Genomic DNA, 57,671 nt, shown 5'->3' on the forward strand with positions numbered 1-57,671 from the left:
GCTTATTATGAAATGAGCTTCAAGTAGCTAAAGGCCGCCTTAAACTATTGAGTACCAACGCCCAAATATTTGCAGACATTATTCCTAAAGCAGTAAAAGCATCGCCACAGGCAATCATTATGATTGTCACGGATCCTCCTGACCCATTGGCAGATGTTGCGCGTAAATTGGCTGGACATGATCGAGTCATTAGCACAGGAACTTATCTTGATACACTTCGTTTTCGTTTTCATATTGCCAAACACTTTAATGTCAGCCCAATTGATGTCAATGCACACGTCATTGGGGAACATGGTACTTCATCTGTATTTTTATGGTCCTCAGTGCAAATAGGCGGTAAGCCTTTATCCTCTTTATTGACACAGAATATAGAACAATTTAAGCAACGCATGGAACGCGAGGTAAAATTCGCCAACATTACAATTATTGAAGGAAACAATGCCAGTCAGTATGGAATAGGCATGGTTTGTGCGCGGATTGCAGAAATCATTGTCCGTGATGAACGCGCTGTTATTCCTATTAGCTCATACCACGAGCAATACAAAGTAACATTTTCGTTGCCCAGTGTTCTAGGCCAACAGGGTATAAAAGAAGTTTTTATCCCTGAGATGTCTCCTGCAGAAGAAGATGCTTTACAAAAAGGTGCAGAGGTTTAAAAAAAAGCCTTAATGTTCTAACCCCAGGCACTACAAGTCATCGTCCCTCCGGATTCACATACATTTATACGGGGTAATTTATTTCTATTGCTATTTCATGATCAATTTTTATATAATGCGGGCAATTAATATCAGGATGAGTTTTTGTAGTATGCCGTTTTCAAGTAAATTAAAAGCAGATTATGTTGAAATGATTAATGGGGAATTGGATACCATTCCCATAGAGCGACGAGAGGAATTTAATTTAATTGCTCAAGAATTAGAAAATATTATTAGCTCTGCTTTTTTATTAGTTCTTAAAAGTATTTTTTGTCCCAAAATTACCCTTCCAAAAGCAACGCAGGAACAACTAAGCTACATACGTTATTGTTTTAATACCCCTAAAGATTTTGTGGCGTCTGCTGCGGATTATTCTGAGTATCAACAAATTCTTACGGAAAGAATTACCGCGAAAATAACTGAATTTCGCACGTTCACTGCAAAAGAACAAAAAGAATACCTCGAGTTTCAGAAAGGAAAACATAACTCTTCAGTACCCTCCATAGTTTAAACACATGTGCCTGGGTAAAGCGCAGCGAAACCCAGGTTATTGTTTTTCCATGACGAATACAAATTCTGGGCTACGCTCTAGCAAAATCAAAAGAAATAATTTTAGCAATTTCAGCTTGTTTTAAGGCTAAAGCCAATAGTCGATCAACACCCAAAGCGACACCGCTGCATGCAGGCAATCCATACTCTAACGCCTGCAAAAGATAGTGATCTGCATCCACCGAGGGAAAGCCTTTGTCGCTTCTTAGTTTTTGGTCTTGAGCAAAACGTTTTGCTTGGGCGTCCGCATCGGTCAACTCATGAAAACCGTTTGCTAATTCCACGCCCTGATAATACACTTCAAACCGTTCGGCCACCCCGTCATTAATTTTTGCTAAAGCAGCTTGTGAGGCAGGAAAATTATACACTGCAACTGGCGCATGTTCTTTTCCTAGAAAAGGTTCAACGACATGGCTCATCAGTAAAAATAGATATTGATCTCTATCTTCTTCCTCAGGAGGCAATACATTATCCAAATCAAAACGTACCAAGACTTGACGAAGTTGCGCTATGGTCGCCGCTAATGGATCAATATCACACGCCTCAAGAAAAGCCTGTTGATAGGTTTTTCTAATCATCGATTCAGATTGCATTACCATTTGCAGAAAAAGGTCCATTTCATCCATCAACGCATGATGATCAATGCCCAGTTGATACCACTCTAACAATGTAAATTCTGGATTATGCCAACGTCCTAACTCATCGTCACGGAATACTCGTGCTATTTGAAAAATAGAGCCACTTCCCGCCGCAAGCAAACGCTTCATATGATATTCAGGGGAAGTTTGTAAACAATAGGTTTCGTCACGAAAAGTTGCTTTGATATTACTCAAATAAACATCGGTTGTGCCATAGCGGGCCATAATTGGCGTTTCAACTTCCAGATAACCGCGTTCAGAAAAGAAATGGCGTATTTTGGTTACTAATGCTGCACGTTGGCGCAACAGCTCAATAGGCGCTGAAGGTTGCCACATTTTAATAAAAAATTCCCAATTCAAGACGCGCGGCTTCAGTCATTCGCTCCTGAGACCAAGGCGGCTCCCAAACTAATTCCACAGTACAATCACGCACCCCTTCAACTTTATTAACTGCTTGTTCTACGGTTCCTGGAAAAGTTTGGGCAACAGGACAACCAGGAGTAGTTAACGTCATTTGAATGGCAACGTGGGCTTCATCATCAATGGACACATCATAAATTAAACCCAAATCATAAATATTAACGGGAATTTCAGGGTCATAAACTTCCCTAAGCGCATTAACAATGGCCTCTTTCAATAATTCTGAATCCTGTTTTTTCTTAAAACCAAACATAAAGTACCTACTTTTTTGGTATGTAGTAACGTAGTACATAGCCTGGTTGCTTGCAGCCAGGCTACAATTCTTTCTATTCTGTTTTCACCACGTTACTGTCTTTATTCAACGCCGCTTCCAAGGTATGCCAGGCCAAAGTAGCACATTTTACTCGGGCTGGATAAGCCTTCACTCCGGCAAGAACCATCAGCTTGTCCATATAGAGCAACTGGCTTTCTTCGTTTTGCGTCAACATATGATGAAAGCGATGGAACATTTCATGTGCTTCCTCTATCGTTTTGCCTTTTATAGAGTCCGTCATCAGAGAAGCCGAAGCTTGAGATATGGCACAACCACATCCTAAAAAGCTTAACTCAGTGATCAAATCTTTTTCGATTTTGGCATAAACAGTTAATTTATCACCGCATAAAGGATTAAAACCATTCGCTTGAACCGTTGCATCTTTCATTTCATAATGATGACGTGGATTGCGATTATGATCGATAATGATTTCCTGATAAAGCTCACGCAGTTCTGCACTCATGCAAATACCTCTTTAACCCGATGCAACGCTTTGATGCACCGATCAATTTCCTCTTTGGTGTTATAAAACGACAAGGAAATTCGTGACGTAGCAGCAACGTTATAAAAATCCATCAATGGCATAGCACAATGATGGCCACTACGCACTGCAATTCCTTCACTATCTAAAATAGTTCCTACGTCATGAGCATGGATTGTTCCATGCACAAAAGAAACAACCGGTACTTTGTGTTGTGCAGTCCCAATAATATTAAAACCTGCAGCGCGTACCCCGACAGTTGCATACTCTAATAACTCAGTCTCATAAGCAGCAATCGCGTCCAAATCTAAAGACTCTAAATAATCTATAGCAGCACCTAAACCAATCACACCCGCAATATCCGGCGTACCTGCCTCAAATTTATGCGGAAGGGGTGCATATTCTGTTGCATCAAAGGTCACGTAGTTAATCATCTCGCCCCCTCCCTGATAAGGAGACATGGCATTCAAAAGCGCCTCTTTACCCCATAAAACCCCGATACCTGTAGGGCCATATAATTTATGCCCTGAAAATGCATAAAAATCACACCCTAAATCTTGTACATCTATAGGCAGGTGAGGAGCAGCTTGTGCGCCATCAAGTAATACTTCGGCACCATACTCATGAGCCATCTTAATCATTTCTTTTACAGGATTAATCGTCCCTAAGGCATTAGAAACATGCGAAATTGCAACAAATTTTGTATTTTTATTTAATTTTTTGGCAAACTCTTCTAATAAAACTTCACCATCAAGAGAAATAGGTGCAACCTGCAGTTTAGCTCCTGTTTTTTTGCACACCATCTGCCAAGGAACAATATTGGAATGATGTTCCATATGGGTAATTAAAATTTCTTCATCAGGTAAAATACGTGGTGCGACCAAACTTTGCGCGACCAAATTAATTGCCTCTGTGGTGCCGCGAACAAAAATACACTCCTGTGGTGCATTGGCATTAATAAAGCGTTTTACTTTAGAACGAGCCGCTTCAAAATGCTCTGTTGCTCTGACACTTAAGGTATGCACACCACGATGGACATTCGAATTATCATGCTCATAATAACGAGACATCGCCTCAATCACTGCTTTAGGCTTTTGCGCCGTTGCAGCATTATCAAAATAAATTAAATCAAAATCGTTTATTTTCTGATTGAGTACAGGGAACTCTTTACGAATTGCTTGAATATCCAAAGCGTCCATTAGCTTATCCCAACTGTTGTGTTAATAAATGCCCCATGTAATCTGCCAATTGCCTATGGGGAATAAGTCGCAAATTATCACTAGCAAAAGCATGGATTAAATAGTGTGATGCCTCAAGTCTATCTATTCCACGGGTTGCTAAATAAAATAATGCGTCCTCATCCAATTGTCCAACTGTCGCCCCATGCGAACACAATACATCATCAGCAAAAATCTCTAGCTGCGGCTTGGTATCTATTTCTGCATTTGCTGAAAGCAACAGGTTTTTATTTTGTTGTTTGGCATCCGTATGTTGTGCATCTTTCGCAACAATCACCTTACCATTAAATACTGCACGCGAACGACCGGTGAGGATACCTTTATAATCCTGCTCGCTGCTGCAATAAGGTACTAGATGCTGTACCGTTGTATGATGGTCAACATGTTGTCCATCAGCAGGAGCATAAATCCCATTCATCATGGAGTGTGCTTTTTCTTCTTGCAAATACAAACTAATATCGGAACGCACCCATTGCCCACCAAGGCTTAGAGAATGATTAGCAAACTCACTGCCAGCTAGTTGTTGTACAGATAAATGACCAAAGTGAAAAGCGGACTTACTCTCTCTTTGAATCGTACAATGTGTTAATTTTGCTCCGGTACCAACCACCACCTCAGTGATTTTATTAGTCAAATAGCAACAATCAGCCAAACCTTGATAATCTTCAATGATTGTCGCTTGGCTGTTTGCTTCGGCAATAATCAAATGGCGCAAATAAACCGCTTGATTCATGCGGTCTTGTATATGGGTTAGCGCGATAGGCTCTTCAATAACGACTCCTGCGGGAATATAAACCAACACGCCGCTGTGAATCATCGCTGTATTTAAATAATGAAAACCATGCTCTTGTTTTAAAATAGTACCTAAATAGGGTTTCAACAACTCAGGATACTGAGCTAACGCTATGGATAAAGGAAGGACTAATACGCCCTTAGGTAGTGCTTTAGTCAGCTGCTCCTCACCGGATATACATCCGTTTTGGATCAATAAATTCTGCTTTATTGGCAAATCAAAGTATGCTTTCTCATCAAATGCCGCAGTCACAGAATCTTGAGAGCGCTCTACAACATCAGCACGCATAAAGGGTTGATTTAATAAAGCATCAACACTGGTATATTTCCAATTTTCATCATGCCGTGTTGGAAAACCATGCCGACTCAGATCCATTAATGCTTTAGTTTGCAACTGGGCAAGCCAAGGCAAGCTAGAAACACTGGCTTTTGCCCGTTGTTGGTAAAAATCCACAATCTCGCTCATCACTACACCGTTTCCTCAAGCCAGCTATACCCTTTTTTCTCTAATTCAAGTGCTAATGATTTATCGCCGGACATAATAATACGGCCATTGACCAACACATGAATAAAATCTGGCTCAATGTAATCAAGCAACCGCTGATAATGCGTTACTAAAATAATAGAACGTTCTGGGGAACGCATCGCATTAACACCCTGAGAAATAATACGTAATGCATCAATATCCAAGCCTGAATCAGTTTCATCAAGGATAGCAAGCTTTGGTTCCAGTGCAGCCATCTGTAAAATTTCATTACGCTTTTTCTCACCGCCAGAAAACCCTTCGTTAATACTGCGGTATAAAAAGCTTTCATCCATTTCCAGTAACTGACATTTCTCGCGAATGAAACTCAGAAACTCAATCGCATCTAATGTATTTTTCCCCTGGCCTTTACGTACTGCATTAACAGACGCTTTGAGAAAGTTAACGTTGGTAACACCTGGTATTTCTACAGGATATTGAAACGATAAAAAGACACCCGCACGCGCTCGCTCTTCAGGCGCTAGGGGTGATAAGTCTTTGCCTAGATAGCTGATTTCTCCACCAGTCATGCGATAAGAAGGATGACCAGCTAATACTTTAGACAGAGTACTTTTTCCCGAACCATTAGGCCCCATAATGGCATGAACTTCACCCGCATTTACTTGAAGATTAATGCCTTTTAAAATGGCTTGCTCATTTACTTCAACATTTAAGTCTTTAATTTCTAACATATTAGCCTACTGCCCCTTCTAAACTCAGACCTAGCAATTTAGTTGCTTCCACCGCAAACTCCATAGGTAATTCTTTTAATACCTGTTTACAAAAACCATTTACAATCATCGACACAGCATCCTCTGTATCAATTCCTCGTTGCTGGCAATAAAACAATTGCTCTTCGCTGATCTTTGAAGTCGTTGCCTCATGTTCTACTTGTGCTGTAGGGTTTTTGACCTCTATATACGGAAAAGTATGTGCAGAACATTCAGAACCCATAAGCATAGAATCACATTGAGTGTAATTACGCGCATTTGTCGCTGTTGGTGCAATACGCACCAAACCACGATAAGCATTATGTGCACGTCCCGCACTGATTCCTTTGGAAATAATGGTTGAACGCGTGTTTTTACCAATATGAACCATTTTCGTGCCTGTATCAGCTTGTTGATAGTTATTGGTTAAAGCAACAGAGTAAAATTCGCCCACGGAATCATCCCCTTGTAAAATCACACTAGGATATTTCCAAGTAATCGCCGAACCTGTTTCAATTTGCGTCCAGGAGATTTTAGACCGTTTACCACGGCACGCCCCACGCTTAGTCACAAAATTATAAATACCCCCTTTTCCTTCCTTATCACCAGGATACCAATTTTGGACTGTGGAATATTTAATTTGCGCCCCATCCAAAGCAACCAGCTCGACCACTGCGGCATGCAATTGATTTTCATCGCGCATAGGTGCGGTACACCCTTCAAGATAAGAAACGTAACTGTCCACATCCGCAACAATCAAGGTACGTTCGAATTGCCCTGTAGACGCCGCATTAATACGGAAATAAGTAGATAGCTCCATAGGACAACGTACCCCTTTGGGTATGTAAACAAAAGAGCCATCACTAAAAACAGCAGAATTCAAAGCTGCATAAAAATTATCACGATAAGGTACTACTGAACCCAAATATTGCATGACCAATTCAGGGTATTTATGTACTGCCTCAGAAATAGGACAAAAAATGACGCCTTTTTCAGCGAGTTTGGCTTTAAATGTCGTAGCGACAGAAACGCTATCAAACACAGCATCTACGGCAACACCTGCCAGCATTTCTTGTTCCCTTAAAGGAATGCCCAATTTCTCATATGTTCTTAGTAATTCGGGGTCCACTTCATCCAGACTTTTGGGTGCATCTTTTTTCATTTTAGGCGCTGAATAATAAGAAAGTGCCTGATAATCCACTGGTGGATAATGCACACTGGACCATTGGGGAGGAGACATGGTTAACCAATGCCTATAAGCTTTTAAACGCCACTCAAGTAAAAACTCTGGTTCACCCTTCACTGCGGATAAACGGCGAATTACCTCTTCATCCAGCCCGGGCTCAAAAGTATCTACTTCAATGTCCGTTGTAAACCCATGTTGATATTCTCTATCGAGCAGAGAATTAATTTGCTCACTGCTTTTAGCCACGATTAACTCCACTTGCCAATTGTCGAACTCGCTCCACATCATGTGCTTGTAACGTTGGTTTAGCCAGAGTCGCTAAACTGACACTATCCAAAGCCGTTTCAATTGCTTGGCTAATCAATCGCCAATTACCCTGAATCGTACAAACATCTTGTAACGAACACTCATTAGGTTGTAAACGACACTCTGTGAAACCACGATGTTCTTCCAATGCAAAAATTATTTGCGACACTGAAATCTCAGTTGCAGGTCGTCGCAATCGATATCCTCCAGTCACTCCACGCACCGAAGTTAACAAACCTGCGCTCGTCAAACGTTTTAAAATTTTACTTACCGTAGGTACAGTCAGATGAGTATGTAATGCAATATCACGAGCATTACATAATTCTTGCGCGTGTCTGGCGAGATAAACCATCACAACTGTTCCATAATCGGCCAACTTGCTGATGCGCAGCATAACACCTCAAAATCGAATAATCTAGTACTAAATAAGTCTTAATTAGAGACAAAAAACCGGCTTAATTACTTTTTTATCTATATTATAAATATAGTACCAAATTAGTTCTATATCTGGCAAACACGAATAGTACCTTATTGTTAAGGAATGATGCAAATAAATTATTCAGATTCAGTCTTAAAGTGTGGCCTAGGTTCGGCATGAACAGGGCTGAATTTGCTGTAGGTTGGGCCTTGGCCCAACATTTCCTTAAATGCAAATATACTATAGTCTTTTGTTGGGCCAAGGCCCAACCTACATTTTATTTATTCAGCTCATTATCCATGTAAGAGATTCCCATATCATCGAGCGTGATCACTTGAACTCTGCGCGTTATATAACGTATCATCTTCTTTTTACATTAGAGTGTTTGCACTACGATTTCATGCTTGAATCAAGACCCATTAGGAGCACGACCATGACAGTTGCGCATTATCCAGCCTCACTGGTCAGCAGTCACCTTGTAAATTCGGGATCCATGCTTGCCCCGCAAGGTTACTATCGCTCAAAATTATTCATTGCTCCATTTTCTAATAATGCCTTGGTTGCTGCAGCAGGCCCTCTATTATCGCTATTAGAGCGGCTTTGTCTTAGTCCGTCACTCCCTGCTATTGAGAATATCAGAGACAACATTGAGCATGAATTACTTGCTTTTCAAAGCAAAATGGATGCATCGAAATATCCCGCGGACTTTGCTGCGATTGCCTATTATTTAATGTCAGCAACCATAGACGAAATAATTGGTAAAAACTACATGCGCGTCTATCAAATTAGCGCTGAATTTAAAGCATTTACCCCACTAACGAATGATGATGCGCAACCGCAACATCGTTTTTTTGAAATCCTTAATTACATTAAGGAGCGGCCAAATCAATACCTAGACCTTATTGAGTTGGTTTATTTTTTCCTGATTGTAGGTTTTGAAGGCCATTATCATCTCAAGGCTGATGGACGACAGGCTTTAGATAATTACATTGAGGACCTTTATCAAATAATCCAACAAAATCGGTTTAATCAACCACGCCGCTTATTTAATGAAAACCCGATACCCCAAATAGTTAAAAAAAATTATAAAGCCGTCATAATAACGCTGATTTCTGCGGTTGCTGTAGTAGCACTTGCTTTTTTTACTAGCCAATATTTATTGGAGAATAAAGCAAAAACCGTTTTATTTGGACATACCCAACTTGCTCTTCTGGATAGCTAATGGACAACTCGTTACGCGCATTATGTGATGCTATAAAAAAAATACTTTCACAATTAAAACCACAAAGCAATCCACTGTCTTTTGTAGTAATTACCGGTAGAAACGCCCAAGGTAAATCGGCCATATTAAAACAAAGCAATATGGAAGAAATACCCGTTTTCAGCGAGCAACATGCAAAAATTTATTTCAACCAGAAAGGCATCATCATTGAGCTTGGCGAAAGCTGGCTGACCAACAGCAAAACCTTATTACAAGCTACGCTGAAGCAATTAAACCGCTGCAACGCCCATCTAAAAATTACTGGCCTTGTTTTATGCATTGATGTAAACGAATTACTTATTGCCGATTCAGGACAATTTGCAGAACATAAAAAAGCACATCTGCAATTGTTAGAACGATTTGGAGCCAATCTAGGTTACTCCGTCAATCTTGCATTAATATTTACCAAAATGGATACCCTCGCAGGCTTCACCGAATTTTATCAAGCAGACCATGCAACGGATTTATCGAAACCTCTAGGGTTTTCACTCGATTGTAGAAATGAGCTAAAGAAAAAAATAGAAGCCTATTCATTACAATTCAACCAACTTATAGAACAAATTGGTCAGCAAGTAATTAATAAAATGCACCCTGCTCGCTCAACCATGAGACGCAGTTTAATTCGGGAGTTTCCATTGCAGGTGGCGAGTTTACGAGCCCCTATTCAAGCATTAATCCAAGGGATCTCTCCTAAGCTCTTTAATTTACATTCCGTTTATTTTAGCAGTGCAGAGCAAGGCGGCGTGAGCATTGATCGCCTAAATAAAAAAATTCAACATGAATACGCCTTAATCGTGCAAGATACCTTCCCTCAAGCTACAAATTTCAGGGCTTATTTTGTTGAAGGCGCATTAAGAACTATTCAGGAACACTGCAGCCAGGTCCCGCAGACTAGACGATTTTCGCAAAAACCCATTATTGCCGCGACTGCAAGTATTGCCGGTATCAGTTTACTCCTCTTAAGCTACAACCATTACAAAACAGCGCATCTCCTGGATGCAGCAAGTAAAGAGTTACTGGCTTACGATATCCTCAAGAGTCAAAAAAATAAAGAAAAGCAGGCGCTTTATCATTTATCTAATGCCGCCAAAACAATGAATAACATTCCGAGTAACTCCTTATCACTGCCCACAGTACACCAATTAAAATCTAACTTGCACCACAATGCCCAAAATCGCCTGCATGGTGAGTTTTTACCTTCATTAACTTATGAATTAGAAGAGGTAATCAATAATCCAGGGAATACACCTATTGTGCGCTATAACGCGTTGAAAATTTACTTGATGCTTAGCCAGCCAGAACACTTTTCAGCAATGCAAGTACAAGATTGGTTTGCCGCACAATGGAAAAATCAACCGGAACCTGCTTTAAAGAAACAATTAGCACTGCTTAAACTTCTGTTAAGTAAACCTCCTAAAAATATCATTGTGAAGCAACAGATAATTAGTGATGCCAGAAACTATTTAAATGCATTACCCAGCAGTTATCTCTATTACTCCATCGCCAAAGAGTTTTTCCCGACGGCAAAACAAAAAATTGAGGTTAATGGTTTTGTATTGGCAACCAGCGAGCTGCCCGTTTACTTTACCCGCGCAGGCTTTAATGACGTGATGCAAAGGATTCCTGATATTAGCCATAGCCTACAACAGGAAAACTGGATACTTGCACGCAATGATTCAGTTCAGTTACAGGAAATGATAACTCAAGCGTATTGCTTTGATTATGTTACCTGGTGGCAAACATTCATGCGTAAATCGCAACCGTTACATTACCAGGATTATCAAGCAGGACGACAAATAGTTAAAAACGTTGAGCAATCTCATGCACTGAGTAAAATAATCAGCTTAATTCAACAAGAAACTAAAGCAGATCTATCCAATAACGCATCCCCCTTTAATCATTCTATAGCCAATCAGTTTACTGATTTAAACTTAATGAGTCATTCCAGCACTAAAGAACTTGATCTAAAAATCGTTGATTTAGAACGCTTTATTTCAACTTTATCTATGATAAATGATGGTGGTAAAACTGCGTTTAATATTATTAGAACACGCTTTGCCAGTGATAGTGCGTCCGATCCAGTCAGTTTGCTTTACAACCAAGCGCGACAATTACCTGAGCCATTAAGTACGTGGACAAAACAATTAGCAAGCGACACCTGGGGCATTTTAATCAAAGACAGCCGTCAATATATCAACCAACAATGGCAACAAACTGTTTATAGAGAATTCCAAACCACTATTGCCAAACGCTATCCTTTTGACACATCACAACCAGAAGAAATAGCAATTAATGATTTTAATCATTTCTTTTCTACTCATGGTGCATTGAACACATTTACTGAAAATTTTGTGAAACCCTTTTTAGATGTATCCAGTGCAGAATGGAAACCTAAAGCAGTCAATGATTCGGTATTACCCATCGCGACAGAAACATTAGATGCACTCATACGAGCCAATATTATTACCAATATGTTCTTCCCTGATCATGGTGAAGAAAGCAAAATTGATTTTAGTTTACAAAAAATCAGCCTTGACCCCGTAGTCGCTAATCTAGAACTTCAAATTGGCAGTATCAAATTAACAGACAATCAAGGAAGTGATTCTCTAACCCGGTTTACCTGGCCACTACCTAATGCAAAACTTGCACTGGATTCCATTGAAGGCAATCATTATGAGCTTGCAGAACAAGGAGCCTGGGCCTTATTTAAACTGCTAGAAAAAGTAAATGTTCTGGTTGATGAGCAAGACAGCTCCAACTTGCAAATTCTCTTTGAAATTAACAGTAATTCAGGACGTTACTTATTAAAAACAAATAATCAAGTAAATCCCTTCACTCCAGGAATATTGAATGGCTTTACATTGCGTGACTCTATAGTCTAGCTTTACAGGAAGTATGCTTGAATCTTGACCAAAGGTTCAAGCATGAGCAAATACCTTCAAAACGCACTCGTTAACCATTTATTTCTAATCGCATCGAAGCGGATTATTGCGGAACGCTTTTAAAAGCAATTGCTTCATGAATCAGTGTTTTTGCATTGGATTTTTCAAGACTTTTATCCCACTTAGGGTATACTCTCATATATTCTTCTAAAAGATCAAACCCGATATTGCCACAAAGATAACTCTTGGTAGCATGTAAAACCGATACTTTATCCGCATATAGTTGCATCCTTGGATATTTTTCCTTTTGCTGCTTGCAATGTATTATTTCCTCGTCAATACGACTCACTAAGGCCTGGAGTTGAATTGAAACTTCTGACTCCGCAATTTTTTTTTGCAGCGCGTGCGCAGAAGCAACGAAACGTTCACCCCCATCTTTTTGATGCTCAAACATAATCAACTCCCTATGATTTAGATAAAGTAGGAATTAGCTACCTTGGATTTTAGGCCATCCTATTTTCATGAGCCTGCATTTTAAAAGCGTCCAATTTTTTAATTATAGCTAAAATTTTAGCAACAAAGAGGCAGATTTATTTGAATTCATATATACTCTTAATCTCTATTGAATAAGAAAGGTCAATGCTATGCGTACGTTTATTTCCTATTTGCTTATTACATTATTAAGTTTTGGACTGTTTATTAACGAAGCCTCTGCCAAACGTTTTGGTGCAGGTAGAAGTTTTGGTATACAGCGCTCACAAAGTGCTCTGTCCCCCAATAAAGTACAGAAATCCAGTGTTATGGGGCAAAGCACAAAAAATCCAAGCAGATGGGGTGGAATACTCAGTGGTTTATTAATTGGCGGCTTGCTTACCAGTTTATTTATGGGACATGGTCTTGGTACCGGGATCCTAACATGGTTAATTTTAGGAGCGGCCATTTTCTTTATTGTCGGTTTTTTCCGCAAAAGAATGCAACCTGGTTTTCAATCAGGACAAGGGCAAAACCGCTCATTTAACCAAAGTCCTTTTAGTAACTTTAACCAGTCATTCAATAGCAGCTCCATGGGTGCTTCTGGTAATGCCGATAATGACGTTGCCGAATATCCTGCAGGCTTTGTACCAGAAACCTTTTTGCGTGAAGCCAAGGTGACATTTAATCGCTTGCAAGCGGCGTACGATCAAAAAAATCTTCAGGATTTGGGCGAATTCACCGCACCTGAAGTATTTGCAGAAATCAAAATGCAACTGGATGAGCGGGGTGATGCACCCAATAAAACAGACGTCATCACTTTAGAGGCCGAATTACTAGATGTTTCAAGACAATCTAATTCTCTAATTGCGAGCGTTCGATTTACTGGCTCTATTAAAGAAAATGATGAGCCTATAAGCCCGCTTGATGAAATTTGGCATTTTCGTCAATTCTCTAATAGCCCTCAATGGGTTGTCGGCGGAATCCAACAAGACGTATTTCAACCTTAACCTGTGTAGTGTAAGCTGGGCTGTTAAGCCCAGCGCACATTTATTCAGTTATTTTGCCTCTTAGCTCCAAAAAAATACAATCGCAAACTAACTCAAAATAACCGTTTCATCAAAGACAACTACTTGATTGCGGCCATTTTCCTTGGCCTTATATAAAGCCTTATCCGCCTGAATTACAATACTGTTAATATCATTGCTACCATTAAAATAAGAAATACCGACACTAATCGTTACATGTACTTTTTGCTCATTCACAGTAAAATAATTTCTAGAAAATTGAAGGCGCAAGTCATTGCAAATTTTTTGACTGCTTTCAAGATCAGCGCCCGGCAATATCAGCGCAAACTCCTCCCCTCCATATCGTCCGATAATATCTCGATTACGCAAGCTCACCATAAATAGAGAGGCTAGCTTTTTAATGACAAGATCGCCGAATGGATGGCCATAGGTATCATTAATCGATTTAAAATGGTCAATATCGATCATGATAAAGGATAAAGATAAATTCTGTTGTTTTGCCCGCGCAACTTCAATGTTTAAACGATTCAAAATACTTGAGTGGTTTAATAAACCGGTCAGACTATCTGTTGTCATGTAGTAATTTAAAATACTCGCTCGATTGGAGCGCGAACGAACTGCTGAAACTAAATCATGAGGAGAAATAGGTTTGGTTAGAAAGTCGTCGCCCCCCAAACTAATGGCGGCTAGTTTTTTATTTTTATCATCCTCTGTGGAGAGGAAAATAATAGGCATTTTTGTGTATCTTCTATCCTTCCGCAATAGCGTTGCAAGCTCCAAACCAGAGCATTCTGGCATGTACACATCCATTAACAGTAAATCAGGCTGAAAGGTTTCAAGCTCTTTTAATAAATTTAATGGATTGGTGATGGCTCGCGTAATCATATCCGCTTGCTTTAAAATCAAAGAATAATATTCAGCTAATGATTTAGAATCATCGAGAATGAGAATGCGGTATGCTTCGTTCAGAGCCGAACTACAATTTATATTTAATTCCTGTACCAGATAAGATACATCAAGGGGCTTTTGGAAATACGCCACACAACCCGCACGAATTGCGGTAAGTCGCGGCAATAAGTCTGCATTAGGCACGATACAAAATAACTGTGTTGGTGTTTTTTGATTGTCTTGTATCGCAACCAGCTGTTCCAATGCCGGTTTTTCCAAATAATTGGTATCAATAATGATTGCAATGGGTTGTTTTTCTCGAACTGAAGTCAATAATGACGTGATGTCTTTTAGAGGTTGTGCGTGATAACCTGCTTGGTTCAGATTGTCACTAAGTTCATTAACTAACTCGGTTTCCTGCTCCAATACATACACTAATTTATTGTCTGTATGTATCGATTCATCTGCAAAAGCTAACGGTTTTTTAGGCGCCTCATGAGCCAATACGCTTTTGAGTTGACCAAAAAAGACATGAATTTTTTCTTGATCGTCATGTGTTAGTTCCCCACGCGCTAGAATTTCCTTTAATAATATTTCCATCTGACGTGCTGTCTTACCCAATTCAGTATAACCATAGGTTCCCGCTGAGCCACACAAACTATGGACATCGCGATGAAAGTTTTGAAAACCCGCCATATCCCATTGTTTGAGTTGCGCATGCCATTGTACCTCTATACTATGAATTTTCTCCGGAAGATTCTTGCTATAGAGAACAAAAAGATCGTGTAATTTTTCCTGTATTTTCTCATCCATTATAGTTCAACCATGCATTCTTTATTGACGTCGCCAGGGTTAAAGGGTCAAAAGGTTTTTTAATTACATCAATTGCTCCGATTGCTTTGTAATCTGCTATCTCATTAGCTTGTATCTTCGCAGTCATAAATATAGCAGGTATTTTTATAAAATTTGGATTCTTGCGTAATTCTCGTAAGGTCGTAGGCCCATCCAATTCAGGCATCATTACATCCAATAAAAGCAAGTCAGGAATGTATACTTCAGCGGCTTCGAGAATTTTTTTCCCATTAGCACAATACCTTACTGTAAACCCACCAATATCTTCCAAAGCAATTTGCGCAATCGCTCTTATATCTGCTTCATCTTCAGCATATAAAATCTTTTTTAATTCTTTATCAATCATCCCTATCTCCTTTAAATTAAACCGTTAAAGAAGGTTTTTAATTGTGTTTAATAAAATGTCATTTGAAGAACTCGACTTAAGCAATGCCTGGCTCACATACTTTGAATAATCTTCATTCAATTGGGTATCAGAAAATACAAGTACCGGCGCATGATATTTTGATATCAATGGTAGAATGTCTGCGCCATTTCCATCGGGCAGCAATAAATCTAAGATAACCAGATTATATTTTTCTTTTTCGAGCATTTTTTTTGCTTCATGCAAATTATTCGCGGTTGAAACTCGCGCATGTTTTTCTAGAAGCATCTCTAAAATTTTTTGCGTATCTTTATTATCTTCAACATGTAATATGTGTGGTTTACTCTCAGAATTATTTTTTTGTATTTTGCTGATTGTAAAAAGTAACTTATTAAAATCGATTGGTTTATCCAACCAATCGACGATTGAAACAGCATCCCCGTTTGATAATTCCCTTCCCGTTTCCGCAATAACAGAAAGCACGATGATAGGCAAACTCTTTGTTTTTTTATCGGCACGTAGTTCTCTAATAAATGAAATTCCATCTTGATCTGGTAATATGAGATCCAATAAGAGTGCATGATACTCTTGGCTTGCTAACAATTTTCGTGCTGCTTCAGCAGTGTTCGCTACCTCAACAATAAAACCTGCTGACTCCAAAAGTAATTTGATGTAATTTGATTGATCACTATCGTCATCACAAATAAGTAATCTCTTTCTAAACTCCTGGACGACTATTTGATTTTTTTCTTGGCTAATCAGTAATTGCTCTGCTAAGGGTAAGTCAAAATAAAATGTTGTGTGCTCGTTAGGTTGACTCTCAAAGTTTAATATACCCCCCATTTTCTCGATAATCATTTTACTAATGTTTAATCCCAAGCCAGTCCCTCCCTTACCACGGGTAGTTGAGGCATCTCCTTGAGAAAATTTTTGAAAAATTCTCGGTTGAAATTCTGGCGATATTCCCTCACCCTTATTGGTAATGGATACACGCACCGAGGACTCAATCCGTTGGATCTTCAGAGAAACCTTCTCATTTTTATCAGAAAACTTACAGGCATTCGAAACCAGATTTGCTAAAACCTGCATTAACCGGTCTGGATCAACAGTGACTAAATATTTTTGTTCGGGGGGTATAAATTCAATTGTTACTCCGAACTTATCTGCATACATTTTATTAACGTCAACTGACTCTTGTACTATTTTATTTAAGTTTGTTACTTTTAACTCAAAATCCATTTTTCCGGCTTCAATTTTTTCAATATCCAAAATATCATTAATTAGCAGCAGCAAACGTTCACAGTTATTATTTGCTATTTTTAGCAAGTTCATTACCTTTTCAGAGAATTTGCCCATGACACCACTGACTAAGAGTCCTAAAGAGCCACGTATGGACGTAAGCGGCGTACGTAATTCATGGCTGACTATAGAAACAAATTCATTTTTTAATTTTTCAGTCTGTTTCAAATCCGTAATATCATGGATTACAATAACTGCACCTAGGTTTTTCCCCTCTGAGTTAATAATTTTTTGCCCATCAATGATTACATTACGGATCCCATTTGTTTTAATATGCATCATAAATTCAACACCGCGTACACGTTCTCCATTTAAGGCACGTTTAAGCGGGAAATCATCGGGATTAATTGGACTATTATTCATTGTATAAAGGCAAATGTAATCCAATATGTTATTTATGTTTTTATTTGCCTTATCTGAGTTAATGTATTTTTGAATCGTATGATTCAATACAGTAATTCGCCCGTCGGCATTACATGCGATAATGCCATCCTCTAAGTTATCAAGCATTGCATTAAGGAATTCTTTCTCATTAGAAATTGCCGTAACCATTTTCTTGTAATAACCCGATGCAGTTAATGCGATCGCAAAAATCAATCCACTAATTCCCGCAATAAAAAAAGCTAAATAACTGGGTTGTACTGCCGCATTGATGCTTGTCATCTCGTGAGTTAAATGGGGAGTAAATACTGCAGCAGACATTCCGGTATAATGCATACCGCAAATTGCCAGTCCCATTAATAAAGAGCTAATGATTTTTAGATTAAATTGCCTTTTACTTGAACCATAATTACTTTGCAATGCTAACCAAAGGGCACTTTCTGCTGCAGCAATTCCAATGAGAATAGAAAGAAAGAATAAACTCGGTAAATAATGAATCGTTACATGAACTTTCATTGCCTCCATCCCCATATAATGCATACTGGAGATAGCAAGCCCTACGATCAAACCACCCAAAGCAAGATGGACAATAGAGTAATCTTTTTTCTGTAAAATAAATAAAGCTAAAGCGGACGCAAGTATGGCGGTCATTAGTGAGGCCGCAGTCCAACTGAAATCATATTCCATGGGCATAGGCATGATAAAAGCGAGCATACCAATGAAATGCATTGACCATATTCCTGCCCCCATTGCAAAAGCACCACCAGCAAGCCAATAGATGCGTGCATGCTTATTTTTTGTAGCGCGCAGTCTCCCCACAAGATTCAAAGCAACATAAGAAGCAAACACGGCGATAACATAGGATAAGATCACTAATTTTAAATCATAATGACCTGTTATTACATCAGCAGGAATTGTAGTGGTTTGAAACCATTCAGAAATAAAGTCCATTATTACGTCCTGTAATAGTAAGACAAAGATTAAGATAAATTTTTACAGTGAAGCACTCAAAAGCATTAGTTCAAAAATGCTCTCTTTAATTATAGACCTTTTAGTCACGTTTTAAGTATAGAAATATATCATTGATTGGTGAAGTACATTCATTTCCGTGAACGTTCCTGTGGGCACGCTCACGGAAAAGTAATTATACGTACTGCACCTCAATTATTTCGTACTCTACCAGGCCACCTGGTGTGTTGACAGTGACTGAGTCATCCAACTCTTTACCAATTAAGGCACGCCCCATAGGCGAACTATAAGAGATTTTATTCTGTTTAATGTCAGCTTCATCTTCACCAACGATTTTGTACGTTACCTGAGCATCCGTTGTTACATGGCTGACAGTAACTGTTGCACCAAAAACGACCTTGCCATTGTTGGGCAATTTACTGATATCAATAATTTGTGCGTGAGATAATTTGGCCTCTAACTCCTGAATACGTCCCTCATTAAAACTTTGCTGTTCGCGAGCAGCATGATATTCAGCATTTTCTTTCAAATCACCATGAGCCCGTGCTGTAGCAATCGCTTCAACAATGCGGGGTCTATCAACAAACTTTAAACGTTGTAATTCTTCATTTAGTGCTGCTGCACCTTCTACTGTCATGGGGTGTTTACTCATATCAACCTCAAAAAAAATTCCCTGGTAATTCTAGGGCCTGTTTACACTTCTACTATCTTGGTCAAACTGCCCTGATTTTCTGCGCTCCGATGCTCACATACTTTGTGTATGCTGAAGATCAGGCCATTTTGACTCAAGCTAGCGAATTGTAAACAGGCCCTACCTTTTCTCCAAAACAACAAGAAAAGAGCTTAACGTATTAAGTTAAAGGCTATTGTAACCTAGATACAGCAGAGAGGAACTCAGGTTTTCCTTTCTTCAATCGCTCAAGGCTCTGCTTACTCCTTCATCCAGGCTACAATTTTTATTAATGTAAATCCTGCAGCCGAGTTACGGTCTCTCTATCTTCATATTTCATAGCCAAACAAGCAGCCTCGGCACCTGACAAAGTCGTAGTATAGCTAACCTTGTGCTGTAATGCATTGCGTCTGATTGCAAAAGAATCAGCAATTGCTTGCTTGCCCTCGGTTGTATTTACAATAAAATCTATTTCGTTATTTTTTATAAAATCCAAAACGTGTGGTCTGCCTTCGTTCACCTTAAATACTCTGCGACAATCAACACCAGCTGCCTGCAAAGCCAAAGCAGTACCACGCGTTGCGATGATTTCAAAACCCAATTCAATCAATCGCTTCGCAATTTCACCTACTCGTGTTTTATCTGCATCGCGAACGGAAACAAATGCACGTCGTCGCTTGGCTATATTACAACCAGCTCCTAATTGGGCTTTAGCATAAGCTTGCCCAAAACGTCTGGCAATACCCATTACTTCACCTGTTGATTTCATTTCAGGGCCGAGAATAGAGTCTACACCAGAGAACTTGATAAAAGGAAAGACTGGAAGTTTAATTGAATAAAACGATGGCATATGATGATTTTGGCTTAAGCCTTGTTCTTTTAAACTCACACCCAGCTTACAAAGAGCAGCAATTTTCGCCAAAGGCAACCCTGTTGCTTTAGAAACAAAAGGAACTGTCCTTGATGCTCTTGGATTGACTTCTAGAACATAAATGTCATCTGCTTGAATCGCAAATTGTGCATTAATCAAACCAACTACGCCTAACTTCAATGCCATTTGGCGCATTTGCTCCATTAAATCTTGTTGTACCACAACACTGAGACTAAATGGGGGTAAGGTACACGCAGAATCGCCCGAATGTATACCAGCCTGCTCTATGTGTTCCATTACTGCACCTATCAGTACTTCCTTTCCATCGCAAACCGCATCAATATCTACTTCAATGGCATCATTTAAAAATCTATCCAACAATACGGGTGAATCATTAGATACAGCAACTGCGTGGGACAGATAATGACGTAAATCATCTTCTTGATAAACCACTTCCATTGCTCGTCCTCCAAGCACATAGGAGGGTCTAACTACTAATGGGTAACCAATCTTATTTGCTAAAGCAATCGCCTCTGCCTCACTACGTACTGTACCGTTTTCGGGCTGATGTAATTTCAACTCAGTGACTAATTTTTGAAACCGATCTCTATCTTCGGCTCTGTCGATGGCATCAGGAGACGTACCAATGATTTTAACTCCGTTTGCTTCTAAAGCACGTGCTAATTTTAAAGGGGTTTGGCCACCGTAATGAACAATGACTCCATCTGGTTTTTCTACATCAACAATACCCAATACATCCTCTAACGTCACCGGCTCAAAGTACAGGCGATCGGAGGTATCAAAATCCGTAGATACGGTTTCGGGGTTACAATTAACCATGATGGTCTGACAGCCAGCATCTCTAAGAGCCATAGCAGCATGCACACAGCAATAATCAAACTCGATACCCTGACCAATACGATTGGGCCCTCCGCCGAGGATCATGATCTTTTTCTTATCTTTATCTGGCCGTACTTCGCATCGGGTCTCATAACAAGAATACATATACGCCGTATCACTAGGGAATTCACCAGCACACGAATCAATGCGTTTATAAACAGGAACAATGTCTAGCTCCTTACGACGAGTACGTACTTGTTCTTCAGTACACAACAAAATTTTAGCCAAATAGGCATCAGCAAAACCACGTCGTTTCAGCAGACGGAAGGTCACAGCATCCACATCGGACAATTTCTTACCGGCTATAGAACGTTCCAGAGCAATCAATTCTTCGATTTGAGCCAAAAACCAAGGATCGATACGGCTTTCCTGATGAATTTCTTCAAGCGACATATTGTTTCTAAACGCATCGGCAATGTACCAAAGTCTATCTGGAGTCGGTTCGCGTAAATGTCCTCTTAAACGCGCTAAATCACCCTTTTGAAATAAAGGGTGCAAACCACAACGACCTATTTCTAAACCACGAATTGCTTTTTGTAATGATTCCTGAAAATTAGAGCCGATAGCCATCACTTCCCCCACTGACTTCATTTGCGTAGTCAGCGTATCGGAAGTTTGTGGGAATTTATCGAAATTAAATCGAGGAACTTTGGTGACCACATAATCAATACTTGGTTCAAATGAAGCCGGCGTTTTACCACCGGTAATTTCATTTTTTAACTCATCAAGTGTGTAACCTACAGCCAATTTTGCAGCGATCTTCGCAATAGGGAAACCAGTTGCCTTGGACGCCAAAGCGGAACTTCGTGACACCCTTGGGTTCATTTCCACAACAAGCATGCGCCCATCTTCTGGATTCACTGCAAATTGTACGTTTGAACCTCCAGTATCAACTCCCACCGCTCGTAACACTTTAATCGCTGCATCACGCATGCGTTGATATTCTTTGTCGGTAAGTGTTTGTGCAGGAGCCACAGTAATCGAATCGCCAGTGTGCACCCCCATAGGGTCAAAGTTCTCGATGGTGCAGACAATAATGCAATTATCATTTTTATCGCGTACGACCTCCATTTCATACTCTTTCCAACCCAACACTGATTCATCAATCAATAATTCATGCGTTGGAGACAATTCCAAACCGCGCATACAAATTTCTTCAAATTCTTCGCGGTTATACGCAATACCGCCACCGCTGCCCCCCATAGTGAATGAAGGACGAATAATCGCGGGGTAACCTAATCGCGCTTGCACCTGGATTGCCTCTTCCATACTATGAGCAATTGCTGAACGTGGCATATCCAAACCAATTTTAATCATCAATTGCCGAAATTTTTCTCTATCTTCAGCACGATCAATTGCCTCGCGTGTTGCCCCAATCATTTCAACATTATATTTAGCTAAGACCCCTTCGCGCACAAGATCCAGAGCACAATTCAGCGCGGTTTGTCCGCCCATAGTCGGTAAAAGAGCATCTGGACGCTCAATTTCAATGATACGCGCCACTTCTTTCCAGGAAACAGGCTCAACATAAGTTGCATCAGCAAGTTCGGGATCGGTCATGATAGTTGCGGGATTGGAATTGACTAAGATAACCCTATACCCTTCTTCTCTTAGAGCCCGCACCGCCTGGGTGCCAGAGTAATCAAATTCACAAGCTTGTCCTATCACAATAGGACCTGCTCCGAGGATAAGGATGGATTTAATATCGGTTCGTTTTGGCATATTGACAACAAAAAAGAATAAAATTGACGTATTTTACCTACTTTTGCTTAAAGTTTATACCCTTAAGAGCAATTAACTGTATCGATTTGCTAAAATAATTTGTAACCCCGCCTCCGTTAACGATAAATATTTATAATGCGGATCAGCTGTTGTCCGTTCTAGCCATTCATTGGCAATGCATATATCCGTTAACTTTTGTACGTCCTCCACGGATACAGGCTGTTGTAATTTTTGAGAAAGCATCGTCGCCGCCTCCTCCTCCATACTTAAAAATACTTGATCTCGAGTAGTCCCACGATTTTTCATCTCATCATAAAATAATCGTAAAATATCAAGTTCATTCATGATCTTGGTCCTTAAAAGAATCATTTTGTATATGTACAGTATAAGCTTAAATTGATCTCCTAGTTTTAAAACAAGAAGAAAAAGAGTAGGCATCGGACCTTAGAAATAAGAATGTACCATTTTGTATTAGACATTTCCCATGTTAACCAAGGGAATGATTGAATGGCTCTCATCCTGAGGCAGGTGAGGATTATCATCAGGTGCTAGAGCAAAAAATGCTTGTGGTGAAGACCCTAATCCTAAATTTAATTTTTGCTGCCCTGATAATAAAGGAAATAACGTGTTGACCAAAATACGCATCTCAGCCGCAGCCTCGTCTAACTCTTGGGAAGAACAATCATCTTTGGTAAGCTCATACCAAATATATTGGGTTGCCATTTTGTTGTAAGCGTCAGGTTTTTTCAGAGGGTCTTTAAGTAAAGTATGTTTAGGGTTGAGCTTTAACCAACGTAATAAACTTTCTTTATCTGTCACATAACTGGCAGCAGGAACGTTACGCCATACCCCTGCATCGTTATATTGTTTAACCAGCAAAATAGGTGTATCTACCTCATTATAAGCAATCATTTCATCTTTAATTTTAGACTTATCCCCCCCAATTAAAGCGCTACGTACATCCTCCAATTTCTGTGACAAATCTTTATATTGGATATACAAAGTTTTTAAAGCATCTAATTGTCTTTTTATCTCTGGCTGTAAAGGTTCTTTAGAAAGGCTAAGTTTGTTTATTAATTCATCGATTTTTTTATATTCAATATCACTCAATAATTGAGTAGCAGCCTTTGGATTTTTATCCTGCAAGTCAGGGACTTCCAAGTCCTCGCGTACTACAACAACATCTTGCAATTCACCTCTAATTCGTTGAAACCCATCAAAATCGACATCATCAATTAACTCATCTGGGTTTACTCCCGTCTGCAAAGCACTTAGATATGCAATTGGATCGAAAAGAGATTGCGATGCTAACGCACTCCAAAAACCATCCATACCATAAAATAGGCCATTTTTAAAACCAAGCCAGAATGACTCAAGCATATTGATGACTGTATTGTAGGTTAGATAAGCAGTGACAACAGCAAGAGCACTGGCGATTATTGAAGCCACTAATGGAAAAACAATGAATGTAGAGAGTAGAAAATTCATCACACTCGACATACCTTTATTTTTAAAGGCATCCGCCAAACTAAGCGAAAAATCGATTACAAGCACTCCTCCCAAAAGAACTGCAGCCATTAAATAAAAAGCATTGTTTCCCAGGATGCGTAAGGGTAATAGGGTACTACCTAATACGATTGCTAAAAGATGCCTCAAAAAAACCATAAAATCCATTTACGAAAGGGTGAATGAATCATCGTATAAAAAAATCTCAATCCGATCAAGGTTCACCCTTTGAATTACTCTTGATGCATGGTACCCTTGCACCCGTTTATTTATTACAAGTCACTCCGATTATGGAAGAAGTTGATGTCGTTATTATAGGTGCAGGTGCCGCAGGTTTAATGTGCGCCATCGAGGCGGGCAAACGCCGCCGCAAAGTCTTGGTGCTTGATCATGCCAATAAAGTTGGTAAGAAGATCTTAATGTCGGGCGGTGGCCGTTGTAATTTTACTAATTATTACATTGAACCTGAAAAATACCATTCCCATAATCCCCATTTTTTCAAATCCGCTCTAACTCGCTATACCCAATGGGATTTTATTGAACTTGTAAAAAAACATAAAATTCCCTTTCATGAAAAAACCTTAGGCCAATTATTTTGCGATAATAAATCAAAAGATATTGTCGATATGTTACTTAAAGAATGTGCTGCAACGGCAGTGACAATCCAATTGAATACCGGCATAGAGAACATTCAAAAATCACAAAGTTTTAAAATACAAACCACCCAAGGAATTGTTCATTGTCAATCACTGGTTATTGCCAGTGGTGGATTGTCCATACCCACTATGGGAGCTAGCCCTTTTGCTTATAAGGTTGCCGAACAATTTGGTATCAAAGTGTGGCCGACTCGTGCCGGACTCGTGCCACTGACTCTGGATGTTTTGGAAAAGGAAAAAATAGCCTTATTATCTGGGATTGGTGTCGACAGTTTAGTTAAAAATGCACGTATTGAATTTCGGGAAAATACTTTATTTACTCATCGAGGTTTGAGTGGTCCCGCAATTTTGCAATTGTCTTCTTATTGGCACGCAGGAGAAAGTATTTGTATTGATTTATTGCCTGAAATCCATCTTCTAGATTATTTAAAAACTGCACGCTCAGAAAAACCACAAAAACAATTAAACTCAATTTTGTCTATACACTTACCGAAACGAGTCATTGAACTCTTCGTTGCGCCAGGGCTTGCTGACAAGAAACTTGCTGAACTCTCTAATCGTGATTTGGAATCTGTAGCGAAACAACTCAATTCTTGGCAGATAAAGCCTAATGGTACAGAAGGCTATCGTACTGCCGAGGTAACTATTGGTGGCGTGGATTGCCATGCAATTTCCTCAAAAACAATGGAAACTCAAGATATCCCAGGGCTTTATTTCATTGGTGAGGCCTTAGACGTCACTGGTTGGTTAGGTGGTTATAATTTTCAATGGGCATGGTCATCAGGATGGGCCGCGGGACAAGTGGTGTAGTTTTATAGCTCTGTAGCCTGGGCGGAACTCGGGGGGTTTAAATATAAATCCCGGGTTCCGCTACGCAGCACCCAGGCTACAATCACACAATGTGAGTCGATAACCTCTTCATTTCAAAAAAAATAAACTATGATTGTTAAGATTAAAGATAAGATAAGGTATAAAAATTTACCGAGATGCATCTCATGCAAAAGATTTTTCACTTTTTCCCAATAATCAATCAGTTCAATGATAAACGAACTACAAAACCATAAATATACCGGGCGCTGCCAAAATGGTTTATCAAGGAAACCACCTAAAACAAACAATTCTTTTTTGCATAAACTGCAATAATAAACTGCTTGATCTGTAGTGACGAATCTTTTTTCCCAACACACAGTAGGCTCCATGTGCTGGCGGCAAAACTTACACTGGATTTTCATGGGATTAGAACGTTAATATTTATTGATCAATATCTTAGCACAAAGAAAAAAGGAGCAAAATCGTAAATAAGCACCTCAAAACCGCCCCATTTATCTAACCCTTCTCATTAAATACACACCCAATAAAGCAAAAATAACGGTGGGCCCTAAAGCAGCTAATTCAGGCGGTAATTGAAAAACAGTGCTAAGCGGACCAAAAAAACGGCTAAAAATATGAAAACTAAATCCCACTGCAGCGCCAACCAATAGCTTCGCTCCCATAGTCGTTGAACGCAAAGGACCAAAAATAAAGGGGATGGAGAGAATCATCATGACTATGGTGGTAAACGGTTGGATAATTCGTTGTAAAAAAGCAAACTGATAAGTATGCACATTTTGATGATTACGTTTTTGTTCCCGTATGTAACGATTTAATTCTCGTAAAGTCATTTCATCTGGTTCAATACTGCTAATTGTCAAAATTTTGGGTTTTACAGAAACATCCCAGGGAAGAGTATCAAAAGTTTGGACTTTGGTTTTATCCGCTGCAAAATCTGTTTGCTGCACTTTATACGCAACCCAACCTGTTGAGGTATAGCGCGCTTCGCTAATAAAACGAGACATTTTTAAATGATGATGCTCATCAAAGCGAAATTGATAAATATTACTTAAAATATTGTTAGGGAGTATGGTTCCCACCGAAATAAAATCATGGCCATAACGCAACCAAGATCCCTTTGAAGTTCTTAATGTTTGTCCGCCACTGACTGCCGCCGTCTTATAGTCATTAGCATAATGTGATAAGTATGGAATTATCGTTTCTCCTAAGGCAGTAACTAACACAATGAGCACCATAGATGCTTTTAAAACCGCCCACGTGATCTGTCCTATAGACATTCCTGAAGAACGCATAACCACCAACTCACTATGGTTAGCCAAAATCCCAAGACCAATCAAGCAGCCAAGGAGGCTTGCCATAGGGAAAAATAAATAGACTTGATAGGGCATTTGTAATAAGACAAAAAAGGCCGCCTGGCCAATTCCATAATCCACCCGACCTAAATCATTAATTTGATCGACAAATAAAATAAAAACTTGTAATCCTACTAGCATGAGCGTGACAAGACCAATAGAGCCGAGAACAGTTTTCGCAATATAGCGATCTAATATCTTCATGCCAATTTCGCCTGATTACGTTTGATTAAAAATAATCCAAAAGCCACCACTACAAGATGTACCCACCATAAACCGATCCATTGTGGGATTTTTCCAGAAACCACTGCATCACGCGCAATAAACAATAAATTAGCGTATAAAATGTAAATAATAATTGCGGGTAATAACTTAGCATATTTTCCTGAGCGTGGGTTAATACGACTCAAAGGAACCGCGATTAAAGTCAAAGTAAATACCATAAGAGGTACCGATAAACGCCATTGTAATTCAGCAGCTTTGGCGGGGTCGTCATTAATAAGGGGTAATAAACTGGCCGTACTCATTGTGCGTAAATCTTCCGATATCTTTATGACAGGATGCGGTAATCGTGCTTTATATTGGCCAAACTCTGCAACTTGATAATCCGCATGCCCAGGAACTCCCTGGTATTCTTTACCATTTTGCAAAATGATGTAGTCTTCTCCTGTTTTTGCATCAGTTTCAGCAAAAGCTTGATCCGCCCATAATACATCCCAACGAATTTGCTCATTGACGGTACTCCGTTTTGCTAAAAATACCTGTTCCGCCTTGGTATGATCACGGCTCATGGATTGAACATAAAACACTTCTTGCCCTTCATTAATCGCATGAAAACGTCCAGGCATAATTGTTTGCACTAAAGTTTTTATCCCTGTGGTTCGCAACAATTTAGCGCGTTCAATATAAATTAAAGGGCTCCCCCAAATCATGATCACCGCGACAATAATGGCGACAACAGTCGCCATGATAAAGCTGTGTTTTAATAATTGATTGGGACCATAACCACAAGCACGCAATACGGTCATCTCACTTTCAGCATACAAACGGCCATATGCAAGCAACATGGCTGTATAAAAACCTAATGGAACAAGTAAACTCAGTAACGTGGGCAATTCAAGCATCATTAGCTTCATAATAATGACACCCGGGATATTTCCAGAAGCAGCTCGATTGAGGTATTGAATAAGCTGATTACTCAGAAAAATTAATACCAGTATGGAGGTGAGCGCAATGAGAGTGAGGAACACTTCTTTAGCTAAATAACGAAAAATGATCACCCAATGACCCCTATTTCAATAATTTTTTCTGAAGTTTTTCCAGAATTTTTCTGAATCTTTTTCTAACTATTTCTAACCTTAGAGCATTGTATCCTCTTGTAAAGAACTAAAAAAGCCTTTTCTATCCACTCTCAGAACGATCTTGCATGGAATTTTATTTTATTGAAATTTAATCAATTGATTAATAAATTTATATAGGAAACATCTTGGAGTAAGTCGCTATGAAAATCGCCGGTGTTGATATATCTCATGCAGATAAATTGCTTTATCCAGATGATCAGATTTCAAAAAAAGACGTCGTTGAATATTTTTATAAAATTGCAGAGCATCTTCTCCCTTTTGTACAAAATAGACCGATATCGTTTAAACGATATCCTAATGGAATTAATGAGAGTGGTTTTTATAACAAGCATCGACCGGCATATTTTCCAGATTTCATTGAAGAATTGACTGTGCCAATGCTACAAAATAATTCTGAAATGAAGATGGCAGGCATTCGCTCTAAAAAAGCTTTGGTTTATCTGGCAGGACAAAATGTTCTTGAATTGCATACCCCACTGCCAACAATGTCTTCCATTGAAAAACCCGATCAACTGATTTTCGATTTGGATCCTCAAGATAATGATTTTGAAAAAATTCGTACAACAGCTTTTGCCTTAAAAAAGATGTTAGATGAATTTGCAATCACGACCTTTGTTAAAACATCTGGATCTCGTGGTCTACATATTCATCTGCCAATTAAAGCGGATTGTAAGTTTGTCCAAATTAAAGAAATTTCAAGAAAAATAGCTGAAAAGTTGCATCAACAAACCCATCAAATCACCACTTTAGAACAAAGAAAAGACCAACGAGGAAATAAAGTATTCATTGATTTTCTGCGCAATGATTATGCCATGACGGCAATTGCCCCCTATTCTTTACGTGCTAAAAAAGGAGCTCCTATAGCAACTCCACTTACGTGGGACGAATTAAATGACCCTTCGTTAAATCCACAATCTTATCATTTAAACAATATATTTCAGCGTTTGGGAAAAATAGAGAACCCTTGGAAAAACTTCAATAAGTGTAACCGACATATAGAATTAAATACGCTATTCAATTGATATGGTGAGAAAATCAATTTTTGAGTAGGGAAAAATAAGATGGAACTTCGCCAATAAACTCATAGAATTACGATAAAATAAAAAAGCAGTTCAAGCGTAATTGCTTCAACTGCTTTCAAATAAGGTATTGAATTAATGCTTTACGTCAGTAGCTTTTTTAGCTTCTTGAACAAAACCTAACATGGCCTTCTCAATAATTTGAAAAGATTTTTGCATGTAATCTAAAGCCTTATGGCCATTTTCAACAGCAAGATTAACTTGCTTTTCTAATAACTCTTCAGGCTTTTTAATACCAGAAAGCTCTTCAGGTTTGATATAATGTAAACCTTGTAAGGTTTTTACATTCAATTCAGCCATGGCTTGAAAAGGTTCTTGAAGCTTTTTAGCCATTTCAGTCCATCTTTCAAAATTTTGTTGAGTCATGATATTCTCCACTATGTTGCATTGCACAATTTAATATTAGTATATAGATGGCAAATTTGTCAATGGGTTAACCAATATTTTTTTTGCAATGCACCATAAAAAATAATCTTTAAATCTCTAGGTCATGAATCATCAATTTAAAATGATGTTGTTAACTTTTAAATAAACTCTGCCATTGTTGCATCATCTTTTGCATTTGTTGGTTCCAATTTTCAGTTGCCTGCAAATAAGGATTATTTTGTAGTGGTTTTTCCATAACTTGGAACATTTGCTCCATCATTTGTTTTAATGAAGCATGCATGGGATGATTTGCCAGAGAAATGATTTGCCGCAAAATATCGGAAGACAAAAATTGAGTCTGACCAGCCTCCATTTCCACAATAATTTGTAGCAAGATGGAATTAGTTAAGTCATTCCCAGTTAGGGAATCCTCTACTTTGAATTGCGTACCATCTACAACATAACGCTGTAACTCTTCAAGCGTTATATATTGACTGGTCTCAGTATCATAAAGCCGGCGATTTTTGTATTTTTTTATTAATCGAGTCATATTTTTTCTCTTAATATTGGGGTGATTTTAAAATTGTAAAAAAGCGCACCCTATTTCTTTACTGTCATTAAATTAAGGGAACATCCCTTCTCCTGTGCTGTTCATCCCGAGCGCAACGAGGGTCTCTATCGTAACACTAAACGATACTCCAGCGCAGAAATCCCTCGTCACTCTCGGGATAATGGGCCAAGGAGAAGACGCCAGGAGAATCAATGAGGGCATTGATCGTGGCCGATAAACCCTCAACCTTACTACTCTCTTACTTATGGGGAGGGATTTTATATATAGATCAAATGGTTTTAATACATGTGGAGGCCACCGTTAATACTTAGATTAGCTCCAGTAATATATCGACTCTTCTCGCTGATCAAAAACTCCACGGCCCAGGCAATTTCTTGGGTTTGAGCCAAACGTTTTGCAGGAATTTGGGCAATAATCGCATCCAAAATATCAGGTCTAATGCCTTTCATTAATCGAGTATCAACATAACCAGGCGAAAGACTATTTACAGTGATATTCTTATTCATTAATTCCTGAGCCAGACTTTTGGTAAAACCATAGACGCCCGCTTTTGATGCAGCATAATTTGCTTGCGAAAATTGTCCTTTTTGAGCGTTCACAGAAGAAACATTAACAATTCGCCCCGATTCGTGTTCTCTCATGTTTTCAACTACATGGCGGGTTGTATTAAACATACCATCAAGATTCACAGTTAATACTTCATCCCATTGTTTTTTAGTCATTTTTGTAAATACCGCATCACGAGTGATACCGGCGTTATTAATTAACACATCAATATTGCCAAACTCTTCAATAATGGAGGAAATAACTTCACCGCATTGCTCATAATCAGTTACATCCATATGGCGGAAATAGATATTCTTATATCCTTGTTCTATAAGAGCTTTTTGCCATGCCTTGCCATCCTCTTCAGAAACTAAATCAAGAGAAAAAATATGTTTGTATGAAGAGTTCAACTCTTTCGCAATTGCCGTGCCTATATCCCCAGTACCACCAGTTATCAAAACGATATTATTATGTTGCATAAAATTCTCTATAAGTTAGAAGTTTTGATCAACGACAATGCCCAGATTCTCAACATAAGGCCTGGGCATGCATTTACATGTATTGTCCGCCATTAACATCCAAATTCGCACCAGTAATAAATCCACTATCTGGAGAAGCTAAAAAAGCAACTGCATCAGCAACTTCTTTTGCATGTCCCAAACGACCGACAGGAATACTTGAAATAATAGACTTCAGTACTTCTTCTTTTAAAGAAGCGAGCATGGGGGTTTCTATATAGCCCGGAGAAATTGTATTGACGGTTATACCTTTATTGGCGACTTCTAATGCCAGACTTTTGCTAAAACCATACAACGCAGACTTGGTAGAAGCATAGTTACATTGTCCAAACTGACCTTTGCGACCATTAATTGAAGAAATACTTATGACACGGCCATAACCTTTATCGATCATCACCGGAATTACATTGCGGGTCATATTAAATACGCTAGTCAAATTAGCATCGACCACATGATGCCATTGCTCAGGAGTCATTTTACGTAAGCTACAATCCTGGGTAATGCCAGCATTATTAACGAGAACATCAACACGGCCATAGCGCTCCATGATTAAGGCCATTATTTTTTCACAATCTACAAATTGTGCGATATCTCCATAAACGATATCGATATCATACCCTAGCTTTTTTTGCTCTTCCTGCCATTGCTTTGCTTCGTCATGTTTTCCATGTTTGAAATAACACGCGACAACTTGAAAATCGGCAGCTAAACGTTGACAAATGGTTGTGCCGATACCACCAGTTCCTCCAGTAACTATTGCTACACCTTTCATCATAACCAACTCCCTGTTATTGCGATAATAAAATACTACTATAGAAAATCGAAATTAAAAGTCAAATATCGTCACCATTAAGTTCATATCTATATAAAATTGTCATCCCCGTCTATGCGGGAATGACATAATATTCTGAAAATTAATTGCGGTTCTCCTCATTTCCTCTCCGTGAAATGAGAAGTGCGTGAATACGCAAAATTATCAAAGAATTACCTATATACAGGAACGTATCCTTTTAACTGTTGCGCAAATTGTCTCAATACTTCAAGACCTGACTCTTCTGCTTGTCGGCACCATTGCTGTAATGCTTCGATTAACTCTTTTTGAGTCGATGCAGTTTTTAACCAGATATTTTGAAGTGATTGCTTGTATGCATAAACAACACGTAATTGTTCACGGGCTTCCAGCAAATTTGATAAACGAAGTTTTGCTGCCGCATTCAACAAGCAATTCTCACGGCGCAATAAACTGCCAGCACGTGCAAAAAGCTTCTTTTCTGCCTTATTTTCAAGACTGGTATTTTTCTCTTGTTTGAGTATAGGGCGAATCACACTTTTATAGTAATTAGACATCACCTGGAAGCGATTGCCTATGACCGCTCTTACTGTATCCAAATCGACGTGCAACTTACCCGCGTCCATAGCCAGTTTTGGTGGTAATTTTTTTACTTTGGCAAGGCCTAAAAAGGAAAGAATACGAATGTACATCCAACCGATATCAAACTCCCACCACTTAATAGAAAACTTCGCTGAAGAAGCAAAAGTATGATGATTGTTATGTAACTCTTCGCCACCTATCCAAAAACCCCAAGGGAAAATATTTCTTGCAGCATCTGGACACTCAAAATTTCTATATCCCCAATGATGGCCAATTCCATTAACTACTCCAGCAGCATGAAACGGTATCCACATCATTTGAATTGCCCAAATGGTAATCCCAGGAATACCAAATAAAAATAAGTCGACGAATAGCATGAGCAAAATTCCCTTAGCGGAATGGGGTGAATAAATCTTTCGCTCTAGCCAGTCCTTAGGAGTACCATGGGAATATTTGGCAACCATTTCTTTATCTTTACGCGCTACTTTATAGAGTTCAGCACCTTCCCAAAATACTTTTTTAATGCCGAAAACAACTGGGCTATGTGGGTCGCCCTCAACGTCTGCCGATGCATGATGTTTGCGGTGAATAGCAACCCAATCAGCGGTAACCATTCCCGTAGTTAACCACAACCACAAACGGAAAAAATGACTGACAATAGGGTGCAGTGTCAATGCACGATGGGTTTGATTTCGATGAAGATATAGCGTTACTGCCGCGATAGTAATCTGTGTTAAAATCAACGTTGCAACCACATATCCCCAAAAAGACAGGTTTAAATAACCAAAAAGCATAATAGCTCCACTTCAAATGCAAATTAAGAAAAAACTCATCCTTTAGTTGCGTAAGAATTCAAAAATAACCCTTACCTCATATAAGGATATCACAATTTTACTCTTTACGTTGCAACATTTCATTATGTAGCCGATAATTAATAAAGAATAAACTATGGAATCATGTTATGAGCGATAAATTTCCTCTGGGTAAAATCTTTGAAACCTTGGTACCATTTATCATAGCAGGTTGTGCCATCGCCCTATTTTTAGGTCTGTTATTTATGTTCTCTTACGTTTTAGTTTGGGGGCTCATTATAGGGGGTATCCTCTGGCTAGTTGCCACCATAAAACAATACCTATTCCCAAACAGCTCGACTAAAAAGGAAGTGATTAAAAAAAATGAAGGACGCATCATTGAGCATGACGACCAAAAATAATGCCTGAATTACCTGAGGTTGAAACGACAAAGGAAGGAATTAAACCCCATCTTGAAGGACAAACAATCCAAGGGGTTATTGTCCGTAATCCCAAACTGCGTATACCGGTGCCTAATAATTTAGACACCCTTTGTGTCGGTAAAAAAATAATCACCATTTCCCGGAGAGCGAAGTATATTTTGCTTCATTTATCAAAGGGTTATCTTTTAATTCATCTCGGTATGTCAGGACACTTACGCATTGTATCAGCTGAAAGCAACCCCGAAAAACATGATCACATTATGTTAATGCTTGCCAATGGTCTTATGCTTCGTTTTTGTGACCCCAGGCGTTTTGGTTTATTTCTTTATATCGATGAAAATCCATATCAACATCAACTACTCGCACATTTAGGTCCCGAACCTCTTTCTGACGACTTTGATGGTCTTTATTTATTTCAAAGAATTCAACATAAAAGTAAACCCATCAAATCATTGATTATGGATAACGATGTTGTGGTCGGCGTCGGTAATATTTATGCCTCAGAAAGTCTATTTTTAGCAAATATACATCCTAACACCCCGGCAAAAATGCTTTCCGAAGCGATGTGTTATAGTCTCACTACACATATTAAAGAAGTATTGAAACAAGCGATCATTTCAGGTGGGACAACACTACGAGACTTTTATTCTTTTGATGGCAAGCCGGGGTATTTCAGTATATCACTCAAAGTCTATGGCCGAAAAAACCAACCCTGTATGTGTTGCCAACATCCTATTGAGTCCATCATGATTGGCGGACGTAATTCTTTTTTCTGTCCCACATGTCAAAATTAATCTTTAAAGTACTCTTTTAACTTGTTCATTATATAACTCAATTGCCCAAGACTTGATTTTCAATTACCATACAACGGACTAATTTTGCTGGGATTTTTTTATGTTGCGTCTAAGATTAGCTCGACATTTTATCGAAGAATATCAAGAAAGAGGGATAGTCCATCGCCCTGATTTTCTACTTTATGATTTTGATGAAGATGAATATCAAACATTTTGGCAAGAAATTGCATCATCTCCCAGGCAAAGATTATACACCGATGGCATTGACGTCTTTCAAGTCAGTTGGTTCCGCACTCTTTTTGAATCATTTAAAGGTTGGTTAGGCTTTGAGGATCATTGCCATCCTAGTAGAGTTGAAATGACTTTGGGTAAAATTGCCTATGCAGGGTATGTCAAAGGTTTTAAAGCCCCTGCATTGCCAAAAAGCATTGATGCATTCCCAATTTCCTCACGCTTTGTAACGCTCGTCAACCAACCCAGAACGAATCAAACCTCTAGCAACCTACAGCGATTATTAATGAGTTATTCTATAACTCACTCAGATGCCTTCCCAGAGTTCAATAGTTTTATTCGTAGTGGGTACCCCTTTGGGCAAACTTTTATACAAGAATATCTGGCTCATTTAGCGCCATCAATCGATCCTCAAGATAGCCAAATTATTAAAAAAGCAATTGCCCAAATCGCCTACAACAGACAATCAGTCAGCAAAACCAATTGTTATCCATCCAGCCCTTTCGCCGAAGCTTATGCAGAATATCTAGTTGGCCAGGAGCGATACCAAGAGGCATTGGAGTGGTCTCCTGAGATCAAAAAAAGATTCAAAGAGTCCTTTATCGAATTCTATTTTGAACAGGAACAATCTGCCCCTGAAGCATTAAAAATCGCTGTAGAACTTATTGCTGCATTATTCTCATCAACAAAAGCAGAAGAGCAACTAAAAGCAGTTGATTACATCAAACAGAATTTTAGTTATGAAGAGCAAGCTAGCTACTTAACCCCCTATCCTGCATTACGCACTCAAGTAGCCCATGCTTATTTAGAGGATGCCAAAAGGGAAAAAAGCAAGTGGAGTATAACGAAAAAACTCTTCGGCAATCAAACAATTGAGTTTTTAGCCCAAGCAGTGAGGCTGCATCCTCAAATCCTCGAACAAGACGATTCCATGCAAGACATCTTAATCAGGGAAGAATGGTGGCTCTATCAGTTTGACCTTGCAATAGACAGCAATCGTTTTCAAGATGCTGATGCGATCTATGTGAAAAATCCAGACCTCAAATATAATAAAAGCACGCTTGAGCGTTTACGAGAACATTACTTTGACCAATTTCGTGCAAACGCTCCTAAGATAGCGGAAGCATTATTAAACCCAACGAGCGCAGTAACACAATTAGCCGAAGAACAAATAGAACTAGCAAAAAAAATAGTTCGAATTAGACCTCATGATTCACTTGTTATGGATGCAACGATAAATTATGCGTCTACGCTTCTAGCCGTTGATGTGTTAACACACCCTGCAAAAGATGCCGATCGCACCCAATTGAGTAAGGCACAACATCGGCTCGGTGAATATCTATTCCTAAGCAGCAATACTGCGCTAATGGACGTTTATAATAAATTGTTAGTACGAAAAATTGATTGCCTTATTGCACGGCTTGGTGTGCCGATTGACTATAACGATTATTTAGCTGCTCGAACAGCTTTTGTGAAAGAGCATTTAAGCGAAATAGAGGATTTAAAAAAGGAGCTTAGAGCATTTATTGCTACTAATGAAACAAGATCAAAAGAACTACGTCAAACTCTAGCGAAAATGTATTATTTATTGGCAGATACCCTAGTTTATTTTGAGGAGAAAAAGCAAGAATCAATCCCCTACTTTAAAAAAGCAAAAGAGCTCATGCCAGAAAATCTTTATTATAGCGTACGTTATTTGGAGCTGATTGACGATGAAAAAAGGCATGAGGTTCGAGAAAAAATAAACGCGATTGGCTTCTTACATGGAACTCATTATCGTTACTACATGACTGAACGTTGGGGTGAAGATAAAATTATGTCCAATGGTTTTGATATTCATACGGTCCCTCCAGATGATTCATTCTTTAGTTCTTTAGGGCGAAGCATAGGATTTTATTAAATCCAGTGTATCATTTTCTGTCTAAACCACCAAAATTGAGCCGACATTTTCTTATTTTGAACCAAGCTCTTTAAAAACTATCTGGGCAATCGAATGAACTTGCGCTATATTTAGCGCTAATTTACTTAACCTTAATGCTAATGAAGATAAATCGAATACGAACTGCATGGGTTCTTGCTACTTTAATGTTTTATACAGCTGTAACGAGCATACTTTGTCTCTTTAAATATTTTTTTAGTACGATAAACCGTTCATGGACGGATAAAGCGCTACATCGCTGGATTGATCAACTACTTAATGCAGTAAAAGTAGAATATAAAGTGATAAATCCCCATAATGTCCGACCGGAATCAGGAAAAGCCACGATTCTTATGTGCAATCATTCAAGCGCATACGATATTCCTCTTGCCTTCAAAGCATTTCCAAACCATTCCATTCGCATGTTGTCTAAAAAAGAACTGGCAAAAATTCCTTTAATGGGTAAAGCAATGGCAGCAGCTGAATTTCCGTTTATTGATAGGAAAAATAAATACCAAGCCATCAAAGACTTAGCGTATGCTCAGCAATTAATGGAAAGCGGGATCATCATGTGGATCGCTCCCGAAGGAACTCGCTCTAAAGATGGAAAGCTGGGCCCCTTTAAGAAAGGGGGATTTATCACAGCAATTCAATCTAAGGCAACAATTATTCCTATAGGAATCCGTGGTGCCAACAATATCTTACCCGCAAGAACCTTTAATCTGCATCTGAAACAAAAAGCAGAGATACATATAGGCCAACCAATCGATGCATCACAATTCACTGTTGATAATAAGGAATTATTGATTCAACAAACTTATGAAGAAATCAAAGAACTAGTCGGTGAAAATCCATCTCATTAGTATGGTTGTAACCCGAATTAGAACTTCTTTTTATTATCCGTTATTACTACGCCCCACAGGTCGTAGTAAGCAATGCAAATCGAATCAAAACCAATCCTAGCTCCCAGCCCCTTAATCATCAATAAAAAAATGAAAAAAAGTCAGATTTTCACTCAAGATGCGCCAAATATGGCTTTTCGACTAGAATCTAGCCCCGTGTCCATACCCACTTGGAGCATTCACAATAGACGCAGCTAATCCTATAGCCCTCGGATCGGAGGCCGCAGTAAGGATATTTGTTTGTTTATCCCAGGTAATCGCTTGCATATCGCCATAGTATCGCTCTAATTGTATGAGATGATACCCCATAGCTTTTAGTGCTTCTTGAATTGCCGGAGGAAATGTGTCTGGTTCAAATTGCAGCACATCAGGTAAATACTGATGATGGAAGCGCATCGCGGAAACCATACTAATCGCACCATATGCATCGTGAAACACTAACGAGGCAATTAAAACCATAGTAGGGATACGACTTCCTCCAGGTGTGCCCAAAATGGCCACACGATTGGGTAATTCAAGGAATGTAGGGGTCATGCTGGATAATGGTCTTTTTCCAGGAGCAATTGCATTTTTATCGCCACCAACCAGGCCAAAAACATTTTCCACGCCAACTTTGGTAGAAAAATCATCCATTTCATCGTTGAGTAAAACACCAGTACCCTCGGCGACAACACTGGAGCCAAAAATATAGTTTATGGACATAGTCGCGGCAACACGATTACCTTCAGCATCAATAATAGAGATATGCGTCGTATTTGAAATATCAGTTTGCTTGGCTGGGTGTTGTTTGGCTTGTCCTTGTAGCACCATACTAGGCAGTGCTTTATTGGGTGAAATTAATGTACTGAGCTGCCTCCCATTCTCTGCAGCAAGTAACTTCTCAACAGGAATCGTCACAAAATCAGGATCTCCCAGGAAGCGCTCACGCTGCCAATACGCCAAACGCATAGACTCTACCAGGTAGTGTACCCATTGTACTTTTGAGAATGAAGACAGAGGATAGTGAGACAATATATTGAACATAGTCAATAACGCAATGCCTCCTGCTGAAGGTGGCGGTGACGTTATGATTAACATGTTATGAAACGCGCCAATCAATGGCTCACGAACTTTGATCTGATATTTAGTTAAATCCGTAAGCGACCAAATCCCTCCCGCAGCATTGACTCCCTGAACCAGACGTTCTGCAACCTCTCCAGCATAAAAACCTTGTTCTCCTTGTTCAGCGATTAACTGTAAAGTATGAGCCAAGTCAGCTTGAATTAAACGTTCCCCAATACGATAAGGGCGGCCATTTTTCAAAAAAATTTTCGCGGTAGAAGGATATTTTTTGATTTGTTCTAATCGCTCTTCGTTCTGCAAAAATGCATTTAATTGTTTATCAACCAAAAAACCTTCTTGTGCTAACTTAATGGCAGGGGCTAGCGTTTTTGCCAATGGCAAGCGCCCATAATTTTTTGCAATGTACACTAACGCTGCTGGCTCACCAGGAATCGCAGCAGCAAGCCCGCCATTTAGGGATAATCCGGGTATTACATGGCCATCAGGCGCCAAATACATATCTTTCTTTGCAGCCTGTGGTGCAACCTCTCTTCCATCAATAAAAATATTTTTATGCTGACTTTCGTGATGCAGTAACCAAAATCCTCCACCACCCAGCCCACTGTGGTATGGTTCAACTACAGCCAATACAGCTGATACCGCAACTGCAGCATCGAACGCATTGCCCCCGTTGGCTAAAACTTCAAGTCCGGCACTGGTTGCTAATGGATTTGCACTGGCTATAGCATAACCAGGCGGAAGAGTGTTATTTTGTCCGGCAACAGCATGCGTAGGAAAATATAAGAAATTGATGCTACTGGTAATCAGGCAAAACCCTTGAAAGAGCTTTCTAAGATTCATGTTCACTTTGTCTTTTTTGAAGTTCTCTAACGACACAAGAAGGAACGAACTGAGAAATATCTCCATTCAGAACTGCAATTTCACGTACTAAAGTAGAAGAAATATACATAAAGTTTTCTGAAGGGGTTAAAAATATTGTTTCTATTTGCTTCGATAATTTTCGATTCATTCCAGCCAATTGAAACTCATATTCGAAATCAGACACTGCACGCAGACCACGTAAAATAATCCCCGCATTTTGTTCTAATACAAAATCGATTAAAAGGTTATCAAACCCAAGCACGCGAACACCTGATAAATCAGCAATTGCTTCTTCTACGAGTTGAATTCTTGCCTCTAACGGTAAAAAAGGACGTTTTGCCTTATTACTTGCTACGGCAACAATAATTTCCGGAAAAATCTTAGCTGCACGTCGGATAATATCAACATGACCGTTAGTGACGGGATCAAAAGTACCGGGATAAATTGCCTTTAATTTCATATTGATTAAGACTGATTGCATATGTGGACAGTCTAGCGTATTGTTAACTGAAAAACTACAAAAATGGACTTGAGGTGATAAATGAACCATATGAAACACTTAATAATAATTCCTTTTTTCTTGTTAACCGCCTGTGCTCCTCCTCGACCTGCAGCAGAATTGCCCGAAAACAAAGTGATGCCTGTTGAGCAGCGTAAAGCAAAAACAGCAACTGTTTCTTCCTGGGAAATTCGTGGTTCTATGGCTGCAAAAAATAAAAATAAAGGATGGTCAGCTGCCATGAACTGGAAACAAAGCGGCCCAGGTGCCTATCAAATCCGGCTAATGGGACCTTTAGGTTCAGGAGCTGTACTTATTGAGAAACAAGGTGGTGCCATTACATTCCAAGATGGTCCTAAAAAAATTACCTCTCATAATGCCGATCAATTATTAGTGGAACAAACTGGAATCAGACTTCCTGTAAATAATCTTTACTATTGGGTGAGAGGACTTCCGGCTCCAGGCTCGGTTCAGTCAGAGAAACGCGATGATTACAATCATCTAGTCTTATTGAAGCAAAGTGGCTACACCATTAATTTCGCTAAATATACTTCTGCCAAAGGCATTGATCTGCCAAGTATGATCCGTCTTGAAGGTAATGGCGTCATGGTCAAAGTCGTTATCCAGAATTGGACAGTTTAAATCCAGCACCAATACAGCTCCAGATAAAAGCAAAGTTAGAATTTTTTCTAACTTTTGCTTTTTATAGGCTAAAACCCCAAGCCATATGATATTCTCTTTGTAATGTCAACTACTGTCTCTACTTAAAAATAAAAAAAATTATTGCTTTCAAAGTTGACATGTACCCAAAAGCACTGCAAAATACGCAACACATTTGCACGGATGAACGCAATTTTTTTATAATGGATGATTGTAAGAATCTGCAAATTTTAGGGGTGTCGCCAAGCGGTAAGGCACAGGGTTTTGATCCCTGCATACCTAGGTTCGAATCCTAGCACCCCTGCCACATTCTTGTTGATTCAAGTAAACAGACAGCAGAAGATAACCTGGAAGGATGCGTTCTCGTAATGCTCAAATAATAATAATATCTTTTTGGCTGTCTTCTGCTATGTGTTTAAGTTAATGATTAAACCTAAATCTAAAGGCTTTTTACACATGTCCACAATGATGATTTTTGCCGGAAATGCAAATCCGGAATTAGCTCGACAAATTTCTTCTCATTTACAAATACCTATTGGTCAAGCCACTGTTGGTACTTTTAGTGATGGAGAAACAATGATTGAAATTCTTGAAAATGTCCGCGGTAGAGACGTTTTTATCATTCAATCAACCTGTGCTCCAGCAAGTAATAACCTAATGGAGCTTCTGACCCTAGCTGATGCACTAAGAAGATCTTCCGCTGCTCGCATCACTGCGGTAGTTCCTTATTTTGGTTACGCCCGCCAAGATCGTCGTGTGCGCTCTGCTCGTGTGCCGATTACTGCGAAAGTCGTTGCTGATATGATGGCTTCTGTGGGGATTTGCCGAGTTCTTACTGTGGATCTTCATGCAGATCAGATCCAGGGCTTTTTCTATATGCCTGTAGACAACGTTTATGCAACGCCGATTTTGCTTGATGATATAAAAGAGCAGAATCTAAAAAGCATTATGGTTGTATCTCCTGATGTAGGCGGCGTTGTTAGAGCAAGGGCTGTAGCAAAACGTCTTGACCATGCAGAGTTATGTATCATAGATAAACGTCGTAGCGGCCCTAATAAATCTGAAGTAATGCATATTATTGGCGAACCAAAGAATAAAGACTGCATTATTGTTGATGATATTGTTGATACCGCAGGAACCCTTTGCTCTGCAGCACATGAGCTTAAGAAAAATGGGGCGCATAGTGTTAGAGCATATATAACGCACCCCGTTCTATCTGGCCCTGCAGTCAATAATATTAAAAATTCAGTCCTTGATGAAATCGTAGTCACCGATACAATTCCTTTATCCGATGAAGCACGTAAATGTGAAAAAATTCGAGTTGTCAGTTTATCAGACATGCTTGCACAGGCCATCAAACGCGTGAATATTGAAGAGTCTGTAAGCTCTATGTTTGCTGAGTGACGCAATCACTCTGTATTGAATACTGACCGTTCTTGAAAATGCTCCACTTTAGGAGCATTTTTTTTTGTTTAACCCATACTCAAACTCTGCTGCTCACCAAAATGTCTCTCTCGAGACCTATTCAAAACCTTATAGTATGTGTGGATTGTAGGCTGGTGAAATGAAGTGCAGGCCGAACTCTTTCTTTTTCATGACACGCTCACGATGCATACTGTGGATTAAAAACCCATAAAACAAGGTAAAAAAAAGGAGCTTTATAGCTCCTCTTTTCTTTTTAACTAAAATTTCTGTTAGTCTCTAGTACCAACATATTTATCATCGAAATATCGACGTAACTTAGTTCTCAAAGTACCACGACTAATCCCCAGCATAATTGCTGCACGTGACTGATTGTACTTGCAATGTTCCATCACTGCACGAAACAATGGTGTTTCAATTTCTTCAAGTACAAATTGGTATAAGTCAACAGGATCAGTTCCCTTAAGCTCTGAAAAATATTTTTGCACTGAAAGAGTTACGCTTTCGGCCAGAGAAGCGGTGTTATCCACTACCTCGTTACTGATTGTTGTCATTATTATTAGCTCCTCCTTTTAAAAACAGTATATTACCGAAACAAGTCCGTTGAAACAAGGGTAGAACACAAAAAACTGTATTAATAATCAAGATATAATGTTCACTCTTAGAGCAAGAAGTTCTTATAAGGAGTAGGTTGTTTTTTGCAATCTACTCCTTGGATAATTACTTCTGTTGCAGTCTAAAATTTCATCATTGAAGGGTCGTATGGTTTGCCATTAATGGTGAATTTACCTTGGTCCAAACTTGCTTCAATAACAAAATCTGTGCCTTGAACAGTAATCAGTCCACTTTGCTGTAATGCATTGATTTGTTTATTTGTTTGCATTTCAGCTAATTGTTCAACAGTTGGAGCTGGTTGAGTTGTTTGAGCAGCAGTCTGGTTTGCTTGCAGTTGTTGTGTCAAAGTTTGTTGCAACTCAGGTTTTTTAGCAATTTGTTGAATCACTGATTGCTTCATGATTTCTTTCACTGCTTCTGCAGGAACTTGTAGCTTCGCTTTACCCTGGATCTTTTGCATCATTTCAAATGGATTAGCATTTTCGCCCTTAGGCAATGTTACAAAAAGGTTTCCTTCAATCTGTCCTTGGGGAATTTTGAAGCTCAGTTTAGAGATTTCAAACTCCGCACCTTTGTTAAACAATTTAGGCAGCTCAGGAAGCAAGGCAAGCATTGCTTGTTGGCGTTGCATATCATTACCATTTTGCATTGCAGTTGTTTGCTGATTAATTTTCGCCAACACATCTGCATCAAGATTTCTTAAAGCAACCTCCAGCTCACCTGGGCCATAATTTTGCCCATTTGCTAACATGGATTTTATAGCTACGTTAAAATGGGTATTAAACAGGTGCTGTTCGATGTCACTATCTGACTTAATTACCAGATCGTTAATTTCAAACAGTTTTTGATCCTTAACTAAAACATAGAAAGAAGGGAGTGTGAAGTTTGCATCGCCCAGATACAGGCCAGCAGGTGTTTCATGCAAATCATAGTCACTTGATACCTTACTTAAGGTAATCTTGGTATCATCTTTAGTAGCATTTAAGCCATCTAGCTTAATTTTGCCTTCTACTTTGCCCATACCAGAAGACATCGTTGTGCTTGAGTCCATACCTAACCATTCGAAGCTACCAGAACCATCTTTTGCAATAAGCTTAAAGTTAGGAACTTTGAAATCCACAGTGCTTTCGTTCAGGTAATTAACGAAAATACTTAAATCCAACTGGGGCTTAACGGATTCTTTAGTGAATTGAGCATCAAATTGCTCATTATATTGTTCTGGAAATGGGAAAACTGATTCAGCATACCCCAACCCAAAACGTAAACGGTTGTTAGCAAAAATAACAGGACCATGATGCACAGTTAGAGGCATCTCCATATTAAAGTCTTGAGCAGGAAGAGTTTGCGGTTGTCCATTTGCATCTTTTACTACACGTTCTGGAATATGTAAGCGCCATTTAATTTGGGCATCAGAGCTAAATAATCCTTTATGGTATTGCTCGATTTCAGCATATAATCCATTAGATTGATCAATAACTTCTATATTTTTTCTGATTGTTCTTTCAGTAAGAACCCCCATACCATAATATCCGCCTAAAATTAGAACGGCCAGGATAATTACCAATCCTGTAAATTTTTTCATTCTGTTCTCCATGTTATTAATTCGCACGCAGCAAAACTGCAGCTGAAAGTATAACAGCAAATAACATTGGAGTGCGATAAGCTTATAAAAAAACAGTGATAACTATTTTTATATCAATGAGGGCCGTTCGATTGAGTTAAAATGGGGTTTTCATTTTAGAGCACCGAACCGCAGCATACACGAACTATGTGGGTATCGGAGCATATAAAACCATGTCATTTTGGCCAAGAGTGTCGAATTAGAAACAGACCTAAAACGCCCAAAGCCTTAAGCCTGCTTAACTGGTTTACAATATGTTTCTTTAACAGTAAACGCTAAAATGAGTGCAATAACGGAACAAACTGGCAATAGCTTTAAGCCCGCTTGAAAATCAGAAAGTAGTAATGTTTCAACATTATAGGCACGAGCACCAGAAACCATATCGACTAATCGACCAACCAAGGGCTGCATTAGCGCTCCAACAAAAATCGATATCATATTAGTAAATGCGATAGACGTTCCAATCACATTTCTATCATGTATCTCAGTGGACACCGCATAGGCAATAGCAACACCAGTGTTCGTTAAACCGAAAAGGAAGAACAGTAAATATGCTGAGTTTTGACCTAATGTAGGGGTAAATACAAATAAAGTTGTGAAAATTATGCCAAAAACTGCTGAAATAATCATTAAAGGTTTACGGCGACCCATTTTATCAGAAAGCCAACCGGACAAAGGACCACTGATCCCCCAACCAATAAAAATTAATCCTGTAGCAAAAGCAGCAGCATGAGCACCTAGTCCCCGACCAAATTGTAAGTATGCAGGGCCGATTGCTTCACCAATCACTGCTGTTGGTCCAAATAAAAATCCAGCATATAAAGCATTAAGCCAGGTTTGTCTGCACGATAATATAATTTTTAAACTCTGGAGTATGCTGAGCTGATTTACAGAACGTATTTCACTTCGATGCTCTCCCGGTTTATCTTGCACAAATTGATATAATAAAGCTGCAAGTGCAATAAATAAGAAGGCAATGATCAACATACTGTGGCGCCATCCCACATTAGTCACCAGGAATGAAACTGGCGCTTCCCCTGCTGCCGCACCAAGCATACCTAAAGCTTGCGTTAAACCAGCCAGTAAACCCAGCATTGTTGGAGGGAACCAAGATGTAGCTAATCGCAGTGAACAAACAAAAGCAAAAGCCGCACTAAAACCTATGAGCATTCTACCTATTGAGCCCATTAGCAAACTATCTGCAAGACCAAAAACACAACAACCAAATGCAGTAACTAATGACATCACTGTAAGTAGCCAACGGATGCTTATGCGGTCTACTGTGAGTCCCACAGGGATTTGCATTAAAATATAAGGGACATAGAATGAAGCGGTTAAGATACCAAAGCCTGCTTCGTTAATTCCAAAATCAATTTGCAAGTAGCGATGCATTACTCCGGGTGCAACACGAGCCATATAATCAGAAAAATAGAACGCAGCAGCCAATCCCCATACTAACCAAGCAAACCCTAAATAGTTTTTTTGGTTATAAACTTCTACTCTAGACTCATGTATTTTGTTCATAAACTCTCTACGCTAATAAAAATCCTAATTGGCTTTGTTCCATTGAAGGGGTACTAACAGGTAGACACATCAAAAAACAAATCTCCAGGATAGAGCTTGTTAATATTCTATTTGCATTCCGAGTTCACTAGTACATCGTTAACGGTATGAAATAGAATCAAACCCTAATATACTTATCCAAAAAATGAGCAATAATTCTGCAAAACAAAACCTACATTATACTTGTGTTGTCATTTATTTCAACACATAGTTTGATTTCATTTTCATAGGTACAGAAAATGGTTATAATTTACTGGCATAATTTACCCGCATTTACGTAAAAAAAATGTGTTATGTGTAGAAAGCCTTCCGAGGCAAAAATGCTGACAATTTGATCTAAATATTACTAAGGCTTAAAATGAATGCTCTCGACCTTGCAATAAAAGAAGCGCTTAACTCCTCTGGAAATAACAAAGAGGTGAATAAAGCCTATATTGAGTTTATCAAAGCGAACTTTATTGTACCTATTGAAAAAAACTCAGAAGATGATCAGCCTAATGTCTTGTTTTTACAAGAACAAGAACACCTTTTCCTCCCAGTTTTTTCTGAGATAAGCTATCTTGATACTTGGGCTGCTGACATAGCAAGCGAGATAAAACTTCTTAAATTATCGGGTGTCGATTTACTTAAGGGACTTGGTGAGAACGTAACTGTATGCCTTAATATAGGCAGTGAAATATATAAAGAATTTAATCCTTCGGAAATTGCACGAATGCGATCTTTAGTACTAAAGTTTTTCAAGGATTAGTATATATCCTTCTCCCTTATGGGAGGAGGATATAGCAGAGGTTAAGCAGCATGAAACGACAACATGATGAAGCTACGTCCTCTTTAAGGATCCGCTAACTCAGAATCTATGCCACCAATTCAAATAATTGATATCCAACGATTGCTGAGGCTGCTATAGCGCCACTAATTTCGATAACCAGTGATAAAAAACTATGCTTATGATGGTGATACTCTTGATCATTTGCTGCACCCTCTTCGCTGACAGACAGTTCTTCAGCTTCGACAGCATTTAATTCAAATAAAGGCTGTTCACCTTCAATTGCGTCCCACCAACCTTCTAGCCAATGCTCTGCTTGTTGAGTTCCTTTATGGAAAGGATTGTCCTCTTCAGCAACATCGGCACGTGCACATTCATAACCAAATGCATAGCTGTCTTCATAGGTTGGATGTTCAATGTTAAAACGTAATTTAATATGTGGTAGTAAGGCTGTTATGTCGTTCATGATTATACCCTCTATTTATACAGTATTTTGCAAAATTTATACTGTTAATAATTTCTACATTTAAGTTAATTTTACGACTTTATGTTAACGCTTATTTACCAAATAAAAACATTTACTAATTCTTGACAAATTTTTTTTAAACCTAGAAAAAATAACTTTGAAAATGAGTATAGTTGTTATTTCTAATATTAATGTTGCAATTACTATGCCAAGTTTTTTTTGTCTCTTTAAAAAGCACAAAAAATAGAGTAAGAACAAAAAGAAGGAAAAAATAGATACTTGTGGCAGAACTTAACTTCTTGCCGGCAAATTTTGCCGCCAGTACCGTTTCTACTTAATTTTGCTAAGTAGCGTTCAGATTCTATTACAGATTTTATGCGCAGTAAAAAATATATACAGAGCGAGATAGTAGTTGTCAAAATTAAACCACCACCTCTGGTGCACTATCTACTATGGAGCCAAACGATGATGCTTCCATTGCCCATCGTGTTGATAATAACGAATTCTATCATGTAGACGATTATCTCGCCCTTGCCAAAACTCGATTTCATCAGGAATAACCATATACCCACCCCAATAAATAGGGCGGACTACAGGCTCTTGTCCATGTTTTTGAATTAAATCATTAAGGGAATTCTCTAATAATTCTCTTCCCTCAATTTCATGACTCTGTGGCGAAACAATCGCGCTGAATTGGCTTTTGATTGGCCTTGAGGAAAAATAAAGATCGGATTGTTCTGCATCAACTTGCTTGATTTGACCTCGAATACGGACTTGTCTTGCCATTTGCGGCCAATAAAAATTAAGTGCTACATGAGGATTATTTTGGATATGTTTTGATTTTGTACTTTGATAATTTGTATAAAAGACAAATTTTCCTGCATCCAGTCCCTTTAACAAAACTACTCTAGAGTCGGGGTACCCACGATCATCTACAGTAGACAGAACCATAGCGGTTGGATCATTTTTTTCATTTTTTAAAACATCTTCAAACCAAAGCTTAAATTGGACAAGCGGATCTTCTGGAAGTGATTTTTCACTTAAATTCAGATCACCATATTCACGTCTTATATCAGCAATACTTCGAAAATTTGTCATGAAATACCATAAAGTGAGCTCTGAATAGCGAAATCATGTAAATCCAGAGTTATAGTGGGTAAGTGATACACCTGGATTAAGGCTTTTGCCTTAATCCAGGTGTATCTGCATCAACTACCAGCCTGTTACTTCGGCAATTGCATCACCTAAATCCGCTGGTGAACGAACTGTTTTTACACCAGCAGCTTCTAGCGCTTTGTATTTTTCAGCCGCAGTTCCTTTACCACCAGAAATAATCGCTCCAGCATGTCCCATACGTTTTCCAGCCGGTGCAGTAACACCTGCAATATAAGAAACTACGGGTTTACTTACATGTGATTTGATGTATTCAGCAGCCTCTTCCTCTGCAGAGCCTCCGATTTCACCCACCATGATAATGGCTTGTGTCTGAGAGTCTTGCTCGAATAAAGCTAATGCATCAATAAAACTAGTTCCAGGAATTGGATCGCCACCAATACCAATACAAGTACTTTGACCAAAGCCTTTATCTGTTGTTTGCTTTACTGCTTCATAAGTTAGAGTCCCAGAACGTGAAACAATACCTACTTTACCAGGCAAATGAATTGAGCCCGGCATAATTCCAATTTTACATTCGCCTGGAGTAATAATCCCTGGGCAGTTGGGGCCAATTAAACGTGCTTGAGTATTGTTTTCCAAATAGACTTTTACTTGTAGCATGTCTAATACGGGAACACCTTCTGTGATACAAACAATTAATTGAATTCCTGCCTCAGCAGCTTCCAAAATAGAATCCTTGCAAAAAGGAGCTGGTACATAAATCACGCTGGCTTCTGCTTTAGTTTCTTCAACAGCTTCACGCATGGTATTAAATACCGGTAAACCTAGATGCTTCTGCCCACCTTTTCCTGGTGTGACCCCACCAACCATACGTGTGCCATAAGCTATCGCTTGCTCTGAATGATAGGTGCCTTGTTTTCCTGTAAAACCCTGGCACAGTACTTTAGTATGTTTATTGACCAATACACTCATTGTTAACCTCGAAATTTTTAGTAATTAACCTAAAAAACACCGTTGAATCTTAGTAAGCACTGTTAATGTACTTCATAGCTCGTAAATTCAACTGAGTTTTTTATGATTAGGCAACAGCTGCCACAATCTTCTTCGCAGCATCAGTTAAACTGGTTGCAGCAATCACATTCAAATCACTTTTATTTAAAATATCAGCGCCGAGTTGCGCATTATTACCTTCAAGACGTACTACCACAGGAATTTTTACATCCACTTCTTTCACTGCAGCAAGAATACCATCGGCAATGAGGTCGCAACGAACGATACCACCAAAAATGTTGACTAAAATACCTTTAACTTTTTCATCAGAGACAATAATTTTCAATGCTTCACTGACTCGTTCTTTAGTCGCACCACCACCTACATCTAGGAAGTTAGCTGGCTCGCCACCGTGAAGCTTAATCACGTCCATAGTCGCCATAGCCAAACCTGCACCATTTACCATACAACCAATGGAGCCATCTAAAGGAATATAATTTAATTCCCAGTCACTGGCACGATTTTCTCGTTCATCTTCTTGAGTTGTATCGCGCATACTTTTTAATTTAGGTTGACGATATAATGCGTTACCATCAATGTTAATCTTCCCGTCCAAACAAATTAATTGTCCTGGCTTTGTTACAACTAATGGGTTGATTTCTAACAAACTCAAATCACACTCAACAAACATTTTACCCAATCCCATCATCAAATGAGTAAATTGCTTAATTTGCTCATCTTGTAGGCCCAATTTAAAACCTACTTCACGGCATTGGAATGGCATGACACCAACTAATGGATCGACAATAACCTTGAAAATCTTCTCAGGGGTCTCTTCTGCTACTTTTTCTATTTCAACACCACCTTCAGTCGACGCCATAAACACTACTCGTCGAGTTGCGCGATCAACAACAGCGCCAAGATATAATTCTCTACCAATATCACATGTTTCCTCAATGAGCACTGCATTAACTGGCTGACCATGAGCATCTGTTTGATAGGTCACGAGACGAGTACCTAATAATGCTTTTACTGCTGCAGCGAGTTCATCTTTGTTCGCTACTAATTTCACACCACCAGCCTTTCCTCTACCGCCCGCGTGAACTTGTGCCTTAACAACCCAACGATCAGTAGATAGCTGTGAAGCGACTTGTACTGCGTCTTCAACACTATAAGCTACCTCGCCCTTAGGAACGGGTAAATTGTAGCTAGCAAATAATTGTTTAGCCTGGTATTCATGTAAATTCATTGCAATTACCTTTCTAAAAAAAAGCAAAACCCGTCAAAGCTCATAAGTGTCAATTGATGCATAGTAACCTGGGCAAGTATAAAAACGCTCCCAGACTGACTATCGATGAATTAAAACTGCTGGGATCCAACATTGTCTTCACCCAGAGTACATTTATGTGTCAATACGAATCTCGCTGTTACATTTCATTAAACATTAAGTAAAAGACGAGCAGGATCTTCCAATAATTCTTTAACACTCACTAAAAACTGTACCGAATCTTTACCATCAATCAACCGATGGTCATAAGACAAAGCAACATACATCATAGGACGAATCACGATTTGTCCCTTTTCTACTACAGGTCTATCTTCAATTTTGTGCATTCCCAAAATCCCGGTTTGGGGTGGATTAATAATTGGCGTAGCCAATAATGAACCAAATACCCCACCGTTAGTAATGGTAAAGGTACCTCCTTGCATATCTTCCATTGCTAATTTGCCTTGTCTCGCTTTTGTTGCTGCATCATTAATCGCCAACTCGATATTAGCCATGCTCATTTGATCTGCATCACGGATAACTGGGACAACCAAGCCTCGTTCAGTGGATACCGCAATCCCGATATCATAAAAGCCATGATAAACTACATCCTGACCATCAATAGAAGCATTGACTGCAGGAAAACGCTTCAATGACTCAACAACTGCTTTGGTGAAAAAGGACATAAACCCAAGTTTAACGCCATGCTTTTTCTCAAAAGTATCTTTGTATTGAGCGCGCATATCCATTACCGCTTTCAAGTTGACTTCGTTAAAAGTCGTCAACATGGCTGCATTATGCTGTGCTTCCAATAAACGTTCAGCAATTTTAGCTCTTAAACGAGTCATCGGCACTCGGCGTTCTTCACGTAACCCCATAGGTGCACTTTGTGTTGGTTCTTTTTTGCTTTCTGCTGATTTAGATGATTTTTCTCTACTAGATTCTATATAAGAGAGGACATCTTCTTTGGTGATACGACCATCCTTGCCACTACCTTGGATTTGTCCTGGCTGCAAATCGTGTTCTGCCATCATGCGACGTACAACAGGGCTAGTTGATTTATCTTCCTTAGCACTTACTTTATCACCTTCTGCTTCATCACGCTCCTTCGCAGTTTCCGTTTTCTTTTCTTCTTTAGCTTCAGAGCCAGAACCTTCTTTTATTTTTGCTAATAACTGGCCAGAATTTACTGTATCACCTTCTTTAAACATGATTTCGGCCAGTATCCCATCAGCCGGAGCAGGGACTTCTAATACGACCTTATCTGTTTCTAGATCCAGTAAATTTTCATCACGGGTAACTTTATCACCTACTTTTTTATGCCATGCAGCGACAGTTGCATCAGCAACTGATTCAGGCAAAACAGGTACTTTGACTTCAATAGACATGGTTATACCTTCTTATTTTATTAAATTCGTTAACACACTGTAATCTGAGGTCAAGACAAATCCATAGCTCAGACTACGATAAACTTAAATTCAGTCCAATAAAGCTTGCTCTACTAAAGCTTGTTGCTGCTGGGCATGCAACGCCGGACTTCCTACCGCAGGTGCCGCAGCAAACTCTCTTCCTGCATAGTGTAAAGTTTGTTCAGGAAGCAAACAGTCTACTATATTATGCTGAGAAGAAAACCATACACCCTGGTTTTGTGGCTCTTCTTGGCACCAAATCACCTTCTTGGCTTGAGGATATTTATTGAGTTCCGCAGAAAGTGCTTTTTTGGGAAACGGATATAATTGCTCAATTCGGACTATAGCAACGTGATTTAACTCTTTATCACGACGCATTTGCAGCAAGTCATAATAAACTTTTCCACAACACAGCACTACTTTTGTCACTTTTTTTGCATCCAGAACATCAATTTCCGGAATAATAGTATGGAATTTACCTTTAAATAAATCCTCTAAAGGAGAAACCGCTAACTTATGGCGTAACAGACTCTTAGGGGTCATGACAATTAATGGCTTTCTGAAATTACGAATGACTTGTCTTCTTAACAAATGGAATATTTGAGCTGGTGTAGTTGGTGTACATACTTGCATATTATGCTGAGCACAAAGTTGCATGTAACGTTCCAGACGCGCAGATGAATGCTCAGGCCCTTGACCTTCATATCCATGGGGCAATAACATGACTAGACCACATAAGCGGCCCCATTTTTGCTCGCCAGAACTAATGAATTGATCGATAACCACTTGCGCACCATTGGCAAAATCACCAAATTGCGCCTCCCAAAGTACTAGGAAATTTGGCGCAGAGGCAGAAAAGCCATATTCAAAAGCTAACACTGCTTCTTCTGAAAGCACTGAATCGATTACAGAAAAAGGTCGGTTCAGTTCATTAGTTATTTGCTCGATAGGAACAAATGATTCGCCCGTTTCGACATCATGTAGTACCGCATGACGATGAGCAAAAGTTCCTCTTCCAGAGTCCTGACCTGATAAACGTACGCCATAACCTTCTTGAACTAAACTAGCATATGCCATCGTTTCAGCGTAGCCCCAGTTCATCGGTAATTCACCAGCAGTCATTTTATCGCGTTCACTTAATAAACGCTGAACTACTGGGTGTAATGCAAAGCCCTTAGGTAATGCATTTAATTGTTTGGCTAAATTTTTTAAATTCTCTTTAGAAATTGTGGTATCTACCTTATCGGTCCATTTTGCATTGACATAAGGAGTCCAATCCACAGCATATTTGCCTTCATAATCCCCATGAACTAAATCAACGACTGCTTTACCCTGATCCAAAGAATCACGATAAGCATCAACTAGTTTTTCAGAATCCTGACTGCTTAGTATGCCTTCTTGGATCAGCTGATCGGCATAAATTTCGCGTAATGGACGCATGGATTTAATTTTTCGATACATGGACGGTTGAGTTACTGCAGGCTCATCTGCCTCATTGTGACCATGGCGTCGATAGCAAACAAGATCAATGACTACATCTCGCTTAAATTTCATTCTGAAGTCAAAAGCCAGGTTAGTCGCAAATACAACTGCTTCAGGATCATCACCATTCACGTGAATAACAGGTGCCTGTACCATTTTCGCAACATCGGTACAATATAAAGTAGAACGTGCATCCAAAGGATTGCTGGTAGTGAAACCTATTTGGTTGTTAACCACAATGTGAACTGTACCGCCAGTAGAATAACCGCGTGCCTGAGAAAAGTTAAACGTTTCCATGACAACGCCTTGTCCCGCAAAAGCAGCATCTCCATGAATCACCACAGGAACAACTTTTTCCTTTTTAATGAGATCATTACGTCGACCTAAACGTGAGCGTACAGAGCCTTCTACCACTGGCCCAATAATTTCTAAGTGTGAGGGATTAAAGGCCAAAGCCAAATGAACTACTGAACCCGAACCTGTTTTTATATCTGAAGAAAACCCTAAATGATATTTCACATCACCAGTACGTTCGTATTTTATTTTTCCTTCGAACTCTTGGAACAGCTGATTAGGCTCTTTACCTAATACATTAACCAGCACATTTAAGCGGCCTCTATGAGCCATACCGATGACCACTTCCTTAACATTATCTCGTCCAGAACAGGCAATGATTTCTTTCATCATGGGAATTAAAGAATCGCCCCCTTCAAGAGAGAAACGTTTTTGCCCCACATAACGGGTACCTAAATAGCGTTCTAAACCGTCTGCAGCAATTAAGTCCTTTAAAAGGTTGAGCTTTTTTGTTGCATCTAGATTAAGGCGACCACGAACAGACTCCATTCGTTCTTGTAGCCATTCGACTTCTTCCGTATTAGAGATGTGCATGTACTCAATACCAATACTGCCACAGTACGTTTGGCGCAAGGCTTGGTATATATCATCCAGAGTCATTTCTGGGCCATTAAATGTTGTACCTGCAAAAAACTTACGCTTTCTATCTACATCAGATAAGTGATGATAATCCAATTCCAATGCGGGTACTGGAGTACGCTCCGCCATTTCAAGAGGATCAAGTTTCGCCGCATGATGTCCTAATGAACGGTATGCGTTAATTAAATCTGCAATTCTAAATTGTTGGCTATCTGAAGATTGGACAACCGGTATTGCTTTTTTATCTGCATTCTGCAAAAAATAATCGCGAATTTCTCTGTGTGAACGTTCCTTTTCAGCACCATTAACCTTGGGTAAAGCACTAAATACTGCTCGCCAATCGGATGAAACCGAACTAGGATCAGCAAGATAATCTTCATACAGGCTATCAACATATGCCATACTTCCACCAGATAAATAGGAAGAAGCCCATTCTTTTTGCAGATCGGAACTGCTCATTTTCTTTCTCTCCAAAGGGTATTAATCACTACCACCATTAAATTGGTAAGTACTCAGCCCCTATCAGGTAGCGATTGTATTTGACGCATCTTGCGGGAAAGTTTTCCTAATCAATGCTTACATTTTGGTGTATGTGGCACTTGCTTAGAAAAATTTTCTCACAACCTGCGCTCAAATCCAAACATTCACCCAAACATTAACATAGAGGACCTGAGTTACTACTTAAATTGGCTATTCCACTCATCCCCGTGGATAAAACAGCTATCCCCGCAAAAGCGGGGATCCATCCTTATTCTGGTTTCGAGCTCATTTTCAAGGTAATTCTCATTTTATGAAAATGAATTGCCCATTTTAACGGCTCTTACCAAGTACCTTAAAAGTACCATTAGGTTTCTTGTGTCAGCATCTGCAAGCGAATATCAGCAATTGCTTTCATTGGATTGAGACCTTTCGGACAAACGCTCGTACAATTCATAATGCTTCGGCAACGGAACACACTAAACGGATCTTGTAATTTATCTAGGCGGTGCGCTGTTGCAGTATCACGACTGTCTGCTAAAAATCGTCGTGCCTGTAATAATCCAGCTGGGCCGACATATTTTTCTGGATTCCACCAGTATGAAGGACATGAGCTGGTACAACACGCACATAAAATACACTCATACAAGCCATCAAGCTGCGCACGCTCTTCCGGAGATTGTAAACGCTCTTGAGCTGGTGCCACGTCATTATTTTGTAAATAAGGCTCTATACGCTCGTACTGTTGATAAAATTGAGACATATCAACAACCAAATCACGAATGACTGGAAACGCGGGTAAAGGACGAACAACTATTTTGTCTGTGTTCAGCTGGGACACATGCGTAATGCACGCCAAGGCATTAGTCCCATTAATATTCATACCATCTGAACCACATACCCCCTCGCGGCATGAACGTCTATAGGTTATGGAGGGATCCTGCTCTGCTTTCAAACGCTCAAGTAATGTGAGCAACATAGGATCACTTTTAGCTGGGATCTCCAACTCATAATCTTTCATATAAGGCTTAGCATCCACCTCAGGATTATAGCGATATATTGATAGGGTCAATTTTCTACTATCTGCCATGTAATCTATCCTCGTTAGTAAACGCGTTCTTTCGGCGCAAAAGGCTCGACATGCTTAGGTGATGCATTAACTGGACGAAAATCAATCTTCTCACCTTCCTCAAAATATAGCGTGTGTTTAATCCAGTTTTCATCATCGCGTTTTGGATAATCTTCACGGCTATGAGCGCCACGACTCTCAGTACGCACAATCGCGGACTGCGCTGTAGCGTATGCAGTTGCCATTAAATTATCCAGCTCTAACGCGCTGACTCGTTCTGTATTAAATACATTGCTTTTATCTTCTAATTTGGCATGGGCCAAGCGCTCACGTAAAGCCTGTAAACGTTTTAAGCCAGAGGCCATCACTTCACCGGTGCGGAATACACCAAAATCTTCTTGCATCACACGTTGCATTTCATCATGAATCACCGCAGGGCTTTCGCCATCTGTTGAATTATTCCATCGATTATATCGTTGCAAAGATGAAGCAATATCATCATCACTGATATAAGTCATTTCCGGTAATTGATTTGACTGCCATAACTCTTCAACATGTATTCCCGCCGCACGACCAAAAACAACCAAGTCCAGTAACGAATTACCACCCAAACGGTTCGCACCATGTACAGAAACACAAGCACATTCTCCTACCGCATATAAGCCTTCTACGATATGTTCCGCACCATTAGTTTTCGTAAGCACTTGACCATACATATTTGTTGGTATTCCACCCATACTGTAGTGGCATGTAGGAACTACTGGAATCGGCTCAACAATTGGGTCAACTCCAGCAAATTTCATAGATAATTCACGAATTCCTGGCAAACGCGACATAATGAGATCGGCTCCCAGATGATCCAGTTTTAACTTAACGTAATCAACTCCTTTAGGATCAAAACCTTTACCTGCACGTATCTCAAGAGCCATGGAACGCGCAACCACATCACGAGAAGCGAGATCCTTAACTCGCGGTGCATAACGCTCCATAAAGCGTTCACCGTCTTTATTAATTAAATAACCACCCTCACCGCGACAACCCTCAGTCACTAAAACGCCTGCTCCAGCAATACCGGTAGGATGAAACTGCCACATTTCCATGTCTTGTAATGGAATGCCTGCTCTGAGTGCCATCCCAAAACCATCACCAGTATTAATAAAGGCATTGGTTGTAGATTGGTAAATACGGCCTGCGCCCCCAGTTGCCAAAATACATACCCTGGATTGGAAAAATACTACTTCACCAGTTTCAATACACATCGCAGTAACACCGGATATGAGACCATGAGCATCTTTAACGAGATCAAGAGCATACCATTCGCTAAATACG

At 39.3% G+C, this 57,671-nt stretch carries 51 protein-coding genes, 1 tRNA gene and 1 pseudogene (2 of these 53 running past the window's edge); 17 read left to right on the plus strand and 36 right to left on the minus strand.

Annotated elements, in window-relative coordinates:
- The 4 genes and pseudogenes from Lste_RS08055 to Lste_RS08065 form a co-directional block, all read left to right on the plus strand.
- Positions 1–27, plus strand: partial view of a hypothetical protein gene (locus Lste_RS08055; RefSeq protein WP_058510523.1) — the end only. The gene continues 387 nt to the left of window position 1, outside the view; the window shows 27 of its 414 coding nt (coding positions 388–414); its start codon lies beyond the left edge, outside the window; the stop codon is at positions 25–27.
- A gap of 17 nt (positions 28–44) precedes the next feature.
- Positions 45–170 (plus strand): annotated as a pseudogene (locus tag Lste_RS19720) (lactate/malate family dehydrogenase); the annotation flags it as partial.
- Positions 168–656, plus strand: coding sequence for a Rossmann-fold NAD(P)-binding domain-containing protein (locus Lste_RS08060; RefSeq protein ID WP_272947125.1), 489 nt, complete (start codon positions 168–170; stop codon positions 654–656). The pseudogene Lste_RS19720 and the gene Lste_RS08060, both read left to right, overlap by 3 nt.
- 151 nt (positions 657–807) lie before the next feature.
- Entirely contained in the window at positions 808–1,206 is a 399-nt protein-coding gene (locus tag Lste_RS08065; protein WP_058510525.1) for a hypothetical protein, read from the plus strand.
- 70 nt (positions 1,207–1,276) lie between these two features.
- Here the strand turns inward: Lste_RS08065 and epmA are convergent, their stop codons facing one another.
- From epmA to Lste_RS08105, 8 genes are all read right to left on the minus strand, one after another.
- Positions 1,277–2,218 carry an elongation factor P--(R)-beta-lysine ligase gene (gene epmA, locus Lste_RS08070; RefSeq protein WP_058511689.1) on the minus strand — a complete coding sequence of 314 codons (942 nt, stop codon included), beginning with the start codon at positions 2,216–2,218 and terminating at the stop codon, positions 1,277–1,279.
- Position 2,219: 1 nt separating this feature from the next.
- Positions 2,220–2,555: an SUF system Fe-S cluster assembly protein gene (locus Lste_RS08075; protein WP_058510526.1), complete on the minus strand. Its 336-nt coding sequence runs from the start codon at positions 2,553–2,555 to the stop codon at positions 2,220–2,222.
- A 73-nt stretch (positions 2,556–2,628) separates the two neighbouring features.
- Positions 2,629–3,078: a Fe-S cluster assembly sulfur transfer protein SufU gene (gene sufU, locus Lste_RS08080; protein WP_058510527.1), complete on the minus strand. Its 450-nt coding sequence runs from the start codon at positions 3,076–3,078 to the stop codon at positions 2,629–2,631.
- On the minus strand, positions 3,075–4,295 hold the full coding sequence (locus tag Lste_RS08085; protein WP_058510528.1) for an aminotransferase class V-fold PLP-dependent enzyme: 1,221 nt from the start codon (positions 4,293–4,295) through the stop codon (positions 3,075–3,077). Before Lste_RS08085 ends, sufU begins: the two co-directional genes overlap by 4 nt.
- A gap of 4 nt (positions 4,296–4,299) precedes the next feature.
- Complete coding sequence (gene sufD, locus Lste_RS08090) at positions 4,300–5,592, minus strand: Fe-S cluster assembly protein SufD (protein ID WP_058510529.1); 1,293 nt, start codon at positions 5,590–5,592, stop codon at positions 4,300–4,302.
- 2 nt (positions 5,593–5,594) lie between these two features.
- Positions 5,595–6,341, minus strand: a complete 747-nt coding sequence (gene sufC, locus Lste_RS08095; RefSeq protein WP_058510530.1) for a Fe-S cluster assembly ATPase SufC — start codon at positions 6,339–6,341, stop codon at positions 5,595–5,597.
- A 1-nt stretch (position 6,342) separates the two neighbouring features.
- Entirely contained in the window at positions 6,343–7,791 is a 1,449-nt protein-coding gene (gene sufB / locus Lste_RS08100) for a Fe-S cluster assembly protein SufB (protein ID WP_058510531.1), read from the minus strand.
- Entirely contained in the window at positions 7,784–8,245 is a 462-nt protein-coding gene (locus Lste_RS08105) for an SUF system Fe-S cluster assembly regulator (protein ID WP_058510532.1), read from the minus strand. The genes sufB and Lste_RS08105 overlap by 8 nt, the downstream gene beginning before the upstream one ends.
- A 457-nt stretch (positions 8,246–8,702) precedes the next feature.
- On the opposite strand from Lste_RS08105, the gene icmH reads away from it, so the two are divergent.
- Positions 8,703–9,491, plus strand: a complete 789-nt coding sequence (gene icmH, locus Lste_RS08110; RefSeq protein WP_058510533.1) for a type IVB secretion system protein IcmH/DotU — start codon at positions 8,703–8,705, stop codon at positions 9,489–9,491.
- Positions 9,491–12,412, plus strand: coding sequence for a type IVB secretion system protein IcmF (icmF, locus tag Lste_RS08115; RefSeq protein ID WP_058510534.1), 2,922 nt, complete (start codon positions 9,491–9,493; stop codon positions 12,410–12,412). The genes icmH and icmF overlap by 1 nt, the downstream gene beginning before the upstream one ends.
- Positions 12,413–12,515: 103 nt before the next feature.
- Here the strand turns inward: icmF and Lste_RS08120 are convergent, their stop codons facing one another.
- Positions 12,516–12,866, minus strand: a complete 351-nt coding sequence (locus tag Lste_RS08120) for a hypothetical protein (RefSeq protein WP_058510535.1) — start codon at positions 12,864–12,866, stop codon at positions 12,516–12,518.
- A gap of 190 nt (positions 12,867–13,056) precedes the next feature.
- On the opposite strand from Lste_RS08120, the gene Lste_RS08125 reads away from it, so the two are divergent.
- Positions 13,057–13,893, plus strand: a complete 837-nt coding sequence (locus Lste_RS08125; protein ID WP_058510536.1) for a Tim44 domain-containing protein — start codon at positions 13,057–13,059, stop codon at positions 13,891–13,893.
- An 87-nt stretch (positions 13,894–13,980) separates the two neighbouring features.
- Here Lste_RS08125 and Lste_RS08130 read toward each other — a convergent pair whose 3' ends face one another.
- The 7 genes from Lste_RS08130 to Lste_RS08160 all read right to left on the minus strand — a co-directional run bounded on the left by Lste_RS08130 (position 13,981) and on the right by Lste_RS08160 (position 24,492).
- Entirely contained in the window at positions 13,981–15,612 is a 1,632-nt protein-coding gene (locus Lste_RS08130; RefSeq protein ID WP_058510537.1) for a diguanylate cyclase, read from the minus strand.
- Positions 15,605–15,997: a response regulator gene (locus tag Lste_RS08135; protein ID WP_058510538.1), complete on the minus strand. Its 393-nt coding sequence runs from the start codon at positions 15,995–15,997 to the stop codon at positions 15,605–15,607. The genes Lste_RS08130 and Lste_RS08135 overlap by 8 nt, the downstream gene beginning before the upstream one ends.
- A gap of 24 nt (positions 15,998–16,021) precedes the next feature.
- On the minus strand, positions 16,022–18,646 hold the full coding sequence (locus Lste_RS08140) for an MHYT domain-containing protein (protein WP_058510539.1): 2,625 nt from the start codon (positions 18,644–18,646) through the stop codon (positions 16,022–16,024).
- Between the two features lie 193 nt (positions 18,647–18,839).
- Positions 18,840–19,316, minus strand: a complete 477-nt coding sequence (gene greA, locus Lste_RS08145; protein ID WP_058510540.1) for a transcription elongation factor GreA — start codon at positions 19,314–19,316, stop codon at positions 18,840–18,842.
- Between the two features lie 307 nt (positions 19,317–19,623).
- Positions 19,624–22,827, minus strand: a complete 3,204-nt coding sequence (gene carB / locus Lste_RS08150) for a carbamoyl-phosphate synthase large subunit (RefSeq protein ID WP_058510541.1) — start codon at positions 22,825–22,827, stop codon at positions 19,624–19,626.
- A 72-nt stretch (positions 22,828–22,899) separates the two neighbouring features.
- The gene (locus Lste_RS08155; RefSeq protein WP_058510542.1) at positions 22,900–23,172 is read right to left on the minus strand and encodes a hypothetical protein; all 273 of its coding nucleotides are present in this window, start codon (positions 23,170–23,172) and stop codon (positions 22,900–22,902) included.
- A gap of 126 nt (positions 23,173–23,298) precedes the next feature.
- Entirely contained in the window at positions 23,299–24,492 is a 1,194-nt protein-coding gene (locus Lste_RS08160; RefSeq protein WP_058510543.1) for a hypothetical protein, read from the minus strand.
- 131 nt (positions 24,493–24,623) lie between these two features.
- On the opposite strand from Lste_RS08160, the gene Lste_RS08165 reads away from it, so the two are divergent.
- On the plus strand, positions 24,624–25,799 hold the full coding sequence (locus tag Lste_RS08165; protein WP_058511690.1) for a BaiN/RdsA family NAD(P)/FAD-dependent oxidoreductase: 1,176 nt from the start codon (positions 24,624–24,626) through the stop codon (positions 25,797–25,799).
- Positions 25,800–26,311: 512 nt separating this feature from the next.
- Here the strand turns inward: Lste_RS08165 and lptG are convergent.
- The gene (lptG, locus tag Lste_RS08175) at positions 26,312–27,382 is read right to left on the minus strand and encodes an LPS export ABC transporter permease LptG (protein WP_058510545.1); all 1,071 of its coding nucleotides are present in this window, start codon (positions 27,380–27,382) and stop codon (positions 26,312–26,314) included.
- Positions 27,373–28,452 (minus strand): LPS export ABC transporter permease LptF, encoded by a 1,080-nt coding sequence (gene lptF, locus Lste_RS08180; RefSeq protein ID WP_058510546.1) that lies wholly within the window; start codon positions 28,450–28,452, stop codon positions 27,373–27,375. Before lptF ends, lptG begins: the two co-directional genes overlap by 10 nt.
- Positions 28,453–28,673: 221 nt before the next feature.
- Here lptF and ligD point away from each other — a divergent pair, with 221 nt between their 5' ends.
- Complete coding sequence (ligD, locus tag Lste_RS08185; protein ID WP_058510547.1) at positions 28,674–29,555, plus strand: non-homologous end-joining DNA ligase; 882 nt, start codon at positions 28,674–28,676, stop codon at positions 29,553–29,555.
- A gap of 132 nt (positions 29,556–29,687) precedes the next feature.
- Here ligD and Lste_RS08190 read toward each other — a convergent pair whose 3' ends face one another.
- The 5 genes from Lste_RS08190 to Lste_RS08210 form a co-directional block, all read right to left on the minus strand.
- The gene (locus tag Lste_RS08190; RefSeq protein WP_058510548.1) at positions 29,688–29,978 is read right to left on the minus strand and encodes a phasin family protein; all 291 of its coding nucleotides are present in this window, start codon (positions 29,976–29,978) and stop codon (positions 29,688–29,690) included.
- Between the two features lie 151 nt (positions 29,979–30,129).
- Complete coding sequence (locus Lste_RS08195) at positions 30,130–30,528, minus strand: polyhydroxyalkanoate synthesis regulator DNA-binding domain-containing protein (protein WP_058510549.1); 399 nt, start codon at positions 30,526–30,528, stop codon at positions 30,130–30,132.
- Between the two features lie 299 nt (positions 30,529–30,827).
- On the minus strand, positions 30,828–31,574 hold the full coding sequence (gene phbB, locus Lste_RS08200) for an acetoacetyl-CoA reductase (RefSeq protein WP_058510550.1): 747 nt from the start codon (positions 31,572–31,574) through the stop codon (positions 30,828–30,830).
- A 73-nt stretch (positions 31,575–31,647) separates the two neighbouring features.
- A complete protein-coding gene (phbB, locus tag Lste_RS08205) occupies positions 31,648–32,388 on the minus strand; it encodes an acetoacetyl-CoA reductase (protein ID WP_058510551.1) in 741 nt (246 codons plus the stop codon).
- A 209-nt stretch (positions 32,389–32,597) separates the two neighbouring features.
- Positions 32,598–33,779, minus strand: a complete 1,182-nt coding sequence (locus Lste_RS08210) for a DesA family fatty acid desaturase (protein ID WP_058510552.1) — start codon at positions 33,777–33,779, stop codon at positions 32,598–32,600.
- 167 nt (positions 33,780–33,946) lie between these two features.
- Between Lste_RS08210 and Lste_RS08215 the strand changes: the two genes are divergently transcribed.
- The 4 genes from Lste_RS08215 (at position 33,947) to Lste_RS08230 (ending at position 38,025) form a co-directional block, all read left to right on the plus strand.
- Positions 33,947–34,198 (plus strand): hypothetical protein, encoded by a 252-nt coding sequence (locus tag Lste_RS08215; RefSeq protein WP_058510553.1) that lies wholly within the window; start codon positions 33,947–33,949, stop codon positions 34,196–34,198.
- Positions 34,198–35,013 carry a bifunctional DNA-formamidopyrimidine glycosylase/DNA-(apurinic or apyrimidinic site) lyase gene (gene mutM / locus Lste_RS08220; RefSeq protein ID WP_058510554.1) on the plus strand — a complete coding sequence of 272 codons (816 nt, stop codon included), beginning with the start codon at positions 34,198–34,200 and terminating at the stop codon, positions 35,011–35,013. The genes Lste_RS08215 and mutM overlap by 1 nt, the downstream gene beginning before the upstream one ends.
- Positions 35,014–35,113: 100 nt before the next feature.
- A complete protein-coding gene (locus tag Lste_RS08225; RefSeq protein WP_058510555.1) occupies positions 35,114–37,144 on the plus strand; it encodes a hypothetical protein in 2,031 nt (676 codons plus the stop codon).
- A 140-nt stretch (positions 37,145–37,284) separates the two neighbouring features.
- Positions 37,285–38,025 carry a lysophospholipid acyltransferase family protein gene (locus tag Lste_RS08230; RefSeq protein ID WP_058510556.1) on the plus strand — a complete coding sequence of 247 codons (741 nt, stop codon included), beginning with the start codon at positions 37,285–37,287 and terminating at the stop codon, positions 38,023–38,025.
- A gap of 180 nt (positions 38,026–38,205) precedes the next feature.
- Here the strand turns inward: Lste_RS08230 and ggt are convergent, their stop codons facing one another.
- Together ggt and coaD are read right to left on the minus strand one after the other, a co-directional pair.
- Positions 38,206–39,966: a gamma-glutamyltransferase gene (ggt, locus tag Lste_RS08235; RefSeq protein ID WP_058510557.1), complete on the minus strand. Its 1,761-nt coding sequence runs from the start codon at positions 39,964–39,966 to the stop codon at positions 38,206–38,208.
- Positions 39,956–40,468 (minus strand): pantetheine-phosphate adenylyltransferase, encoded by a 513-nt coding sequence (gene coaD, locus Lste_RS08240; RefSeq protein WP_058510558.1) that lies wholly within the window; start codon positions 40,466–40,468, stop codon positions 39,956–39,958. The genes ggt and coaD overlap by 11 nt, the downstream gene beginning before the upstream one ends.
- A 60-nt stretch (positions 40,469–40,528) precedes the next feature.
- Between coaD and lolB the strand changes: the two genes are divergently transcribed.
- The 3 genes from lolB to Lste_RS08255 all read left to right on the plus strand — a co-directional run bounded on the left by lolB (position 40,529) and on the right by Lste_RS08255 (position 42,550).
- Positions 40,529–41,128 carry a lipoprotein insertase outer membrane protein LolB gene (gene lolB / locus Lste_RS08245; RefSeq protein WP_058510559.1) on the plus strand — a complete coding sequence of 200 codons (600 nt, stop codon included), beginning with the start codon at positions 40,529–40,531 and terminating at the stop codon, positions 41,126–41,128.
- A gap of 250 nt (positions 41,129–41,378) precedes the next feature.
- Positions 41,379–41,453, plus strand: a tRNA-Gln gene (locus Lste_RS08250).
- A 149-nt stretch (positions 41,454–41,602) separates the two neighbouring features.
- Positions 41,603–42,550, plus strand: a complete 948-nt coding sequence (locus Lste_RS08255; protein WP_058511691.1) for a ribose-phosphate pyrophosphokinase — start codon at positions 41,603–41,605, stop codon at positions 42,548–42,550.
- 290 nt (positions 42,551–42,840) lie between these two features.
- On the opposite strand, the gene Lste_RS08260 is transcribed toward Lste_RS08255, so the two are convergent.
- From Lste_RS08260 to Lste_RS08270, 3 genes are all read right to left on the minus strand, one after another.
- Complete coding sequence (locus Lste_RS08260) at positions 42,841–43,122, minus strand: helix-turn-helix domain-containing protein (protein ID WP_003633193.1); 282 nt, start codon at positions 43,120–43,122, stop codon at positions 42,841–42,843.
- Positions 43,123–43,304: 182 nt separating this feature from the next.
- Positions 43,305–44,765, minus strand: coding sequence for a YdgA family protein (locus Lste_RS08265; protein ID WP_058510560.1), 1,461 nt, complete (start codon positions 44,763–44,765; stop codon positions 43,305–43,307).
- 267 nt (positions 44,766–45,032) lie between these two features.
- Complete coding sequence (locus tag Lste_RS08270; RefSeq protein WP_058510561.1) at positions 45,033–46,328, minus strand: MFS transporter; 1,296 nt, start codon at positions 46,326–46,328, stop codon at positions 45,033–45,035.
- 397 nt (positions 46,329–46,725) lie between these two features.
- Between Lste_RS08270 and Lste_RS08275 the strand changes: the two genes are divergently transcribed.
- Entirely contained in the window at positions 46,726–47,115 is a 390-nt protein-coding gene (locus Lste_RS08275) for an SseB family protein (protein ID WP_058510562.1), read from the plus strand.
- Between the two features lie 106 nt (positions 47,116–47,221).
- On the opposite strand, the gene Lste_RS08280 is transcribed toward Lste_RS08275, so the two are convergent.
- The 8 genes from Lste_RS08280 to sdhA all read right to left on the minus strand — a co-directional run.
- A complete protein-coding gene (locus Lste_RS08280) occupies positions 47,222–47,599 on the minus strand; it encodes a hypothetical protein (protein ID WP_058510563.1) in 378 nt (125 codons plus the stop codon).
- A 450-nt stretch (positions 47,600–48,049) separates the two neighbouring features.
- Positions 48,050–48,697, minus strand: coding sequence for a pyridoxamine 5'-phosphate oxidase (pdxH, locus tag Lste_RS08285; protein WP_058510564.1), 648 nt, complete (start codon positions 48,695–48,697; stop codon positions 48,050–48,052).
- A gap of 114 nt (positions 48,698–48,811) precedes the next feature.
- On the minus strand, positions 48,812–49,687 hold the full coding sequence (gene sucD / locus Lste_RS08290) for a succinate--CoA ligase subunit alpha (RefSeq protein WP_058510565.1): 876 nt from the start codon (positions 49,685–49,687) through the stop codon (positions 48,812–48,814).
- Between the two features lie 106 nt (positions 49,688–49,793).
- Positions 49,794–50,954 (minus strand): ADP-forming succinate--CoA ligase subunit beta, encoded by a 1,161-nt coding sequence (gene sucC, locus Lste_RS08295; RefSeq protein ID WP_058510566.1) that lies wholly within the window; start codon positions 50,952–50,954, stop codon positions 49,794–49,796.
- A gap of 188 nt (positions 50,955–51,142) precedes the next feature.
- Positions 51,143–52,360 carry a 2-oxoglutarate dehydrogenase complex dihydrolipoyllysine-residue succinyltransferase gene (gene odhB, locus Lste_RS08300; RefSeq protein ID WP_058510567.1) on the minus strand — a complete coding sequence of 406 codons (1,218 nt, stop codon included), beginning with the start codon at positions 52,358–52,360 and terminating at the stop codon, positions 51,143–51,145.
- A 90-nt stretch (positions 52,361–52,450) separates the two neighbouring features.
- Positions 52,451–55,255: a 2-oxoglutarate dehydrogenase E1 component gene (locus Lste_RS08305; protein ID WP_058510568.1), complete on the minus strand. Its 2,805-nt coding sequence runs from the start codon at positions 55,253–55,255 to the stop codon at positions 52,451–52,453.
- A gap of 385 nt (positions 55,256–55,640) precedes the next feature.
- On the minus strand, positions 55,641–56,363 hold the full coding sequence (locus Lste_RS08310) for a succinate dehydrogenase iron-sulfur subunit (RefSeq protein WP_058510569.1): 723 nt from the start codon (positions 56,361–56,363) through the stop codon (positions 55,641–55,643).
- Positions 56,364–56,377: 14 nt separating this feature from the next.
- On the minus strand, positions 56,378–57,671 hold the 3' portion of the coding sequence (sdhA, locus tag Lste_RS08315) for a succinate dehydrogenase flavoprotein subunit (protein WP_058510570.1). 476 nt of this gene lie beyond the right edge of the window; only the last 1,294 of its 1,770 coding nucleotides appear in the window; its start codon lies beyond the right edge, outside the window — the gene reads right to left on this strand; it ends in the stop codon at positions 56,378–56,380.

It is taken from the genome of Legionella steelei (assembly GCF_001468005.1).
GTDB classification, from domain to species: domain Bacteria; phylum Pseudomonadota; class Gammaproteobacteria; order Legionellales; family Legionellaceae; genus Legionella; species Legionella steelei.

What these genes read in the sequence shown, in the direction of transcription:
- sucC (WP_058510566.1), bottom strand. Translation starts at nt 50,954, where the DNA reads ATGAATTTACATGAATACCAGGCTAAACAATTATTTGCTAGCTACAAT.
- odhB (WP_058510567.1), bottom strand. Translation starts at nt 52,360, where the DNA reads ATGTCTATTGAAGTCAAAGTACCTGTTTTGCCTGAATCAGTTGCTGAT.
- icmH (WP_058510533.1), top strand. Translation starts at nt 8,703, where the DNA reads ATGACAGTTGCGCATTATCCAGCCTCACTGGTCAGCAGTCACCTTGTA.
- Lste_RS08225 (WP_058510555.1), top strand. Translation starts at nt 35,114, where the DNA reads ATGTTGCGTCTAAGATTAGCTCGACATTTTATCGAAGAATATCAAGAA.
- Lste_RS08165 (WP_058511690.1), top strand. Translation starts at nt 24,624, where the DNA reads ATGGAAGAAGTTGATGTCGTTATTATAGGTGCAGGTGCCGCAGGTTTA.
- coaD (WP_058510558.1), bottom strand. Translation starts at nt 40,468, where the DNA reads ATGCAATCAGTCTTAATCAATATGAAATTAAAGGCAATTTATCCCGGT.
- Lste_RS08105 (WP_058510532.1), bottom strand. Translation starts at nt 8,245, where the DNA reads ATGCTGCGCATCAGCAAGTTGGCCGATTATGGAACAGTTGTGATGGTT.
- mutM (WP_058510554.1), top strand. Translation starts at nt 34,198, where the DNA reads ATGCCTGAATTACCTGAGGTTGAAACGACAAAGGAAGGAATTAAACCC.
- carB (WP_058510541.1), bottom strand. Translation starts at nt 22,827, where the DNA reads ATGCCAAAACGAACCGATATTAAATCCATCCTTATCCTCGGAGCAGGT.
- Lste_RS08305 (WP_058510568.1), bottom strand. Translation starts at nt 55,255, where the DNA reads ATGAGCAGTTCCGATCTGCAAAAAGAATGGGCTTCTTCCTATTTATCT.
- Lste_RS08310 (WP_058510569.1), bottom strand. Translation starts at nt 56,363, where the DNA reads ATGGCAGATAGTAGAAAATTGACCCTATCAATATATCGCTATAATCCT.
- Lste_RS08270 (WP_058510561.1), bottom strand. Translation starts at nt 46,328, where the DNA reads ATGAACAAAATACATGAGTCTAGAGTAGAAGTTTATAACCAAAAAAAC.
- phbB (WP_058510550.1), bottom strand. Translation starts at nt 31,574, where the DNA reads ATGCAACATAATAATATCGTTTTGATAACTGGTGGTACTGGGGATATA.
- lolB (WP_058510559.1), top strand. Translation starts at nt 40,529, where the DNA reads ATGAACCATATGAAACACTTAATAATAATTCCTTTTTTCTTGTTAACC.
- sufD (WP_058510529.1), bottom strand. Translation starts at nt 5,592, where the DNA reads ATGAGCGAGATTGTGGATTTTTACCAACAACGGGCAAAAGCCAGTGTT.
- Lste_RS08130 (WP_058510537.1), bottom strand. Translation starts at nt 15,612, where the DNA reads ATGGATGAGAAAATACAGGAAAAATTACACGATCTTTTTGTTCTCTAT.
- Lste_RS08135 (WP_058510538.1), bottom strand. Translation starts at nt 15,997, where the DNA reads ATGATTGATAAAGAATTAAAAAAGATTTTATATGCTGAAGATGAAGCA.
- greA (WP_058510540.1), bottom strand. Translation starts at nt 19,316, where the DNA reads ATGAGTAAACACCCCATGACAGTAGAAGGTGCAGCAGCACTAAATGAA.
- Lste_RS08120 (WP_058510535.1), bottom strand. Translation starts at nt 12,866, where the DNA reads ATGTTTGAGCATCAAAAAGATGGGGGTGAACGTTTCGTTGCTTCTGCG.
- Lste_RS08215 (WP_058510553.1), top strand. Translation starts at nt 33,947, where the DNA reads ATGAGCGATAAATTTCCTCTGGGTAAAATCTTTGAAACCTTGGTACCA.
- ggt (WP_058510557.1), bottom strand. Translation starts at nt 39,966, where the DNA reads ATGAATCTTAGAAAGCTCTTTCAAGGGTTTTGCCTGATTACCAGTAGC.
- ligD (WP_058510547.1), top strand. Translation starts at nt 28,674, where the DNA reads ATGAAAATCGCCGGTGTTGATATATCTCATGCAGATAAATTGCTTTAT.
- sucD (WP_058510565.1), bottom strand. Translation starts at nt 49,687, where the DNA reads ATGAGTGTATTGGTCAATAAACATACTAAAGTACTGTGCCAGGGTTTT.
- phbB (WP_058510551.1), bottom strand. Translation starts at nt 32,388, where the DNA reads ATGATGAAAGGTGTAGCAATAGTTACTGGAGGAACTGGTGGTATCGGC.
- Lste_RS08255 (WP_058511691.1), top strand. Translation starts at nt 41,603, where the DNA reads ATGTCCACAATGATGATTTTTGCCGGAAATGCAAATCCGGAATTAGCT.
- Lste_RS08265 (WP_058510560.1), bottom strand. Translation starts at nt 44,765, where the DNA reads ATGAAAAAATTTACAGGATTGGTAATTATCCTGGCCGTTCTAATTTTA.
- epmA (WP_058511689.1), bottom strand. Translation starts at nt 2,218, where the DNA reads ATGTGGCAACCTTCAGCGCCTATTGAGCTGTTGCGCCAACGTGCAGCA.
- Lste_RS08140 (WP_058510539.1), bottom strand. Translation starts at nt 18,646, where the DNA reads ATGGACTTTATTTCTGAATGGTTTCAAACCACTACAATTCCTGCTGAT.
- sufC (WP_058510530.1), bottom strand. Translation starts at nt 6,341, where the DNA reads ATGTTAGAAATTAAAGACTTAAATGTTGAAGTAAATGAGCAAGCCATT.
- Lste_RS08160 (WP_058510543.1), bottom strand. Translation starts at nt 24,492, where the DNA reads ATGGTTTTTTTGAGGCATCTTTTAGCAATCGTATTAGGTAGTACCCTA.
- Lste_RS08155 (WP_058510542.1), bottom strand. Translation starts at nt 23,172, where the DNA reads ATGAATGAACTTGATATTTTACGATTATTTTATGATGAGATGAAAAAT.
- Lste_RS08210 (WP_058510552.1), bottom strand. Translation starts at nt 33,779, where the DNA reads ATGCTTTTTGGTTATTTAAACCTGTCTTTTTGGGGATATGTGGTTGCA.
- Lste_RS08065 (WP_058510525.1), top strand. Translation starts at nt 808, where the DNA reads ATGCCGTTTTCAAGTAAATTAAAAGCAGATTATGTTGAAATGATTAAT.
- Lste_RS08280 (WP_058510563.1), bottom strand. Translation starts at nt 47,599, where the DNA reads ATGAACGACATAACAGCCTTACTACCACATATTAAATTACGTTTTAAC.
- Lste_RS08085 (WP_058510528.1), bottom strand. Translation starts at nt 4,295, where the DNA reads ATGGACGCTTTGGATATTCAAGCAATTCGTAAAGAGTTCCCTGTACTC.
- Lste_RS08260 (WP_003633193.1), bottom strand. Translation starts at nt 43,122, where the DNA reads ATGACAACAATCAGTAACGAGGTAGTGGATAACACCGCTTCTCTGGCC.
- pdxH (WP_058510564.1), bottom strand. Translation starts at nt 48,697, where the DNA reads ATGACAAATTTTCGAAGTATTGCTGATATAAGACGTGAATATGGTGAT.
- Lste_RS08125 (WP_058510536.1), top strand. Translation starts at nt 13,057, where the DNA reads ATGCGTACGTTTATTTCCTATTTGCTTATTACATTATTAAGTTTTGGA.
- Lste_RS08075 (WP_058510526.1), bottom strand. Translation starts at nt 2,555, where the DNA reads ATGTTTGGTTTTAAGAAAAAACAGGATTCAGAATTATTGAAAGAGGCC.
- icmF (WP_058510534.1), top strand. Translation starts at nt 9,491, where the DNA reads ATGGACAACTCGTTACGCGCATTATGTGATGCTATAAAAAAAATACTT.
- Lste_RS08230 (WP_058510556.1), top strand. Translation starts at nt 37,285, where the DNA reads ATGAAGATAAATCGAATACGAACTGCATGGGTTCTTGCTACTTTAATG.
- sufU (WP_058510527.1), bottom strand. Translation starts at nt 3,078, where the DNA reads ATGAGTGCAGAACTGCGTGAGCTTTATCAGGAAATCATTATCGATCAT.
- Lste_RS08195 (WP_058510549.1), bottom strand. Translation starts at nt 30,528, where the DNA reads ATGACTCGATTAATAAAAAAATACAAAAATCGCCGGCTTTATGATACT.
- Lste_RS08190 (WP_058510548.1), bottom strand. Translation starts at nt 29,978, where the DNA reads ATGACTCAACAAAATTTTGAAAGATGGACTGAAATGGCTAAAAAGCTT.
- Lste_RS08275 (WP_058510562.1), top strand. Translation starts at nt 46,726, where the DNA reads ATGAATGCTCTCGACCTTGCAATAAAAGAAGCGCTTAACTCCTCTGGA.